Here is a 56,896-nt window from a genome sequence, read left to right as displayed (position 1 = left end):
AGCAGCAGCGCATTGGTACGCTTCACGAAGCTCGCGGGGTCGTCGAGCGCGCCGCCTTCGGCCAGCAGCGCCTGGTCGAACAGCAGATGGCACCAGTCGTCGAAATGCGCGTCGTCCGTGTGCAGGCCCTTCACCAGCGCGTGCTCCGGATTCACTTCGAGAATCGGCTGCGACGCCGGCGCGTTCTGGCCCGCGGCCTTCAGCATCCGTTGCAGGTAACCGCTCATGTCGCCTTCGTCGGCCACGAGGCACGACGGCGAATCGGTCAGGCGGAACGTCAGGCGCACGTCCTTCGCCTTGTCCCTCAGCGCTTCCTTCATGCGCTCGACGAGCGGCTTCAGCTCTTCGCCCACCTTTTCCTGCGCCTGCTTTTCTTCGTCGTTCAGCGCGCCGAGATCGAGGTCGCCACGCGCAACGCTCGCGAGCGGCTTGCCATCGAACTCGTTCAGGAACGACAGCATCCATTCGTCGACGCGATCCGACAGCAGCACCACTTCCACACCCTTCTTGCGGAACACTTCGAGGTGCGGGCTGCTCTTCGCGGCCTGCCACGTATCGGCGGTCACGTAGTAGATCTTCGTCTGCTCGGGCTTCATGCGCGCGACATAGTCCGCGAGCGACACGTTCTGCTCCGCCGTGTCGCCATGCGTCGTCGCGAAGCGCACGAGTTTCGCGATGCGGTCCTTGTTCGCGAAGTCTTCGCCGATGCCTTCCTTCAGCACCTGGCCGAATTCCGTCCAGAACGTCGTGTACTTGTCTTTCGACGCCTGCTCGTCCGAGTTCGCGAGTTCTTCGAGCATCGACAGCGCGCGCTTGGTCACGCCTTCGCGGATCGCCTTCACGTCGCGGCTTTCCTGCAGGATTTCACGCGACACGTTGAGCGGCAGATCGCTCGAATCGACCACGCCCTTCACGAAGCGCAGGTAGGACGGCAGCAGCTGCTCGGCGTCGTCCATGATGAACACGCGCTTCACGTACAGCTTCAGCCCGCCGCGGTGTTCGCGGTTCCACAGGTCGAACGGTGCGTGCGCCGGCACGTACAGCAGCTGCGTATACTCGCTGCGACCCTCCACGCGGTTGTGCGTCCACGTCAGCGGGTCCTGATGGTCGTGCGCGAGATGCTGATAGAACTGCGTGTACTGCTCGTCGGTGATGTCGTTCTTCGGACGGGTCCACAGCGCGCTTGCCTGGTTGACGGTCTCGTCTTCGTCCTTCGCGACCATCTCGTTCTTCTCGCCGTCCCACTCTTCCTTCTGCATCAGAATGGGCAGCGCGACGTGGTCCGAGTACTTCTGGATGATCGACTTCAGCTTCCATGCGGACAGCAGCTCGTCTTCGTCCGCGCGCAGATGCAGCGTGATCGACGTGCCGCGCTGGGCGCGCTCGATCGTGTCGACCGCGAAGTCGCCCTCGCCTGCGCTTTCCCAGCGCACGCCTTCCGCGGCGGGCAAGCCCGCGCGGCGCGTTTCGACGGTGATCCTGTCCGCAACGATGAAGCCTGAGTAGAAGCCCACGCCGAACTGACCGATCAGCGCCGCGTCCTTCTGCTGGTCGCCGGAGAGCTTGCCGAAGAACTCCTTCGTGCCCGAGCGCGCGATCGTGCCGAGGTTCGAGATCGCTTCGTCGCGGCTCATGCCAATGCCGTTGTCTTCGATCGTGATGGTGCGCGCGGCCTTGTCGAACGACACGCGAATGCGCAGGTTCGGATCGCTCTCATACAGCGCGCTATTGGCGATCGCCTCGAAGCGCAGCTTGTCCGCCGCGTCCGACGCGTTCGAAATCAGCTCGCGCAGGAAGATTTCCTTGTTGCTGTACAGCGAATGAATCATCAGGTGCAGAAGCTGTTTGACTTCCGCCTGAAAGCTCATGGTTTCTTGTGCCATGTTCCAGTGTCCTCTTTGCAGTGCAGGTTGGTTCGTCGCGGGCAAATGGGGATGCCCGGCGCGATTTCAAGGGGTGCCGAAGGTGCCGGATGTACCGGACGCGCGGTATGCGCCGCTCACGACGCCCGCCGCGCCACGCCGTCGAGATACCGGCAGAGGAACGTCGGCAGCGCCGGATCGCCGCAGTTCGCGACATTGAAGCGCATGTAGCTGGACGGCGACTGATGCGGCGAGAACAGGCTCCCCGGCGTCAGCAGGAAGCCGGCCTCGTGCCCGGCCGCCGCGAGCGAATCGGAATCGACGCCGGTGTCGGCCCACAGGAACACACCCGCGCCCGGGGTGACGAAGAGCCGCAGACCGGTCTTCTCGAGCATCCGCGCCGACTTGTCGCGCACGGTGTCGAGCCGGCTCCTGAGCCGTTCCACATGGCGCCGGTAGTGGCCTTCGGTCAGCACTTTGTACAGCACCCGCTCGTTCAGTTCCGGCGACGTCATGCCGACCAGCATTTTCTGGTCCGTCAGCGCCTTCGCGATTTCCGGCGCGCACGCGATGAAGCCGACCCGCAGATTCGCCGCGAGCGTCTTCGAGAAACTGCCGAGAAAGATCACCCGGCGCAGCTGGTCGAGGCTCGCGAGACGCGTCGCCGGATAGCCCGGCGGGCACAGGTCGCCGTAGATGTCGTCTTCGACGACGATGAAGTCGTATTCCTCGGCGAGTCGCAAAATGCGAAACGCCTGCGCGGCGGTGAGCGACGTGCCGGTCGGGTTTTGCAGCACCGAATTGACGACGAGCATCTTCGGCCGCCAGGTCTTCACCAGCGTTTCGAGCGCATCGAGATCGGGCCCGTCCGGCGTGTACGGCATGCCCACCAGCCGCGCGCCCTGCGATGCGAAGCGGCCGAACATCTGGAACCACGCCGGATCGCCGACGATCACCGTGTCGCCGGTCTGCACGTAGAGGCGCGCAATCAGATCGATCGCCTGAGTGACGCCGGAGACCATCACGATCTGCTCGGGCGATGCGCCGATCTCGAGCTCCTCGAGACGCGTCTGCAACTGCTGCCGCAGCGGCAGGAAGCCCTGCGGCGTGCCGAAGCCGAGCATCTGCGCGCCGCTCTGGCGGCCGAGCGTGCGCAGCGCGCCCGCGATCAGGTCGCCGTCCAGCCAGCGCGACGGCAGGTAGCCGAGCCCCGGCCCCTTCTCCGGGCGGGTGGACGGATGCAGCATGTTACGCAGCAGCCAGACCACGTCGAGCGCATTCGGTCCGGGCTTCGGCGCGGCTTCGCCGGTCAGCCCGACAGCGCGCGGCTCGCCGGGGCCTGCGACCACCAGCCGTTCGCGCACGTAGAAGCCGGAGCCGCGGCGCGAATCCAGATAGCCCTGCGCGACCAGCCGCTCGTACGCCTCGACGACCGTAAAGCGCGACACGCCCTTGTCGAGCGCGAGCTTGCGGATCGACGGCATGCGCATGCCGGGGCGGAACACGCGCTCTTCGATGCGCCGCCGCGCCCATTGGACGAGCTGATCGACGAGCGTCAGCGTGGAAGCATCGTGCGGGGCGGGAATCAGGTCGAGCGGGACGGACATGGCGGGCCTCAGACTGTACCGAACACTATTTGGCCGATTGTACCGTTACTGTGCAGGTCGGAAGGACTACATTGACACGCATGAGTCATAATTCGAGATGTAAAAGGAATTTGAAATCAGGCACATGACCGCTCACCCGCTCAGCATCGACCACCTTGTCGTCACCGCCCGCACGCTCGACGAAGGCACGCAGTATGTCGCCGACACGCTCGGTGTCGCACCCGCGGGCGGCGGCGCGCATCCGCTGATGCGCACCCATAACCGGCTCCTGAACCTGTGGGGCGGCGTCTACCTGGAAGTGCTCGCGATCGACCCGGCCGCGGCCCAGACCTCGGCGGTCGAACGCCCGCGCCTCTTTGCGCTCGACGACCGGGCCACGCACGCGCGCCTCGAAAGCGGCCCGTTCCTGTCGCACTGGGTGGCGCGCGTCGAGCGGCCGCGTGATCTTGTGCGCTGGCAACAGCAGTATCCCGACCGCATTCCCACTGTCCTGCCGATGACGCGCAGCGACTTCCGCTGGAACCTGACGGTGCGCGACGATGGCGCGTTTCCCGCGTGGCAACACGCGGGCGACGGGCTGCTGCCGTCGCTGATCCAGTGGAACACGCAGCACCATCCGTCGGCGGTCCTGCCGGAAAGCGGCATCGCGCTGAAGTCGCTGCAGGGCTTTCATCCCGACGCGGCCACGCTGCGCGCGCAGCTCGACTGGCTCGGCGCCGGCCATCTGATCGCGATCGCCGGCAGCGAGGATGGGCACGCCGCATCGCTCGTCGCGCAGTTCGAGACGCCCGACGGCATCCGCACATTGCAGTAACCGCGCGTCGATGGCCGAGCAAACCAGCCCGCCCGGCCATCGACGCAAAGCTAGAATAGACCCCCTTCGACCGACCCCATTCAGCCCCACCCCAACGAGGAGACTATGGATCACAGCGACCTTCACGCCCCGACGTGGCAATTGTCCGAACGCGCACGCAAGCTCACGAGCTCGGCGATCCGCGAGATCCTGAAGGTCACCGAACGGCCCGAAGTCATCTCGTTCGCGGGCGGTCTGCCGGCGCCGGTCACGTTCCCGGCCGAGGAAATGCGCGCCGCGTCTGACCGCATCCTGCGCGACACGCCCGCCGCCGCGCTCCAGTACAGCGCGACCGAAGGCTACCTGCCGCTGCGCGAGTGGATCGCTAAACGCTATTCGGTGAACGGCGCGCAGATCCGCCCGACCCAGGTGCTCGTCACGACCGGCTCGCAGCAGGCGCTCGACCTGCTCGGCAAGGTGCTGATCGACCCGGCGAGCCGCGTGCTGGTCGAAACGCCGACCTACCTCGGCGCGCTGCAATCGTTCTCGCTGTTCGAGCCGCACTACGTGCAGGTACCGACCGACGAGCACGGCCTGATTCCCGAAGGCCTCACGCCCGAGCTGACCGCGGATGCGCGCCTGTTGTACGCGCAACCGAACTTCCAGAACCCGACCGGCCGCCGTCTGCCCATCGAACGCCGCCGCGCGCTGGCCGCGCTCGCGCAGACGGGCGCGTTCCCGATCATCGAAGACGATCCGTACGGCGCGCTCGACTACGCGGGCGAACCGCTGCCCACGATGCTCTCGATGGCGCCGGACCACATCGTGCATCTCGGCTCGTTCTCGAAGGTGCTGGCGCCGGGCCTGCGGATCGGCTACATCATCGCGCCCGAGGAACTGCACTTCAAACTCGTGCAGGCGAAGCAGGCCACCGACCTGCACACGCCGAGCTTCACGCAGCGCATCGTGCACGAGGTCGTGAAGGACGGCTTTCTCGACACGCACGTGCCCACCATCCGCGCGCTCTACCGCGACCAGTGTGCGGCGATGCTCGATGCGCTCGCGCGCTACATGCCGAAGGGCGTGAGCTGGAATCGCCCCGAAGGCGGCATGTTCGTGTGGGTCGACCTGCCGTCGCAGATCGACAGCATGAAGCTGCTCGAGGAAGCCGTCGCGCAGAACGTCGCGTTCGTGCCGGGCGCGCCGTTCTTCGCGAACGACGCGCAGCGCAACACGTTGCGCCTGTCGTTCGTGACGGTGCCGCCCGCGAAGATCGACGAAGGCATGGCGAAGCTCGGCGCGCTGATCGCGTCGAAGCTCTGAACCCGCGATGGCGCGCGCGGACCGATAAACGGCGAGCTGCCGCTCGTCCGGACACGGTTCGGTGCCACAATCGGGCAGTGTGTGGCCGCGCGCCGGCCGCGCTTTCCCGACGAATTCATTTACCGCAAGGACTGATGCAATGACTCAAGCGAACGTGTATGACCGGCTGAAGGAGCTCGGCATCGAACTGCCGAGCGCAGGCGCACCGGCCGCCGCCTATGTGATGAGCGCGCAGAGCGGCAATACCGTCTACCTGTCCGGCCACATCGCGAAGAAGGACGGCAAGGTGTGGGCCGGCAAGCTGGGCGACTCGATCACCACCGAAGAAGGCAAGGCGGCCGCCCGCTCCATCGCGATCGACCTGCTCGCGACGCTGCACGCGCACACCGGCGACCTGAACCGCGTGACGCGCATCGTGAAGCTGATGAGCCTCGTCAATTCGACGCTCGATTTTACCGAGCAGCACATCGTCACCAATGGCGCGTCGGAACTCGTCGCAGATGTGTTCGGCGAATGCGGCAAGCACGCGCGATCCGCATTTGGCGTTGCGCAGATTCCGCTCGGCGCATGCGTCGAGATCGAAATGATTGCGGAAATCGCATAGAGTGACCGAATAGTCGGACTATCATCCGTCGCGCTTCCGACCAAGGGTTTTCCATAGTCTGAACAGCGCGGAAACGCAGCATCCATGCGCGTCGCGAGGGTATTCCCCTCGCGGCGCATTTTCTTTTTGTAGGCTGATTCGCACCTCAGCTAGAGGTATTTCCTGACGGATTTTCAGGCGAATTTCCGTCGGTTCCTTACCTTTCCGTTTGAAGGTATTCGAACGCGACGGCAATGGCGCTCACTTGAAGCCGGTCAAAGCCGCGATGCGGGCCAACAAAAAGAATCCGCAAGCACCCGCGAAGGTGGTCAAATCAACGGGCGCCCCGTAAAATCGGCCCGCCAGTTGTCCGCACATCGTCACCTCAACGCTAACGGCGCAGTCCACCTTCATGGCCAGTCAGAGTGTTCGTTTCAAACAGGTCGACGTGTTCACGTCGGTCCCGTTCAAGGGCAATGCGCTTGCTGTCATCTTCGACGCCGGCGAACTCTCCACGGAGCAGATGCAGGCCATCGCACGCTGGACCAATCTGTCCGAGACGACCTTTCTCATAGCCGCCACCCATCCGGACGCCGATTACTACGTGCGTATCTTCACGCCGGGCGGCGAGCTGCCGTTCGCCGGACACCCCACCATCGGCACGGCGCATGCGCTGCTCGAGAGCGGTTACCAGCCAAAGCAGGCCGGCCGGCTCGTGCAGCAATGCGGCAAGGGGCTCGTCGAACTCGAACAGCAGGCCGACGGCAGCTGGTCGTTCGCCGCCCCGCCCGCGCGGGTGACGGCGCTGCCGGCCGAACGCCATGCCGAACTCGCGGCCGCGCTCCGCAGCGACGCGATCGACTTCTCCGCGCCGCCGCATGCGATCGACAACGGCGCGCCGTGGCTCGTGGTGCAGATGCAGTCGGCCGCAGCGTGCCTTGCGCTCAAGCCCGACGCGGCGCGGCTCGCGAAGATCGTCCACGATGTCGATGCGCATGGCGTGGCGGCTTACGGTCCGCACGATGCTGATGGCCCGGCCACCTTCGAGGTCCGCTGCCTGATGACGGGCGAAGCGTTCGGGGTCGGCGAAGATCCCGTCACGGGCAGCGCGAATGCGGCAATTGCCGGGTTGTTGACGGCGCAGCAAAGGCGCCCCGGCGAGCGCTATACGGCGCGTCAGGGCACCGTGCTCGGCCGTGCCGGCGACGTGCGGGTCCGTTACGACGATGCGGCCGGCAAGACCTGGGTGGGCGGCCCGGCGGTGACGGTCGTCGACGGAACGTTCAGGCTGCCCTGACCGGTCGTCCGGACATGCGCCGGCAGCGCCGGTCAACCCTCTGCGATTCGACATGCGCGATGCACGCCAACCATAGCCACACAATGCCTCTGCGAATGCCACGACGCGCGAGCCACAGACTGGCCCGCAGTCTGGCCATCCACCGTCGCAGCGAAACAATCGCCGCGACTGTCGGCATCCGGCTACCTGGTATGCATCGCCGCCCTAGCCTGGTTGCCGGCTCCTGGGGCATTGAGCGCCGCACGTGCCCAGCCGCGGCAGCGTATACCCGAAGGCTGGAAGCTTTCTTAATCTTTTGGCATTCAGTAATATCAAAATTACCGGGTCGACGCCCTGGCGCGCTCTTCCAACGGCTCGACACAACCGCCCGCTTCTATTCACTGCGCAGCCGCAACGGCGCCTTGCACGACATGCAGCCCAACACGAAACCAGCGCAGCCGAAGTACACGGAACCGACGCAAGGCCTTGGGATATTGTCGGCCCGATGAATCCGTTCCGTATCTCCTTCGTACGCGACATCCGGCACCGCCACGACGCGGCAGCGCCCCGTCAGCGCGCATTGCTCGCGATCCCGGCGCTCGGCGTGCTCGTCCTCGTGCTGCTGTGGGCGGTGATCGCCGCGCGACTCTCGGTCGAAAAGGATTCGACCTATCGCGAGGCGATGGCATCGTCGGCAATCCTCTCCGCCGCGCTCGAACAGCACACGGTGAAGGCGATTCACCAGGTCGACCAGATCACCCGCTTCGTCAAGTACGAGTTCGAGAAGTCGCCGGATCACTTCGACCTGAAGAGCACGGTCGACAAAGGCGTCGTGCAAAGCGACACGCTCGTGCAGGTATCGCTGATCGACGAGCGCGGCAGGCTCATCGCGAACACCGCCGAGCTCAACCCACAGCACATCGACCTGTCCGACCGCGAGCACTTCAAGGTCCACGAGCACGAGAACGACGACCAGCTTTATATCAGCAAGCCGGTACTCGGCCGCGTGTCGCACCAGTGGACGCTGCAGATGACGCGGCGCCTCAATCATCCGGACGGCTCGTTCGCGGGCGTCGTCGTCGTGTCGGAAGACCCGAGCTACTTCACGAGCGACTTCTACAACAACGCGGCGATCGGCCGCGACGGCGTGATCGCGGTGATCTCCGACAACGGCGCCGTGCTCGCGCGCCGCACCGGCAGCAACGTGCGCGCATCGGGCTCGTTCTCCGCGACCGGCACCTATCCGACCTCCGAGCACGTGTCGGGCACCTATGTCGACCCGATCGATCACGTGACGCGCATCGTGTCGTACCGGCATATCGACGGCTATCCGCTCGGCGTGCTGGTCGGTCTATCGCAGGCCGAAGAATTCGCGGACTACAACCACACGCGCAACGTCTATCTGCTGATGGCGAGTTTCATCTCGCTCGCGATGCTGAGCTTCTTCGCCGTCGCGACCGGTCTGATCGGCAAGCTGCTCGGACGCGAACGCGAGATGACGCATCTCGTCGAATACGACCTGCTGACCGGCCTGCGCAACCGCTATGCGACACTGCAGAGCCTGCACTTCGATGTATCGCAACCTGCGAACGTCGGGCGCCTCGCGATCCTCTTCATCGATCTGGACAACTTCAAGACCGTCAACGACACGCTCGGCCACAACGCCGGCGACATCGTGCTGCAGATGACCGCATCGCGCCTCGCCGATGCGGTGGCGGATTCGGGCACGCTGTCGCGCATCGGCGGCGACGAGTTCGTCGTGATCGTGAAGGGCGACAGCGTCGAACAGCGCGCGGTCACGCTGGCCGAAGCCACGTCCGAAGTATTCGCGAAGCCGTTCGAAGTGCGCGGCAGCTCCTTCGTGCTGCACGCGAGCATCGGCATCGCGCTCTACTCGGTCGCGAACGAAAGCGAGATCGACCTGCTGAAGAAGGCCGACCTCGCGATGTATAGCGCGAAGGATGCGGGCAAGAACTGCTACCAGTTCTATTCGCCACACCTGTCGCACCGCGCCGATCACCTGATGAAGTGGGAGCAGCAGCTGCGCGTCGCGTTGACGGAAGGCCAGCTCTTCCTCGCGTACCAGCCGAAGATCGATCTCGCGAACCGCTGCATCACGGGCTTCGAGGCGCTGGTGCGCTGGAATCATCCGCAGCACGGCCTGATTCCCGCAAACGAGTTCATCCCGGTCGCGGAATCGACCGGCCTGATCGTGCCGATCGGCGACTTCGTGATCCAGACCGCGTGCCGGCAGCTCGCGCAATGGCAGCAGCAAGGCTACGACACGCTGTCGCTCGCGGTGAACATCTCGCCAGTGCAGTTCTGGCGCGGCGACCTGCTGGACACGGTGTCGCGCGCGATCGAAGAGAGCGGCATCGCCGCACGCCGGCTCGAGCTCGAGATCACCGAGACCGCGATGATGGAGTATCCGGAGCTGGTGTCGGAGAAGATCGTCGCGCTGAAACGCCTGGGCACGCGGATCGCGCTCGATGACTTCGGCACCGGCTACTCGTCGCTGTCGTATCTGAGCCGCTTCTCGGTCGATACGCTGAAGGTGGACCGCTCGTTCGTGCAGGCCATTCCCGGCGACCGCAGCGTGTGCGTGATGGTGACCGCGATCGTGAACCTCGCGCGCTCGCTCGGGCTCACTGTTGTCGTGGAAGGAACGGAAACCGAAGAGCAGATTGCGTGGCTCGCCGCGCTGGGCCATATTGAAGCGCAAGGCTTCCTGTTCTCGCGGCCGGTGCCCGCCGAGAGCATCGGCGCGCTGCTCGACCGTTTCGGCGTGTGCGGCCTCGATGGCCGGCGTCTTGCGCACGAATCCGATGCGCTGAGCGCGGGCGCGGCGTCTGGCGGGCACGGCCTGTCGAACTGACTGGCGTACGACCGGCGCGCGCGTAGTCGCCCCAATGCGACGCCGGCAGGCTGATCATATCTAACGATGCGTGACGCGCTTTTGGCGCGCGCTCTACAATAGCGATCGCCGGTTCATGGATGCCGGCGCGCGTGTGATTCAACCCGCATCAATCAGGCATGCAAACTGCTCAACCTCACGCCTGGCCAACGAGGTGACGCATGGAAACGCTGCAACAAAGCGCCGCCATCCCGATGAGGGCGGCCGATAAGGTCGAAGTCGCGGTCGTGATACCAGGGGTTCAGCCCGAACCGCTGTGGAAGCTCTTTCGTGTCGTCCTGCTGCTGTCCGCCGTGTCGTGGGGCGGTCTCGCGCTGATGGCGCAACTCGAGGAATACTACGTCGACCGTGAGCAGCGCCTCACGCGGCTCGCCTATTCCGACATGATCGCGCTCGCGTGGATGGTGCCGGGCCCGGTGGGATGCAACGTCGCGGTGCAGCTCGGCCACGCGCTGCGCGGGCGCGCGGGCGCATGGATCGCCGGCGCGGCGAGCGTGTTGCCGTTCTTCCTGCTGATGACGCTGTTCGCGACGTTCTACCGGATGCCGTGGATGCATGCCGCGATGCCGAAGCTGCTGCTCAACCACTTCAGCGTCGTGCTCGCGATGCTGATCGCCAACACCTGGTTCAAGCAGACCCGTTCGCTGGTGCGCGGCGGTCTCGAATGGAGCGCGGCGATCCTCGGCTGCGTGGCGCTACTGCTCTCCCACAGCGCGGCCACCTATGTGTTCACGCTGTGCGCGGCGTTCGCCGCCGGCTGGGCCGTGAGCAGCGAGCGCAACGCGCGCTTCCATGTGAAGATCACCACGGCCGACTGGCAGCTGATCGCCGCGCTCGTCGTGCTGATCGGCCTGTTCGCGATTCCATTGCCGCATCGCTTCGAAGTCGCGCTGCTGTGGCCGCGTCTCGCGGGCGCGGGGATGACGCTGTTCGGCGGCGGCTTCTCGGCGCTCCCGGTGTTGAAGACGTTGTTCGTGGCGCCAGGTATCGGCGTGACCGACGGTGACTTCACGCTCGCGTTCTCGCTGTCGCCGCTCTCGCCCGGGCCGCTGTTGAACGTCGTGCCGTTCTTCGGCTATCTGGTGGACGGTTGGGCCGGCGCGCTGATCGCGACGCTTGCGCTGTTCGTGCCGTCAGGGTGTCTGGTGGTGTTCGCGCAGCGGCATCTGCATCAGTTGAAGACGCATCCGCGCTTCGAGCACGGCATGCGCGTGCTGCGGGCGGTGACCACCGCGTTCCTCGCGGTCGCCGTGCTGAAGATCGCGCTGCACGTGCCGCTGCAACCGGCCTATCTGCTCACCGCGGCGTTCGCGGGCATGAGCTTCGTGAGGCTGAAGCTGCCCGTGTATGCCGTGTACGGAACCGTCGCGGCCGCGTGCGGGATCTGGATTTTCTGCGGGCACGCGCTCTAGCGCGAGCGCGGGTTCAGAACCCGCGCGACAACACCGCGACGCCGATCGTCACCACGCCCAGCACCAGGTTGATCACCACGAGCCGGCGCACCGTGCCCACCGCGCGTGCGCCGTTCGGCCAGTTCTGCGCCTGAACCGCGCGGCGGATGCGCGGAAAGACCGCGAAGCGGAGGTGACCGAAGATCAGCATCATCAGGATGCCGAGGCCCATCATCGTATGCAGTTGCCAGTTCGCGTGGCTGCCGCCGAAGTAGACCATCAGCAGCGCGCCCGACAGCAGGATGGCCAGCACCGACACGCCCACCCAGTTGAAGAAGCGGCCGAACACCGACTCCCAGAGCGGCAGCCGCAGTTGCGGCGACAGGTCTTCCAGCGCCGGACGCAGGCAGAAGTGCGCGAACACCATGCCGCCAATCCAGATGGCCACTCCAAGCAGATGCAGGAACAGCGCGATTTCGGCCGCTTTGTTCATGTGTTGTCCTATCCCTTTCCCGTAAGTCGAGCCGGCTGCTCATGGGCCGGTCGCAGCGTTCGACCATGCTCAGCGCATCCGGTTCAACCGATGTGGAATGACGGCCGGCCATCGCAATCGATGCGCCTCGTGAGCCGGCCGTCTGTTGTTATATATGTGCTGCTTCGTTGCGTTGGCTTTGCGTCGCCGTTTGAGCAAGCTTAAGCGCCCTTAAACGCTCTTAGGCCAGCACCGGCCGCAGCATCGTGATCTTGATCTTGATGTCGGGCGCGCGACCCTTGCGGGCGCGTTTGCCGACGTGCGGTTCGAGCGCGCCGCGCGCCAGCGTCTCTTCGAGCGCCTTGCCACGCGGCGACGTGCCGACCAGCACCACGCCCGCCGACGTGATCGCCAGCGCCTGCGCGAGCTTTTCCTTGCCGTCGAGCGCCATCAGCGTCACGCCGCGGCCGCCGCCCGCGAGCGTCTTCATCTCGTCAAAGCCGAACACCAGCAGACGTCCGCTATCCGACACGCACGCGACCTGGCTCGCATCCGGCGGCACCGGCATTGGCACCAGCGGCACCGCGTCTTCGTCGATCGTCATGAACGCCTTGCCGGCCTTCACGCGGCTCACCATGTCGCCGACCTTGGCGATGAAACCGAAGCCGTTGCTCGATGCGAGCAGCAGCGCCTGATCCGCCGGCGCCGCGTAGTAGTGCATCAGGTGCGTGCCCGATTCGAGCTCGATCAGCGACGTGACCGGCACGCCATCGCCGCGGCCGCCCGGCAGCGCCGACACCGCGACCGAATACACGCGGCCCTTGCTGCCCCACGCGATCAGCGTATCCGGCGTGCGGCACTGGAACGCGGCGTAGAGGCCGTCGCCGGCCTTGAAGGTGAAGCTGGCCGCATCGAGCCCATGGCCCTTCAGCGCGCGCACCCAGCCCCGCTGCGACACGACGACCGTCACCGGCTCGTCGATCACGCGCGCTTCGAACGTGGCGCGCTTCTCCTGCTGGATCAGCGTGCGGCGCTCGTCGCCGTACTGCTTCGAGTCGGTCTCGATCTCCTTGATGATCTGCCGCTTCATCGCGGACTCGTTGCCGAGCAGCTCTTCGAGCTTCGCCTTCTCGTCGCGCAGCTCGCCGAGCTCCTTCTCGATCTTGATCTTCTCCAGCCGCGCCAACTGACGCAGCCGGATTTCGAGGATGTCCTCCGCCTGGCGGTCGGACAGCCCGAACGCCTGGATCAGCGCCGCTTTCGGCTCGTCCGATTCGCGGATGATGCGGATGACCTCGTCGATATTGAGGAACACGATCATCCGGCCTTCGAGGATGTGGATGCGATCCTCGACCTTCGTCAGCCGGTATTGCGTGCGGCGCGTGACCGTCGCGAAGCGGAAGCCGATCCATTCCTGCAGGATCTCGATGAGCCCCTTCTGACGCGGCCGGCCGTCCGAGCCGACCATCACGAGGTTCATCGACGTATTCGATTCGAGGCTCGTATGCGCGAGCAACGTGTTGACGAACTCGGTCTGCTCGATGCGGCTCGACTTCGGTTCGAACACGAGGCGCACCGGCGCATCCTTGCCCGACTCGTCGCGCACGGTGTCGAGCAGCGCGAGCAGCGTCTGCTTCGTCTGCAGCTGCTCGGGCGTGAGCGCCTTCTTGCCGAGTTTGATCTTCGGGTTGGTCTGCTCTTCGATTTCCTCGAGCACCTTCTGCGCGGCCGTGTTCGGCGGCAGTTCGGTGATCACGAGCTGCCACTGGCCGCGCGCAAGTTCCTCGATCTTCCAGCGCGCGCGCACCTTGAGGCTGCCGCGACCGGTTTCGTACGCGGCCGCGATCTCCGCCTCGCTCGAGATGATCTGGCCGCCGCCCGGGAAGTCCGGACCCGGCAGATGCTGCATCAGCTCGGCGGATGTCATCTTCGGATGACGGATCATCGCGACCGCCGCGGCCGCGACTTCGCGCAGGTTGTGCGACGGGATTTCGGTGGCGAGACCCACCGCGATGCCGGACGCGCCGTTGAGCAGCAGGAACGGCAGACGCGACGGCAACAGCTTCGGTTCTTCGAATGCGCCGTCGTAGTTCGGCATGAAATCGACGGTGCCCATGTCGATCTCGTCGAGCAGCAGCTTCGCGATCGGCGTCAGGCGCGCTTCGGTGTAGCGCATCGCCGCCGCGCCGTCGCCGTCGCGCGAGCCGAAGTTGCCCTGGCCGTCGATCAGCGGATAGCGCATCGAGAAGTCCTGCGCGAGGCGCACGAGCGCGTCGTACGCGGACTGATCGCCGTGCGGGTGATACTTGCCCAGCACGTCGCCGACGACGCGCGCGGATTTCACCGGCTTAGCGTTGTCCGCGAGGCCCATCTCGTTCATCGTGAACAGGATGCGGCGCTGCACCGGCTTCTGGCCGTCGCAGACATCGGGCAGCGCGCGGCCCTTGACGACGCTCACCGCGTAGTCGAGATACGCGCGCTCGGCGTAGTTGCCGAGCGTCAGGAATTCGCCCTCGGGCGGCGCCGGATCGGTGAAAAGATCAGGAGTGTGATCGTCCATCTAGTGCATTCCGTTTCGGTGTGTGGGTTCGTGACGGTATCGAGCGTTCGCTCACGCGCAGGGTTCGCGCGCGGCGCTCAGATGTCCGCCTCGACTTCGTTGCCCTTCTCTTCGAGCCAGCTGCGCCGCGACGCCGCTTCGCCCTTGCCCATCAGCATCGTCATGCGCGCGACCGTCGCGTCGAAGTCGAGCGAGCCGAGCGCGACCGGCGTCAGGCGGCGCGTGTCGGGGTTCATCGTCGTGTCCCACAGCTGTTCCGCGTTCATTTCGCCGAGGCCCTTGAAGCGGCTGATGGTCCACTGCGATTCGCGCACGCCGTCCTTGCGCAGCTTGTCGAGGATCGCTTCGAGCTCGCCTTCGTCGAGCGCGTAGAGCTTCTGCGCGGGCTTCTTGCCGCGCGCGGGCGCATCGACGCGAAAGAGCGGCGGCCGCGCGACGCACACATGGCGGCGTTCGATCAGCTGCGGGAAGTGCTTGAAGAACAGCGTGAGCAGCAGCACCTGGATGTGCGCGCCGTCCACGTCCGCGTCCGACAGGATGCAGATCTTGCCGTAGCGCAGGTTGGTGAGGTCGACCGTGTCGTCCGGGCTGTGCGGGTCCACGCCGATCGCCACCGAGATGTCGTGCACCTCGTTGTTCGCGAACAGACGATCGCGCTCGGTTTCCCACGTGTTCAGCACCTTGCCGCGCAGCGGCAGGATCGCCTGGAACTCCTTGTCGCGACCCATCTTCGCGGAGCCGCCCGCCGAATCGCCCTCGACGAGGAACAGTTCGTTGCGCGAGATATCCGACGATTCGCAGTCGGTCAGCTTGCCCGGCAGCACCGCGACGCCCGAACTCTTGCGCTTCTCGACCTTCTGGCCCGCGCGGGTGCGCGCCTGGGCCTGCTTGATGACCAGATCCGCCAGCTTCTTGCCGTGCTCGACGTGCTGGTTGAGCCACAGTTCGAGCGCCGGACGCGTGAACGACGCCACCAGCTTCACCGCGTCGCGGCTATTCAGGCGCTCCTTGATTTGCCCCTGGAACTGCGGGTCGAGCACCTTCGCCGACAGTACGAACGACACGCGCGCGAACACGTCTTCGGCAAGCAGCTTCACACCCTTCGGCTGCAGGTTGTGCAGTTCGACGAAGCTTTTCACCGCCTGGAAAAGCCCTTCGCGCAAGCCCGATTCGTGCGTGCCGCCGGCAGGCGTCGGGATCAGGTTCACGTACGACTCGCGCGTGAGCGGCCCTTCCTCGCTCCACGCGACGACCCACCCCGCGCCCTCGCCCTCGGCGAAGGTCTCTTCGTTCGAGCGCGAGCTTTCCGCGTAGCGCTCGCCTTCGAAGAGCGGAATCAGCAGCTCGCTGCCGGCCATGCCTTCCAGCAGATAGCCGCGCAGACCGTCTTCGTACTTCCAGGTCTGCCGCTCGCCGGTTTTCTCGGTGACGAGCGTAACTTCGACGCCCGGCAACAGCACCGCCTTCGAGCGCAACAGACGCTGCAGTTCGCCCAGCGGCAGATTCGGCGAATCGAAGTACTTCGGGTTCGGCGAGACACGCACGAGCGTGCCGCTCTTCTTGTCGGCCTTCGTGGCGGCGCGCGTTTTCAGTGCGGAGACGACGTCGCCGTTCGCGAAGCCCAGCTCGGCCACCTTGTTGTCGCGCCAGACGGTGACGTCGAGCCGTGTGGACAGCGCGTTCGTGACCGACACGCCGACGCCGTGCAGGCCGCCCGAGAACGTGTAGGCGCCGCCCGCGGCCTTGTCGAACTTGCCGCCAGCGTGAAGACGCGTGTACACGATCTCGACCACCGGCACGCCTTCCTCGGGATGCAGGCCGAATGGAATGCCGCGCCCGTCGTCTTCGACCGAGATCGACTGATCGATGTGCAGCGTGACCGTGATCTGACGGCCGAAGCCGCCGAGCGCCTCGTCGGCGCAGTTGTCGATCACTTCCTGGATGATGTGCAGCGGATTTTCGGTGCGGGTGTACATGCCCGGCCGTTGCTTGACCGGCTCGAGCCCCTTCAACACCTTGATCGACGCTTCGCTATACGTGCTGCCTGGTTTCTTCGTGGACATGACTGGACTGGTTTCGTCGGTTCATCGTTATCCACAGCGCCTGTGGGCAGCTCCGTGGACAAAATGTTGGGTTTTCCAAAAAAGCGAAACGAAACAATGAGATGAACGGTGGTGCCCGCAAAACGGGCAGATGTTCCGGGTAGCAGCTTCCAACTGCGGGCCTGACGACAGCGTTACGCACGGCACTCGCCACGCACACGCCCGACGCAGGCCGGTTCGCGGGGTATTGTACTGATTTCAGATGGCGCGGCAATTTGGCTGTTCGGCTGAGGGCTCCGCCCGGCACACGCCGAACCGCGTCATTTGCGCTTGCTTTCGAGCTCTTCCCAGCGCTCGAGCGCGGCCATCAGTTCGTCGTCGATTGCCGCGTAGCGTTCCGACAGGCGCGCGCCTTCCTGCGCGTCCTTCGCAAAGATCGAACCGTCTTCCAGTTGCGCGCCGATCGACTTCTGCTCGGCCTCGAGCGACGCGATCTGGCCGGGCAGCGCCTCCAGCTCGCGCTGCTCCTTGAACGACAGCTTCACCGTGCGCTGCGCGTTGCGGCCCGCCGCGCTTTCCTTCGGCGAGGCGTCTTTCGGCGCGTCGCGCACTTCGGTCTGCGCCGCCGCGATCTGCAGCGAGCGTTCGCGCTGCACCTGCCAGTCGGTAAAGCCGCCGACGTATTCGCGCCAACGCCCCTCGCCCTCCGCCGCGATCACCGACGTGACGACGTTGTCGAGAAACGCGCGGTCGTGGCTCACGAGCAGCACGGTGCCGTCGTAGTCGGCCAAGAGCTCTTCGAGCAGTTCGAGCGTGGGAATGTCGAGGTCGTTGGTGGGTTCGTCGAGCACCAGCACGTTGGCCGGCCGCGCGAACAGACGCGCGAGCAGCAGCCGGTTGCGCTCGCCGCCCGACAGCGACTTGACGGGCGAACGCGCGCGCTCCGGCGCGAACAGGAAGTCGCCGAGATAGCTCATCACGTGCTTCTTCGCACCGTTGATCTCGACCCAGTCGCTGCCGGGGCTGATCGTGTCGGCGAGGCTCTTGTCCTGGTCGAGCTGCGCGCGCATCTGGTCGAAGTACGCGACCTGCAGGTTCGTGCCGACGCGGATCTTTCCTTCGTCCGGCGCGAGTGCGCCGAGAATCAGCTTCAGCAGCGTGGTCTTGCCCGCGCCGTTCGGGCCGACGAAGCCGATCTTGTCGCCGCGCATCACCGTGGTCGAAAAGCGGTCGACCACCGTGCGCGCGCCGTAGCGCTTCGTGACGTCAGTCAGCTCCGCGACGATCTTGCCGGACTTCTCGCCCTGCGCGACGTCGAGCTTCACGTTGCCCTGCACGTTGCGGCGCTCCTCGCGCTGCTGGCGCATCTCGACCAACCGCGCGATGCGGCCGACGCTGCGCGTGCGGCGCGCCTCGACGCCCTTGCGGATCCACACTTCTTCCTGCGCGAGCAGCTTGTCGAACTTGTCGTTCTCGACGCGTTCCACTTCGAGCTGCTGCGCCTTGCGCGTCTGGTACGCGGAGAAGTTGCCGGGATACGACAGCAGGCGGCCGCGATCAAGTTCGACGATGCGCGTGGCAACGCGATCGAGGAACGCGCGGTCGTGGGTGATGAAGAAGAGGCCCGCGCGCTGCGTGACGAGCAGGTCTTCGAGCCAGCGGATGCCGTCGAAATCGAGGTGGTTGGTCGGTTCGTCGAGCAGCAGCACGTCGGGCTGCACGACGAGCGCCCGCGCGAGCGCGACGCGCTTCTGCATGCCGCCGGACAGCGCGCCGACACGCGCATCGCCCGCGAGATTCAGCTGCGCGAGCGTCGTGGCGACGCGGTTGCGCCAGTTCCAGGCATCGATCGCGTCGAGCGCCGATTGCAGCGCGTTCATGCGCGCGAGCAGCGCATCGTGCTGCGCGCCTTCCGGCGTGTCGGCCAGCTGGTGCGCGACCACGTCGTATTCGCCGAGCAGCGTGCGCGCCGCGGTGAGCCCGGCCGCGACCGTATCGAACACCGACGCGTCGGCGTCGAACTCGGGTTCCTGCGGCACGTAGACCGTGGACAGATTCTGCTGGCGCGTGACGAGGCCATCGTCCGGCTTCATCAGATCCGCGACGATTTTCAGCAGCGACGACTTGCCCGCGCCGTTGCGGCCGATCAGGCCGACGCGCTCGCCCGCTTCGAGCGAGAAATCGGCGTGATCGAGCAAGGCGACGTGACCGAATGCGAGTTGCGCATCGGTGATGGTGTAGAGCGACATGAGGCGTGAAGGAGGCGAAAGCGGCGGCGTGGAGCCGAAACCGTTCATTGTACCGGTTGCCCCTCCTTCGTCATCTGACGCCGCAACGATTCCGGTAAGATGGCGGGCGCCGCGCGCTGGCCAGACGGGACTGGACGGGCGCGCGATCTCCGTCTGTATTGTCCCGAATGAAGAGTCGAGTCGTGAGCGAAGTCGTCGAGTACAAGAGCTGGGTCTGCCTGATCTGCGGTTGGGTCTATAACGAAGAAGAAGGTCTGCCCGACGAAGGCATCCCGGCCGGCACGCGCTTTGCCGATATTCCGGAAGACTGGCGGTGTCCGCTGTGCGATGTGGGGAAGGCGGAGTTTGCGGCGGTGGAGTTTTGATCTGGCCGTGTTGACGGTGCTGCGGCGAGTCGCAGCGCGTTCAGGGCATTCTCCGGCGCCGGTGCGTTTGTTATACTCTGGCCCCTGCACCGTTGGCCTCGCGGCACGGTACAAATGGCACGGATTCCGGCTGCGATGGGTTACTTAGGAACGCAGCGATCTAGCGGAACCCGGGCATCGGTCAGGTGATCGAAGTGGTCGTTTCGATCGCGGTGATCGCAGCGGCAAGATCTCCCCGTAGTTCAATGGATAGAACAAGTGCCTCCTAAGCGCTAGATACAGGTTCGATTCCTGTCGGGGGGACCAGCTTCAGCGCACGACGCGCCAAATCCCCTCTTCCCACCGCAATCACTGGCACCGCCCCCGCAAAAACAAACGCGGCCGGGAAACCAGAGCATCATCGCCCCAGCTTCCCGACCGCGCCAAGCAAACAGCTTTCCAACTCTGCCCGGCATCTCTACCGGACACCGGCCGCAATCGCAGCAACCGGTAGCACTACTTCAATACCAATCCCAGCTTACCGACCCGTCACATGCACCGGCACCGAGTACGTCGTTGCCGCGAAATCTCCACGATTACCCGATTGCGACGCGCCTTGCGAGCCCGAACCGTATGCCGCATTGCCTTGTTGCGCCGAGACACGCGCTTCAGCAGCCTGGATGTTCTCCGGGTAGTGGATCCAGTCGTGCGGATCGTAGCCAGCTTGCTCGACACGGACCAGATCGGCGCGCACTTCGGCGCGGGTCACCGGCTGGCTCGACTGCGCGAACGACGCAACCGGAGCAGCGATAGCGAGAGCAACTACGACAGCCTTGATGAGCGAATTCATGATGACGACCTCCGAGAATTGTTTTCCGTTTCGCTACAAACATCGTGTTTGCAGCGGTTGATGTGAAGTCTAGAAGCCCATCGACTTAGGGTAAATACTTAAAACCCGAATTCACTGTTCTCTATTCCATGACAATCGCCGCGACACAGCCGCATCGGCGAAACGCCGCGGTATCGCTTTGCAATCGTTGACTGTCGTTGTCACGATCGTCGCCTACGATGGGTGCCCTCCCGCCTCCGTTCCCCTCGTCTCTCATGAGCCCTGTAACGTTGTTCGTCGTCGGTGGCTGCCTGCTTGCGCTCAGCTTCACCGCGCTCTTCTGCCTGCTCCTGGCCTGAACCCCGCGTCCGTCGCCCACCCGCAAGGCGCGAGTAACCTGTGGTGACAATTCCGACCGAACTCGCACGAAAGTTGCGCTTCTCATCTATGTACGGAGGAGCGAATCATGTTCAGGCTCATCGCAATTGCCGGAACCGCCGTCGCGCTGTCGGGATGCGTCGCGGCTCCGGGTTATGGCTATTACGGTCCCGGCTACTACGACGGCTACGGCGGCGCGTATCCGCCGGCCTACGAGTACGGCACGATCGGCATCTGGGGCGGTGGAGGCTACGACCACTACCACCACGGCTGGGGCCATGGCGGCTGGGGCCACGGTGGATGGGGCCACGGTGGATGGGGCCACGGTGGATGGGGGCACGGCGGCTGGGGCCACGGCGGCGGCGACTGGCACGGCGGCGGAGGCGGCCATGGCGGTCCGGGGCACTGAACAGTCAGATTCAACGCGCGGCGAAAAATCGGCTTACCGTGTAAGAGGCGGTTAAATTGGCGCCGCGAATAGCCCCTTTTCCCCCGATTGATTTTTTTAGTATTTCGATACGATCATTCCACGCTGCATACTACGACGCGCCCGCACCCGTATTCGAACCATTGCGGCGCGGCCAGGAAAGAAGCACAGCCCATCGATCGACTGCACGACCCGCTACAGGATTGTTTCCCGCAGTTTGGCATTCCATCTTTTTTGGCCTACAGTAATCCTCAGACGATAACAATGAATATCGCTCGCAGTACAGACCACTCCATCCACGGGGGCACCATGCTTGCACTGGTCGATCAGGAGATCGCTCACATATCGCGAGCGATGAAGCTGTCGATGATCAGCGACCTCGGCGGTCCGATCCTGCCAGCCGACTACTGGCGCAAACGTCTCCATGCGCTGCTCGATAGCTACCACCTGACCAAAGGTCAGCTGTGCGTCGTCGACAGTCTTCTGCTGCAACTCGATGTCCAGAGCGGAGTGCGTCGCAACAAGCCCGCCGCGGCAGTGGCGCTGGCGGATGCCGATCACGCGCAGCCGCTTGGCGAAGCTGGAGCGCAGCTCGATGCGCTGACGGCCGCGATCGCCAAGGCCGGTCACGACGCCGAGTCCGCAGCCGGTGACGAGACGGCCGCCGCCGCCGCGCTCTAACCCGCCGCGACTCTCAGGGCTGCCCCGCTGCAGCCCATCCTGCGGCGTTCGTCCGGACGCCGATCTGCACCGCGCCGACCTTCGCGTCGCGCGCGAGGCCCAGGCTCCCTCCCAACATTGACCCGAGCGATCGTCTTCACGACGGTCCGTGTGCCGTCCTTCCGGTCACTTTCCCCACCCTCGCCCCGTCCGAACGCGACGTATCTGCCCGCGCATGCCCTTCCGAAGTGGCAAAGTCACCACGCTCTTCACGTCGATCGATCTGCTTATTCATCGCATCGCATCAAGACCCTGGGAATCCTTATAAATCCCAATGGCATCAACGCGTTAGCCAAGCCCAGCCTACGTCTGCGGCCTACCCGAACCCGCCGAAAACGGCGAACAGTTCGCACACCCAAACCATGCCGTCGCAACTTTTCGTCGTGTGAACCCGCACATCTGGGAGTCCGATAGGTCATAATGTCCGCCAAAATTCCCAGCCAGAAGGAACAACTGTGACCCAGGCCACCACGCGCAACCAGCAACGCGATGCGCGGCATCACGCGCTCGATCTGTTGAAAGCGGCGCGTGCCCGATTCACGCAACGCGAGATCGCCGCACACGTCGGCAAAGATACGAAAACGATCCGGCGCTGGGAAACAGGCGAAACGTCCTGTCCGGCCATGCTCGAGCCCGCGTTGCGCGCGCTGCTCGATTCGCCGCCGCCGGCTGCTACGGCGTCGCTCGCGATGAACGCTACGGTCGCGCCGCCGTTCCGCTTCGTCGATCTGTTCGCGGGCATCGGCGGCATCCGCATGGGCTTCGACGCGCAAGGCGGCGAGTGCGTGTTCACGAGCGAATGGAACCCGTTCTCGAAGAAAACCTACGTGGAGAACTTCGGCGCGGGACACGAATTCATCGGCGACATCGTCGCGCATCCGGCCGAGGCCGTGCCCGATCACGACGTGCTGCTCGCCGGCTTCCCGTGCCAGCCGTTCTCGATTGCAGGCGTCAGCAAGAAGAACGCGCTCGGCCGCCCGCATGGCTTCGAGTGCACGACGCAGGGCACGCTCTTCTTCGACGTCGCGCGCATCATCGCCGCGAAGCGTCCGGCCGCGTTCCTGCTCGAGAACGTGAAGAACCTGCTGTCGCACGACAAGGGCCGCACGTTCGACGTGATCCTGCAGACGCTGCGCGACGAGCTCGGCTACGACGTCCACTACAGGGTGATCGACGGCGCGCATTTCACGCCGCAGCATCGCGAGCGGATCATCGTCGTCGGCTTTCGCAGCAAGACCGAATTCAGCTGGGACGATCTGCAACTGCCCAAGGAAGGCCCGAGGCTCGCGTCGATCCTGCATCGCACCGATGGCAGCGAACCGGTGCTGCCATGGGACGGCGATCGCTTCTTCGACCACGCGAAGCGCGCGGTACAACCGCGCTACACGCTCACGCCGGCGCTGTGGACCTATCTGCAGAACTACGCGGAGAAGCATCGCGCGGCAGGCAATGGTTTCGGCTTCGGCATGGTCTATCCTGACAGCGTCACGCGCACGCTGTCGGCGCGCTATCACAAGGACGGCTCGGAGATTCTCGTGCATCAGCCGCGACAACGTCCGCGCCGGCTGACGCCGCGCGAATGCGCGCGGCTGATGGGCTTGCCGGACACGTTCCGCATTCCCGTCAGCGACACGCAGGCGTACCGCCAGTTCGGCAACAGCGTCGTGATGCCGGTGATGCGCGAAGTCGCGCGCATCGTGACGCCGCATGTGCAGCAGTTGCTGGCCGAAGAAGGCGGCGATCGCGCACACGGGATGAGCTCACATCTATCGGCAGACGCGCGCGTCGCGAGACCTCGCAGTCAACCCCGCAGTGAATCCCTCAGTCAACCCACCACTCGCCGCAAACGCGCTGCGGCGACTGGAGTCGAGGCCCGCTGATGGTCGACGTCGTCGACGCGGCGACCCGCAGCCGCATGATGTCCGGCATTCGCGGCCGCAACACAAAGCCCGAACTGCTGATCCGCAGCCTGCTGCATCGGCGCGGTTTTCGCTTCCGGCTCGACGCGCGCGACCTGCCCGGCCGTCCCGACATCGTGCTGCCACGCTATCGTGCAGTCGTGTTCGTGCATGGCTGCTTCTGGCACGGCCACGACTGTCCGCTCTTCAAATGGCCGCGGACGCGCCCGGAGTTCTGGCACGCGAAGATCGAGCGCAATCGCGCCAACGACCTGAAAGCCGTCACCGCACTGCGCGAACAGGGCTGGCGCGTCGGCATCGTCTGGGAGTGCGCGCTGCGCGGCGCGAACCGCGATATCGAAGGCCTCGCACAACGGCTCGTCGACTGGCTGAAAGGCGACGACGCCCGCTTTGAAGCCAGGCAGTAAAGCCGCCTTCCAGACCCTCTCCATTACCGCTCGCCAATCTGCCCGCGAGCGCCGCTCCTTTCCAGTGCCGGTGATACACTCGATTGACTGATCCGGGCCCGCAATATGCGCATGCACTGCGCCCCCTGCATCCAGCACCCGCTCCATCCGCAGAACCATCCTTCAAGGAGGCATCCGATGGCTGATTTCCGCATCTGGTCCGACGACTTCCCCGCGAACGGCTTCATGCCGAAAGCGCAGGAGTTCGACAACAAGGCGTTCGGCGTCGACGGCGACAACCTGTCGCCCGCGCTGCAATGGGACGCTCCGCCCGCCGACACGCAAAGCCTCGCGCTGACCGTCTACGATCCCGACGCGCCGACGGGCAGCGGCTTCTGGCACTGGGTCGTGGTCAACATTCCGGCCGACGTGCGCTCGCTGCCGCGCAACGCGGGCAAGGCGGACGGCTCGCTGCTGCCGCCGGGCGCGCTGCAGGTCCGCAACGACTACGGCACGGTCGGCTTCGGCGGCGCGGCGCCGCCGCGCGGCGACAAGCCGCATCGCTACATCTTCCGTGTACACGCGCTGAAGGTGGCGAACGTGCCGATCGACGGCGAGACGACCAACGCCATCGCGCGCTTCATGACGCATCTGAACGAGATCGACTCGGCTACCTACACCGGGCTTTACGAACTCAAGTAAGCGCGTCCGCTTGCATCAAGCCGCTTGAAGGCCGCCTGAAGACAGCAAGTCAAACCGACGATCGATCATGCCGGGCCGCGCGCCCGGCATCCTTTTTTGTATGCCCGCCACTTCTTCGCGCCAACCGGATTCACCTGGCAATGTCTCGCGCGAGCCCGGACCGGATCGACCGGACGGACCCGGTGCCGAGCACGACGATGGGCTGCCGCTGCCGCAGCGCTATCACGCGATCCTCGTCGTCGCGCTCGGCATCACGCTCGCGGTGCTCGACACCGCGATCGCCAACGTCGCGCTGCCGACCATCGCGGAGCATCTGCATGCGAGCGCCGCCAGCTCGATCTGGATCGTCAACGCGTATCAGCTCGCGGTGACGATCTCGCTGCTCCCGCTCGCGTCGCTCGGCGACCGGATCGGCTACCGGCGCGTGTACCTCGCTGGCATGGTGCTGTTCACCGTATCGTCGGCGGGCTGCGCGTTCGCCACATCGCTGCCGGAGCTCGCGTTCGCGCGCGTAATTCAGGGCTTCGGCGCGGCCGGCATCATGAGCGTCAACACCGCGCTCGTGCGCAACATCTATCCGTCGTCGCAGCTCGGCCGCGGCGTGTCGATCAACGCGATGGTGGTGGCCGTGTCGTCGGCGGTGGGGCCGACCGTCGCGGCCGGCGTGCTGTCCGTCGCATCGTGGCCGTGGCTGTTCGCGATCAACGTGCCGATCGGCATCGTCGCGATCGCGATCGGGATGCGCGCGCTGCCGCGCAATGTCGCGCATCCGGCGCCGTACGACTATCTGAGCGCGGTGATGAACGCAATCGTGTTCGGCCTCCTGATCTTCGCTGTCGACGGTCTCGGGCACGGCGAGCAGCGCGGCTGGATCGTGCTCGAACTGGCCGCCGCCGTCGCGATCGGCTACGTGTTCGTGCGCCGGCAGCTGACGCTCACGGCGCCGCTCTTGCCCGTCGATCTGCTGAAGATTCCGATCTTCGCGCTGTCGATCGGCACGTCGGTGTGCTCGTTCTGCGCGCAGATGCTCGCGTACGTGTCGCTGCCGTTCCTGCTGCAGGTGTCGCTAGGGTTGAGCCAGGTGCAGACCGGCTTGCTGATGACGCCCTGGCCGCTCGTGATCGTGTTCGCCGCACCGTTGTCGGGCGTGCTGTCGGACCGGATGTCGGCGGGCTTGCTCGGCGGCATCGGGCTCGCGGCGCTCACGGTCGGCCTGTTGCTGCTCGCGACGCTCGGCGCGCATCCCGACCCGCTGCAGATTGCGTGGCGCATGGCGCTGTGCGGTGTGGGCTTCGGCATTTTCCAGTCGCCAAACAACCGCACCATGCTGTCGTCCGCGCCGCGCCATCGCAGCGGCGGCGCGAGCGGCATGCTCGGCACCGCGCGGCTGACCGGCCAGACGCTCGGCGCCGCGATCGTCGCGCTGATCTTTGGCGTCGCGCCGCAGCACGGCCCGATCATCGCGCTCTACGTCGCCGCGTGCTTCTCCGCGGTGGCGTCCGGCGTCAGCATGATGCGAACTTTGCAGCGGGTGGCGCCGCCGACGTAGCGCTGCTTCGGTCGCGGTGAAGCGCCGCACGCGCGCGCGTTCTGCGCTGACTTCGCCACACACGGCATCCGTGATCGCAGCCTCAGCGCCCCGCCGTCGCGTCGGCCAGCTTCACCGCCTTCGCGGTCACCGATGACGCGTTCGCGACCCGCCGCAGGTCGCCGAGGAACGTATCGCGCCACACCGAGAGGTTGTTCTCGCGCAGCGGCCCCATCATGTCGGCGTGCCGCGCCTGCCGCTCGGCGAGCGGCATCGACAGCGCACGCTCCAGCGCCTCCGCCATCTGCGACAGATCGAACGGATTCACGACGAGCGCGCCCGGCAACTGCTCGGCCGCGCCCGCGAACTGCGACAGCACCAGCACGCCGGGGTCTTCAGGATCCTGCGATGCGACGTACTCCTTCGCAACGAGATTCATGCCGTCGCGCAGCGGCGTCACATAGCCGACCTGCGAAAGCCTGAAGAGCGCCATCAGCACGTTGCGTTCGTACTTGCGGTTCAGATACTGGATCGGCGTCCAGTCGAGCTGCGCGAAGCGGCCGTTGATGCGGCCGGCCTCGCCCTCCAGGTTCTGGCGGATGCGCTGATAGGTCTGCACGTCCGAGCGGGTCGGCGGCGCGATCTGCACGAGCGACACGCGGCCATGCCAGCCCGGCGCATTCTGCAGCAGCCGCTCGAATGCCTGGAAGCGCTCGACGAGCCCCTTCGAATAGTCGAGCCGGTCGACGCTCATGATCAGCTTGCGGTCGCGCATGCTGTCGCGCAGGCTCTTCACCACCTTGCGGTCGGCGAACTGCGCGGCCGCCTTCGCGATCGAGTCCGGGTAGATGCCGATCGGGTACGCGGCCACTTTCAGGAAGCGGTCGTACGCGTGCACGATGCCGTCGTCGCTCGTCGAGCCGTGACCGCCGCGCTCGATGTAGTCGACGAACGACTGCCGGTCGGCCTCGGTCTGGAAACCCACGACGTCATAGCTGCACATGCATTTGACGAGCTCCTCGTGCGGCGGCACCGTGCGCAGCATCTCGGGCACCGGAAACGGAATGTGCAGGAAAAAGCCGATCGGATTCGTCACGCCGATGTCGCGCAGGCAGCGCGCGAACGGCAACAGATGGTAGTCGTGCACCCAGACGATGTCGTCGGGTTCGAGCAGCGCCTTCAGCTGCTTCGCGAGCGTCACGTTGACGCGCAGATAGCCGGCGTATTCCTGGCGGTCGAAGCGCGCGAGGTCGTTGCGGTAGTGGAACGCGGGCCACAGCGTCGCGTTCGAGAAGCCGCGGTAGTACTGGTCGTAGTCGCGCTTCGTGAGACCGACGGTCGCGTACGTGACGCTGTCCTGCTGGTCGATCACGGGCGGCGCCGCTTCGCTGACGATCTCGCCGCTCCAGCCGAACCACACACCGCCGGTTTCCTTCAACGCGTCGAGCACGCCGATCGCAAGGCCGCCCGCGGCGGGCCGGCCTTCCTGCGTGGGCGCTACCCGATTCGATACCACGATCAATCTGCTCATTCAGTTCCACCTCGTTCAGTTACGTCCCGTCGAGTCGAGAACGTTAGGAATGTGACTGAGTGTTGCAGGCAAATTGCGTGCCGCTGGAGAAAAAATCTATCTGGTGCACGGCAGACGAAGTGAAACATGCCGTTCGCGCACGGGCGCGACAGCATTTTCCTCTTTCAGCCGACATGAATAAACCGATGCGCGCGATGTCCGGGACGGTCGCGGTCGCCCGCTCCGTCAGGAATCCTGCTCCGAGCCGAGATCGCGCTGATAGTCGATGCCTTCGGTACGCACACCGCCCTGGTTGTGCTCGCCATCCGCCGGTACGCCCGGTACCACACGATTCTCGTGGGCCGGATCCGGAGACTGGCTCGGCGGAGGACCGCCGGAACCGCTGCCTGGACGGGAATCGCGTTTCGCGTGACGTGCTGAGCGGCGCAGTGCGGGGTGTCTCATGGTTATGCCTCCGGGGAAGGCCGCGCCCGTGCGGGCGGCATCATCCTAGTCTAGGCGGCGCGAGGTAGTTTGCCGGTAATAAATGCGCCGGCTTTGTAATAACTTCAGCAACGGCCGCGCCGAGAAGACTCGACCTGCGACTTGTTACCACGCGGCAGCCTGTTCAAACCGCGTGCGGCTGCTGATTCGGCGTCGGCGGTGGATCGCCGATGGGCGGGGAATCCGGCATCGGCGGCTCGCGGGTGGGATCGGGCACCGTGTCGGGTTCGTCCGGCGTCGGCGGGTCGTTCGGCTCGGGGCGATGCGCGTGGATCGGCGAGATATGCGCCGCGAGGTTCGGCCCGAAGCTGGCGCGTGCGGATTGTGTGAGAGGCTCAAGCGGCATGGACGGTCTCCTGTTCATGTTGCGTTGCAGATCTTCATGCAACGCACGTGCCCCGCTTCGCCGCGTGTCATCGAACGTGACCGCGCTGTCTTCGCATCGTGCGGCTTCGCAGCCAGGTGCGACGACAGCGCAAGCGCGAACCCCTTACGCGTTCGCGCCGCCCATCGCGCGCGATTCGTCCGCGTCGCCATCGTCTTTCGCGGCGGCGTCGTTGCCGTACTCGACGAGGCGGTTATACAGCGTCTTCAGGCTGATGCCGAGAATCTCGGCGGCACGCGTCTTCACGCCGCCGCATTGCTCGAGCGTCGCGAGGATCAGTTGCCGGTCCGCTTCCGCGAGCGACGTGCCGAACGGGATCGTCACCGCGGTGCCGGTGGCCGTCGGCTTCGACAGCGAGATCTGCAGCGGCACCGTCGCCGTCACGTCGGAATCCGTGCCCGACATGATGTGCGCGCGCTGCACGTAGTTCTTCAGTTCGCGCACGTTGCCGGGCCACTGGTACGACAGCAGCATCTCGCGCACGGCGGGCGGGAACTGCTTGCGCGTGCTGTGGCGTTCGTTGAGGTCCTCGAGGAACGCCTGCGCGAGCAGTTCGACGTCCTTGCCGCGCTCGCGCAGCGGCGGCAGGTTGATCGGGAACACGTTCAGACGGTGGTACAGGTCGAGGCGCAGCTTGCCTTCCAGCACCGCCTGCTCGGGGTCGCGGTTGGTCGCCGCGATCACGCGCACGTCGGTCTCGATCTCCTTCGTCGTGCCGACCCGCATGAACATGCCGGTCTCCAGCACGCGCAGCAGCTTCACCTGCAGTTCGATCGGCATCTCGGTGATTTCGTCGAGGAACAGCGTGCCGCCATTCGCGCGCTCGAAGTAACCCTTGTGCTGACGGTCAGCGCCGGTGAACGAGCCGCGCTCGTGGCCGAACATCTCGGATTCGATCAGATTCGGCGAGATCGCGCCGCAGTTCACCGCGAGGAACGCATGCTTGCGACGCAGGCTCAGCTCATGGATGGTCTGCGCGGCCACTTCCTTGCCGGTGCCCGACTCGCCGACGAGCATCACCGACGCGGCCGTCGGCGCGACGCGGCCGATCTGGTCGTAGACCTCCTGCATCACCGGCGAATTGCCGAGCATCAGGCCGAAGCGCCCCATTCTGCGAAGCTCGCCGCGCAACGTACCGATTTCGGCCTTCAGGTCGCCGGCGCGCGGCAGGCGCGCGAGGATCGCCTTCACGCGCTGCAGGTTCACGGGCTTCACGAGGTAGTCGGCGGCGCCCATTTTCAGCGCGCTCACCGCGGATTCGACCGTCGCATGGCCGGTGATCACGACGAATTCCACGCCCGAGCGCGGATCGAGATCCTCATACAGATCCACGCCGCTGCCGTCGGGCAGCTGCAGGTCCGTGAACACCACGTCCGGCATCTGCCGGATCAACTGGATGCGGGCCTCGCGCAGGTCGGACGCGATGGCGGTAGTCAGCCCCTCTTCCGCGATGACGGCTGCGAGCGCCTCGCGGGTGCCGGGATCATCATCGACAATCAGTACGTGCGGCATCGTGTATCGAAAGCCTCAAACAGAGAGGTGAACGGCATGCATCAAACGCATGGGGAAAGCGGCCCGAACGGTGCGCTTTCCCGCGAAAGCTGCCCGCCCGGTTGTGCCGGCAAAATGTAGACGGAGTGTAAGCCCGATCGCGCGACGGCATCGCTTCGATCGGCAAAAAATACAATAAAACGGTGCATTCCACCCAGCGCCGCAACAATCAGCCGGTCAAAACGACTCGATCAGCATATTTCAAGCCGATTGTTGTCGATTTAACGATTATACGGCTTTATTGAGATGCCGCCGAGACCCGGCGCGGTGCCCGCGCGGGGTACCGCACACGCCGGAACCGCGGCGCTTAATGGCGCGTGGCGTTCGCGTCGATGTCGTCGCCGTGCGGGAACGGCCAGGCGCCGGCTGCGGTGCCGGCGGCACCTGCGACGTGCTCCGTCGCGGACATTGCGGGGCCGTGGGACGGCGCCGTCTGCGGGCTCGCGACGACTGCGCCGCCCTCGTCTTCCCAACGGTTAATCTCGCGATTCAGGTTCGTCTGCGACACGCGGTGCTTCTGCGACCAGCGCCAGGCCAGCACCCCGCCGACCGCGACGAGCGCGCCAAAAATGCCAATTCTGGGTCGAGCCATGTTGCGATCCTCCTTTTTGATTTGATGTGGTCGGTCTCTGCCGCTTCATGCATCAGCGGCATCAGCGCGCAACGAGCACGCCGACCAGGAATCCGACGCCTGCCGCGATGCCGAGCGACTGCCACGGGTTATGACGCACGTGGCGCTCCACGTTCACGGTGGCAACGCGATAGCCGCGGTGCGCGGCCGTCTGCGCGTCCGACAGCGTGTCCTGCAACGAGTCGGCGTGATGCCGCAGACGTTCGCGCAGCTTGTCCACGCCTTCACCCGGCACGCTCTTCGCGAGCCGGAGCATTTCCTCCGAGTCGGTGAGCAGCACCCGGAGGTCTTCGACGATTTTCTGTTTGCCCAGCGAGAGCTGGTCAGTCGTATGGCTCATTGCGACACTCCGTGAGATTCAGACAGCGGCCGCTTTATCCGGCGACCAATCGAAGCGCTGCAAACACCGCGCCCGCTTTCCCTCTCGATCGAATCTCGCCGCGCGAGTTCCGTCGCTTTCAAGGTAAGCACATGAAGGTCGTAAGCGCCAGGCCGGACATTTGTGCCGCACACGCAAAGCGTCACGGTCAATCTTGCCACCGGTATCGCAAAGCGCGATGGCGCCTGGCATGCGGATTGCCCTTGCACCGCGCCAGGTGGTTAAATTGCATCTATGAGATAGTGAACCGATCGCGTGCGAAGCAGATGGCGATGAACGCCACGCTTCGCGCGCCTCGTCTTTTTTGTACTGGACAATCCTGTTTATGGCATCAACCGATCTTGACTCGCCTGATGTGAGCGCCGATGGCCCGCAAGATTCGCAGGTGAAGCCACGAATCGAAACGGGTGGCACGGGCCTCACATCGTATGGGCTGCTGTACGGATCGTCGCCGGTGATGCTCGAGCTGTACGAACAGATCGAGCGCGTGGCCGCGACCGACGCGACCGCGTTGATCATCGGCGAATCGGGTACCGGCAAAGAGCTGATTGCCCGCACGATCCACGATCACAGCGCGCGGCACGACGCGCCCTTCATCGCCGTGAACTGCGGCGCGATTCCCGACGAACTGATCGAAGCGGAACTCTTCGGCCACGAGAAGGGCAGCTTCACCGGCGCCGTGCAGGGACGCGTCGGCTACTTCGAGCATGCGAACGGCGGCACGCTGTTCCTCGACGAAGTGACCGAGATGTCGCCCGTGCGGCAGGTGAAACTGCTGCGCGCGCTCGAGAGCGGCACGTTCTATCGCGTGGGCGGCACGGACCTGATCCGCTCCGACGTTCGCGTGATCGCGGCGACCAATCGCGACCCCGCCGTCGCGGTGAAAGAGAACGGCCTGCGCGAAGACCTGATGTATCGCCTCGCCGTATTTCCGTTGCGCGCGCCGCCATTGCGCGAACGCGACGGCGACCGCGTGCTGCTCGCGCAGCACTTCCTGCAGTCGCTCAACGAGCAGGAAGGCACGAGCAAGGTGTTCAGCAAGCGCGCGATCGAAACGCTGCGCGCGTGGTCGTGGCCCGGCAATGTGCGCGAGCTCAAGAACGCGATCTACCGCGCGTTCATTCTCGCGGAGAAGTCGGTCGAGCTGCCGCATCCGCATCTCGCGTCGCGCGTGAAGAAGCCGCTCACGCAAGGCGATTCGATGAGCGTGTGGATCGGCACGCCGCTCGCCGACGCGCAGAAGCAGATCATCCTCGGCACGCTCAAGTATTGCGGCGGCGACAAGCGCCGCGCCGCCAAGGCGCTCGGCGTGAGTCTCAAGACGCTCTACAACCGTCTGAGCAGCTACGGCCCCGACGAGGACGGAACGACCGACGACGATTCCGAATGAGCCCCACGATGCGGCTCATTCGACACGTCGCGATGCCTGAGTAAGCAGCCGGAAAGTCAGCCGGCAAGCGTTCCCGCTCCGCACGCGATGCAGCGGTAAGAATGGCCTCGCGGCACCCCTCTCCTGTGTGACGGACGCTCCGTGGATTCGAAGCTCAAAACAGAATCCACGCGCATCCGCACGTCCTTTTGCAATTGCTTGCATTTTCACCATCCCATTCACAAATTCCATGCTGCACAATGCGGCAGCGATACGCGCGGCACGGCGCGGCGCGCGCGTGACACGGGTCTCGCGCCAGCCATCCGCGCGTCGCACTGAAACATCCGCACCAGGCAAGAGACAGGGAAAATGCACAACACGACGCACCGGTTCGCCAGTCATCGGCCCTTCACCGCATGGCGTTCCGGCGCCATCGCCATCGCGACGCTCGCCGCGGCAGCCGTGGCCACGCTGAGCGGCTGCAGCTCGCTGTACACCGAGGGCGCGACGGCAAGCGCCGGTATCGCCGGCGCGGCCATCGCCGCGAAGGTCACGAACAACGCCGCGGTCGCCACCGGCATCGGTCTTGGCGCGGTCGCGGCGGCACGAGCCGGCGTGCAGTACAGCGAACGCGTAGTACACCGGAATACCCAGGACATGATCGCCACCGCCGCGGGCCCGCTCGACGTCGGCGCGGTCGCGCCATGGAGCGTCACGCACACGGTGCCGATCGAAGCCGACGAGCACGGCCGCGTCACGGTGAGCCGCACGATCAGCACCGGCCCGCTCGACTGCAAGGAGATCGTGTTCTCCGTCGATCGCCCCGCCACGAAAGATGCGGCCGCATCGAGCGCGTTCTACGTCGCGTCGATCTGTCGCGACGGCAACGTGTGGAAGTGGGCGTCGGCGGAACCGGCCACCGAACGCTGGGGCTCGCTGCAATGAAGACGCGCGTGATGCTGTCAGCGCTCGCCGCCCTGGCGTGCGCCGGCGCGGGCCTCGGGCTCTCCGGCTGCTCGTCGATCGGCGCCGCGAGCGGCGCGGTCGCAGGTGTCGCCACTGGCGCCGTGACCGCGAATCCGGCGGTCGGCTTCGGTGTCGGCATTGCCGTGCAGGCCGCCACGGACGAAGCCGTGAACTACTACTCGCGCACGATGCACGAAGATCAGCAGAATGCGATCGCAGCGCTCGTCGGCGGCATGCCGGTGGGCGATTCGAAGCCGTGGCGGGTCAAGCACAGGTTGCCGGTCGAGAACGGTCACGGCGAGGTGCGCGTCACGCGCGCGTTCAACACCTCGCTCGCGATCTGCAAGGAGTTCGCGTTCTCGGTCGTGGATGGCGAGAAGCCGGATTCGAAGGTGTACTGGTTCACCGCCAGCGCCTGCCAGCAGGCCACGGGCTGGAAGTGGGCGTCGGCGGAGCCTGCGGTCGACCGCTGGGGCACGCTGCAGTAACGTCGCGCGCGTATCCCGCTTCAGATGCGGAAACGGCGGCTCGCGGCCGCCGTTTGGTCTTGCGTCGCGCTCGCCTTTGCGCGGCGAGCGGTGCCTCGATCAGGACTCGACGTCCTCGAGGCTGAAGATTTCCGTCTGGTCGTTGTACGAGAAGATCTCGCCATAACGGCCCCAGTTGATCACCGCGTCGAGCGTCTCTTCCGCCGCGTTGTCGGACAGGAAGTCTTCCAGTTCCTGCTCGAAGCGCACGCGCGGCGCGCGATGCCCCGGCCGCTCGTTCAGCACCTTCTTGATCCGCGCCGCGAGCGGCACGTGCTTGAGCAGGTGATCGGCGAACATCAGCTTGCGTTCCTGCGTGCCGAATTCCGCGAACACGCGCGCGGGCGGCGTCAGGAAAATGTCGCCCTCGCGCACGTCGGCAAAGCCGAGATGCTGCAGCACTTCGGCGATCGGGAACAGATCGTCCACCTCGAGATGCAGCGAACGCGCGATTTCCGGCATGTCCGCGCGGCCATGGTACGGTGCGGCCGCCAGCGTCTCGATCAGACCGGCCATCAGGTTGGTCGACACATGCGGCAGCCACGAACCGGGCTCCAGTCCCTTCTTCGTCGTCTCGCCGGTCTGGCGCGCCGTCATCTTTGCGTAGATGTCGTCCACCAGCTTGCGGAACGCCGGATCCAGACGGTTGCGCGGATGCTTGAACGGCACCTTGATCTCGGCAATCACGCGCCCCGGGTTCGACGACAGCACCAGGATGCGGTCGCACATGAACACCGCTTCCTCGATGTTGTGCGTGACGATCAGTACCGACTTGATCGGCATGCGCCCTTGCGTCCACAGGTCCAGCAGGTCGGTACGCAGCGTCTCGGCCGTCAGCACGTCGAGCGCGGAGAACGGCTCGTCCATCAGCAGCAGCGTCGGATCGACCACCAGCGCCCGCGCAAAACCCACACGCTGGCGCATGCCGCCCGACAACTCGCGCGGGTATGCATTCTCGAAACCGTCGAGACCGATCAGGTCGATCGCGGCCAGCGCGCGCTCGCGGCGTTCGCGCGCGCCGACGCCGAGCGCTTCCAGCCCCGCTTCCACGTTCTGCAGCACGGTCAGCCACGGGAACAGCGCGAAGGTCTGGAACACCATCGCGACGCCTTCGGCCGGACCATCGAGCGGCTTGCCCTTGTAGGTCACGGTGCCGTCGGTCGGCTCGATCAGGCCGGCGATGATGCGCAGCAGCGTCGACTTGCCCGAGCCCGAACGGCCGAGCAGCCCGACGATCTCGCCTTCGCGCAGCTGCAGGTTCGCGCCATCGAGCACCAGCAGCTCGCCCTGGCTCTTGTTAAAACCGCGGCACACGTCCTTGACGTTGAGGATTTCCTCGCCGAGGCGCGGTGGCATCGGCGGCGTCTGCACGGGTGCGGCGGCGGGAGAGACTTTAGGATTTTGCATCGCGGTTTGCCTCAAGGACTTCAGTCGAGACGGAGCTTCGACTCGGCATAGGCGTACATCGGACGCCACAGCAGACGGTTGAACAACGTCACCAGCAGCGACATCACGGCGATGCCGAGGATGATCTTCGGGTAGTCGCCGTCGGCGGTGGTCTGCGCGATGTATGCGCCCAGCCCGTGCGCGACGACCTTGGTGTTGCCCCACTGCACCGCCTCGGCGACGATGCTCGCATTCCACGCGCCACCCGACGCGGTGATCGCGCCGGTCACGTAGTACGGGAAGATGCCCGGCAGCATTGCCTGCTTCCACCACTGCCAGCCACGGATGCGGAAGTTCGCCGACGCTTCCTTGTAGTCGTTCGGATACGCGGACGCGCCTGCAATCACGTTGAACAGGATATACCACTGCGTACCGAGCACGATCAGCGGCGACAGCCACACATCGGCGTTCAGGTTGAACTTCACGATCACAATCACGAACACCGGGAACAGCAGGTTCGCCGGGAACGCCGCGAGGAACTGCGCGAGCGGCTGGACCTTTTCGGCAAGCGCCGGTCGTAGCCCGATCAGCACGCCGACCGGCACCCACACCACCGAGGCGATCGCGATCAGCACAATGACCCGCAACAGCGTGATCAGGCCGAGCACGAACACGTGGCCCACCTCGCCCATCGTCACGCCGGTGCGCACATACGACACCACCCGGAACACGACGTAGAGCGTGACGACGATCACGATCGCCGACCAGACGATGTCGCCGATCTTCGACGGCTTCCTGTTGGGCTCGCCGGCAAAGCCGACCTGCTGCAGCGTCGGCAGTTGCAGCGGAATGCGCGCCGCGCGGGCGAACAGCCAGCCGACGGGCACGAGCAGACGGTGAATCAGCCGCGTGCGGCGGATCAGGTCGAGCAGCCACGACTCGGGGGCGTCCCCCGAACTCGTGTTCTCCATGCGGAACTTGTCGGCCCATGCGACGAGCGGACGGAACAGGAACTGGTCGTATGCGAGGATCACGACCGTCATCGTGAGAATCACCCAGCCGATCGCAGCGAGATTCTTGTCCGAGATGGCCTGCGCCAGGTACGCGCCGATACCCGGCAGCGTGATCGTGTTGTTGCCGACGGTGATGGCCTCCGACGCGACGACGAAGAACCAGCCGCCCGACATCGACATCATCATGTTCCAGATCAGGCCCGGCATCGAGAACGGCACTTCGAGCTTCCAGAAGCGCTGCCACGCGGTGAGGTGAAAGCCGCGCGACACTTCATCGAGATCGCGCGGCACCGTGCGCAGCGACTGATAGAAGCTGAACGTCATGTTCCAGGCCTGGCTCGTGAAGATCGCGAAGATCGCGGCGAGCTCGGCGCCCAGCACGCGCGACGGAAACAGCGCGATGAAGAACGTGACCGTAAACGAAATGTAGCCGAGCACCGGCACCGACTGCAGGATGTCGAGGATCGGCACCAGCACCTGGCCCGCGCGGCGGCTCTTCGCCGCAAGCGTGCCGTAGACCAGCGTAAACACGAGCGACGCGACCATCGCCGCGAGCATGCGCAGCGTGGTGCGCATCGCGTACTCGGGCAGGTTCGAAGGATCAAGCGAGATGGCCTGGGTCTTCAGTGTCGAGATCGGCGCGAGCGTCTGGTGAAACCCGACGGTGGCCATCGCGAGCGCGCAGATGATCAGCGGGAACGCGACGAAGTCCCAGCGGTTCGGCAGTACACGCCATGCGGACGCATTGGCCGTGCGATTCAGGTTGAAGCTGAAATCCATCAGGCGCCCTCCCCGCAGGCGTAGGCCGGCAGGCGCGCGCACACGACCGGCACGAGCCGGGCGGCGGGCGTTGCAAGGCAGTCGAAAGATCGGTCCGGAAAGCGGAAATCAGGCATGACAGAACGCATGAGCGCAGAAATTCGTTAGCGTTGATGGCGCGCTGGCCGGCTCGGATCGAGCGCGGATTCGGACCGCCCCCCCGGCGGCCGCGGACGCTGCCCAGGAGGGCGGCGCAGCTTTCCTTGTTTTGGACGGCACGACAGTACTACAACCTGTGTTTCAGGCACAACCTTTCGGGCTCAAATCGTCCGCGCGGACGGCGTTTCCGCGCGGATCCGCCAGCCCGGCGTCGCGCCCGGGCCACATCGGCGCGTTCAGGGCGAAAGACGGGCGCCCGGAAAGCGCTTCCATTTCCGCGCGGCATCTGGAAGCCAGCGCGGGATAGTCGACAATACGCTCGCGCGACGCCCCGCACGGTTAAAATCGCAAAAGAGAGACACGGCCCCTTGCCGCGAGGTCGAACGCCGCCTGGCCAGGCGGATGCGCCGCCCGATCCATCGACCGGCGCCACGTCCGGCTGCCCGCGCGCCCCCGCTGTATCAGACAGGACGGATCAGAGAGCCGATGAACAGGACTTCCTTGCGTCAGGCAACCGGGCCGATCAGCTTCCTCGCGATGCTGATCGCGTGCTGGTTCGTGGCCGGCCTGATCGCCGACCGCATGGTCCGGCAGGAGCTGGACGCCACGCTGCGTACGGAACACCAGATGTCCAGTTCGATCGTCGATAACATGGCCGAGGTCATCGCCAGCGACCTCGCGATGTCGCGCTCGATCCCGGGCACGATGGCCGAGATGGGCCTGATCCAGCACGCGCTGACGCAATCGCAGGACTACGCCGTGAGCGGCGCGACCACGGAAACCGCGCTGCGCACCGCGCTCGTCGGGCGCACCGATCTCACTGCCGTGAACAGCTTCCTGCGCGACGCGCAGGGCTTCTCCGGGCTCGACACCATCTGGCTTGTCAACGCGAACGGCATCTGCATCGCATCGAGCAACTCGGACTCCGAACACACGTTCGTCGGCCGCGACATGCGCACGCGCCACTACATCTCGCAGGTGCTGCTCGGCGCGTTCGCTGAAAACTACGGCGTGGGCCGCGAAACCGGCGAGCCCGGCATCTTCATCGCCGCGCCCGTCTACGACGACGGCATGCTCGTCGGCGCGGTGGTCGCGAAAGTCGGCATCGCGCGGCTGCGGCACTGGGTCGCGCACGCGGGCACCTTCGTCGCCGACGATAAGGGCGTCGTCATCATGGCGCACAACAGCGCGCTCGAAGGCCGCGCGCTGCCGGACGCCGCCGTGCTCAAGATGAGCCCGACGGACCGGATGAGCACCTACAAGCGCAGCGACTTCCCCACCCTGCAGATCCACAGCGCGAACGAAGACGAACACCGGCAGGCGCCCTGGATACCGGCGTCGCTCTGGTCGCAGCTCGTCACCACGCCGCATCTGAATACGCCCGCCATGTACCAGGAGCGGATCGGCCTGAATTCGGGCCTCTCCGCGCATCTCGTCGACCCCGTGGCCGCGTGGCCCGATCTGCTCGCGAACCATCGGCGCGATCGCCTGCTCGTGTTCCTGACGATGGCGGGCGTGGTCGGCCTTGCGTGGGTGATCTCGGTGTCGTGGGCGCGCGAGCGCCGTCACCATCGAGCGACGCGCGACCTCGCCGACCAGCTGACGTCCGCCAACGCGCTGCTCTCCGCCGAAGCGCGCCACGACGCGCTGACGGGCGCGCTGTCGCGCCGCTACTTCCTCGATCTGCTCAAGCGCGAGATCGACCAGGCTCGCGCGAACGGCGAACCGCTGTGCATGGCGATCGCCGACCTCGACCACTTCAAGCAGATCAACGACCGCTTCGGTCACGCAATCGGCGACCGAGCGCTCGAACACTTCGTCGAGAGCTGCCGCGCGGAGCTGCGCGCGAGCGATGCGATCGGGCGGCTGGGCGGCGAGGAGTTCGGCATCCTGCTGCCGTCCACCAAGCTCTCGGCCGGGCACGAGGCTGTCGAGCGTCTGCGGATGCGGGTGAAGACGTTGCAGTCGACGAAGCTGCCGGCGTCGACTGGCTTGAGCGTCAGCATCGGCATCACGGAGCTCAACGCGGACGATCTGCCCGAGCGGCTGATGAGCCGCGCGGACCAGGCGCTCTACGCAGCGAAGTCCGGCGGCCGCGACCGCACCGAAGCCGTGCCGCCCGACGACAGCGCACCGACCGCGCGCACGGCCGCCGCACTCACCTGACGCGTCGCCGCTGAAATCTCACGAACGGGAAGGACCGCACGAAGAACACCCGATGCATCCCGCGATCAACAGGTATGATGGGCTTTCGTCAGAACGTTGGTGAATACCGCTTGAACGGGAGAGTCGCATGAAGGGCAATCTGATCATCGTCTGCCGCGATCAGGACGCAGATGCGTTCGATCATCTGCTCGCCGAGTATGGCGCGTTCCAGACGCGTCTATCGTCGACGGCCTGGTACCTGAAGCTCGATGTCGCGCCGGAAGTGATCCAGGAAGAGATCCTGACCCGTCTTGGCAAGTACACAACGCATTACATCTTCGAAGCGGAATCGGCCACGTGGAATACCGTGGACAGCGAGGCGGCCACCGCGCTCAATACACTGTTCGCGGAGTAACGGAGCAGCGCGCAACCGCCGGAGCATGAGCGCGCGCCGCGCCGTTGCAGCGAGGCGCGGCCCACCCTCACCCTGTCACCACGCCACTTCGGACGCCGGCGCCGTGCGCGGCATCGCCTGCATCGGGAAGGTCATCAGCACGCGCAGCCCGCGGCCGTCGTAATTGCCGATCTGCCATTCTCCACCCGCGCGGCGCACGAGCCGCTCGACGATCGCGAGCCCCAAACCGCTGTGCCCATTGCCGCCACGCGCCGGGTCGAGCCGCACGAACGGCCGGCTCGCGTTGAGCAGATCCTGCGCGGCAATGCCCTTGCCGTTGTCGCTGATCGATAGCGTATAGCCGCCGGCCGTGCGCGCGGTTTCGACGACCACCGGCGGCGCGCCGTACGCGTGCGCATTGTCGATCAGGTTCGACAGGATGCGCTCCAACGTGGCGGCCGGCAGCCGGAAGCCGGGACCCGCGGCGAGCTCCGTACGCACGGTCGGCGCGCCGGCGGCCACCGCGCGGTAGCTGCGCACGACGCGCTCGCACTGCGCGTCGACTTCGACCGGCTCGCTGCGGTCCGCGCCATCGTGTGCGAACACCAGGAATTGATCGACGATGTGCGCCATCGAATCGACGTCGCGCACCACGCCCTCGCGCACCTTCGCTTCGTCCATCATCTCGGCGCGCAGCCGCAGCCGCGCGAGCGGCGTCTTCAGATCGTGCGCGACGCCGGCGAGCATCACCGCGCGGTCGTTCTCGGTGCGCGACACCTCCTGCACCATCTGGTTGAAGCCGTGCGTGAGCTGCTTGAGTTCGCGCGGTCCGCGCTCGGGCACGGGCGGCACCGGCAGGCCGCGGCCGAAGCGCGTGACCGCCTGCGCGAGCGAACGCAGCGGCTGCTGCAGCTGCCATGCGAGGAACAGCGCCGCCATCACCGCGACCGTGAAGATGATCACGAGCCACAGCACCATGCGGTCCACCGAGCGCGGCGGACGCAAAGGCTGCACCGGCACGACGATCCACTTCTGATCGCTCGTGGCGCGCACCCACAGCATGGGCGGCTTGCCCGGCGGGCCGACCCGCACGAGCGTGCCCGGCGGCATGCGGTCGCGCACGTCTTCGAGGAAGCGGCTGAGCGGCGTGCCGGCTTCGGGCATCTCGGTCGGCACGACGCTGTCCGCCGGATCGACGAGCTTCACGCGCGACGGCAGCGGCTGGTCCGGCTCGCGCGCGACGTGCTGGCGCACCGCGTCGACGAGGAACACGGCTTCTTCGACGGCATAGCGGGTTTGCAGCTGGCTGCGTTCGAGCCGCATCAGCGCGAACCAGGCGAAATGCGACATCAGCAGGACGGCGACGACGAGGAGTGCCAGCCGTCCGAACAACGAATCAATTGGACGCCGCATGTTGCTCGCCGTCAGGCACGAAGACATAACCGCGGCCCCGCACCGTCTGGATGAAACGCGGCGTGGAGGGATCGGTTTCGAGAATGCGGCGCAGGCGCCAGACCTGCACGTCGATGCCGCGATCGGTGCCGTCGTACTCCGGACCGTGCAGCAGTTCGAGCAGGCGCTCGCGGGTGAGCGTGCGCATCGGGTGATTCACGAAGATCTTCAGGAGCGCGAACTCGCTGCCCGACAGCGTGAGCGGCTTGCCTTCCTGATGCAGCGTGCGCGACTGGAAATCCAGCGTGAAGCGGCCGAACGTAAACGGCTCGCGCTGCTCGGGGGCCGCTGCCGACGGCAGGGTGCGGCGCCGGCGCAGCACCGCCTGCACGCGCGCCAGCAGTTCGCGCGGATTGAACGGCTTGCCAAGATAGTCGTCCGCGCCGAGTTCCAGACCGACGATGCGGTCCACGTCGTCCGCGCGGGCGGTCAGCATGATCACGGGGATGTCGTCGCCCGACGCGCGCAGCTTGCGCAGCGCGGTCAAGCCGTCCACGCCCGGCATCATCAGGTCCAGCACGATCAGGTCGGGCCGTTCGCGTTCGAGCCGGCGTTCGAGCGAGCCGGCGTCATGCAGCACCGATACTTCGATGCCTTGCCGGGCCAGATAGTCGCGCAGCAGATCGCGCAGTTCGACGTCGTCATCGACGACCAGGATTTGGGTACTCATGGGACGAAGTTTAGCGCGATGGGTTGAGGGAACTCGATGACAAGCCTGTCCAAGAGGTTACGGGGTGTTACGACGAAAGCGGGGAGTAATGTTGCGTAATACCGACAATTGTCCACGTAACACGCCGCACGATCACCCCCTCTACGCTTCGACTTACCGGATCCGGACCGTCCCTTGTGAGCGGATGTGCACCACCGGCCCGTCCATTCCAAGCAACGAGGAGCATCACCATGTTCAAGACAACATCGCGTTATCTCGCCATCGCCGTGGCCTCGGTCGCGCTCAGCATCGGTGCCGCCGGCTATGCCGCGGCCCAGCAGTCCCAGATGCCGATGCAGGGCGCCGGCCACGACGGCGGCCACTTCATGCATCACCACCATGGTCATCACATGATGGAAGAGCTCAACCGCGTGCACGGCTGGCTCAATCTGAACGCGAGCCAGGAAAAGCTCTGGCAGAACGCGGTCGACACAATGAAGCAGGCGCACGAAACGGAGCACGCCACGCACGAGCAGATGCACCAGCAGATGCAGGCCATGCAGCAGCAGCCGATTCTCGACATGAACGCGCTGCACGCGGCGCATGAAAAGGCCGAGCGTCAGCACGAGCAACTGCGCGAACAGACCGCGAAGGCATGGCTCACGCTGTACAACTCGCTGAACGACCAGCAGAAGACCATCGTCAGCACGGTGATCAAGCAGCACTTCGCGGAAATGGAAGCGCGCCACGATCGCATGCAGAAGATGCACGAGATGTGGCAGCAGCATCACAAGGATGGCCAGGCGCCGCAAGCTCCGGCGTCGGCGACCAACCAGTAAGCTGCGGTTGAAGCCGGCGTTCGGGGTGCGGGTGAGTTCGACGTAGATCTGACCCGCCCGCGCTTCCGCGCGATCCATAAGGAAAAAAGCCACAGGCGCGCTGCCTGTGGCTTTTTGTTTCCAGCGCAACGAGCTGGTTTAAGCAAGATCGAACAGCAGCACTTCGGCGGCGTGGCCGTCGGTGAGCGTCACCTTCGACTCGTCGCTGATCATCACGGCGTCGCCATGTTCGAGCGTCTGACCATTCACCGTCAGCGCGCCGCGCGCGACGTGCAGGTACACGCGCCGCCCGGCCGGCACGGCGAATTCCGCACGCTCGTCGCCATCGAAAAGACCGGCGTGGATCGATGCGTCCGAATGGATCGTCACCGACCCGTCGCGCCCGTCCGGCGACGCAACGAGGCGCAGCTGCCCGCGCTTGTCCTCGTTCGTGAAGCGCTTCTCCTCGTAGCCCGGGGGATCGTTGCGCCGCTTCGGCAGGATCCAGATCTGCAGCAGATGCAGCGGGTCCTCTTTCGACGCGTTGAACTCGCTGTGCATCACGCCTGTGCCCGCGCTCATCCGCTGCACGTCGCCCGGGCGAATCGTCGAGCCGTTGCCCATGCTGTCGCGATGCGACAGCGCGCCGTCCAGCACGTACGTGACGATCTCCATGTCGCGATGGCCGTGCGTGCCGAAACCGCGGCCGGCGGCAATCACGTCTTCGTTGATCACCCGCAGCGGGCCGAACTGCATGTGGTTCTCGTCGAAGTAGTCGGCAAACGAGAAGCTGTGGAACGAATCGAGCCAGCCGTGGTTGGCATGGCCGCGCTCGGCGGAACGTCGGATCTCGAACATGGAAGGCTCCGTGAAATTGGCGATGACCTGAATGTATGGGCACGGCGGGTCCGGAACAATCCGCGCAGGCGCACCGAACTGTTCCGCCGGTGCATGCAATGCGCGCGTGCCGCCCGATGCTCGCTGGATGGCCGGGGTTACGGTCCGGGTTACGGTCCGACAGGCACATCGGGCCCCGTCTGCGCCAGACTGCAGCAGCACGCGCAGCATGAGTTTCGCTGGCGTTCGAATGCGGTTCGGGTAAAATACCGCGCTTTTCGGTCGGACACGGCGCGCGCCGCCCTATTCCGAAAGGGCCGGACGGGGCTATCGAAACATCGCCGGATGCGATGCGTTCATCGCCTTGCACGGCAGCGACGGGGCGCGATCCGCCAATTTTGACCACCTAGAATAGCGACGGCCGGCCAGCCGGTTCCGAAGCCACTCCTCGAAGCGAAGCGCCGATCCGCCTCCTTCGGGTCGCAAACCACAGCGCCGTCAAGGACCGCATATGCTCCAAGGCTACGGCCCGCTGATCCTCGCGGGCACCTGGCAGACCGTCAAACTCGCGGTCCTGTCGCTCGCGTTCGCTTTCGTGCTGGGCCTGATCGGCGCGGCGGCGAAACTGTCGAAGAACCGGCTCACCCACGGCGCCGGCACGGTGTACACGACGCTGATCCGCGGCGTCCCCGATCTCGTGCTGATGCTGCTGCTGTTCTACGGCATCCAGATCTGGCTCAACAACCTGACCGACCTGCTCGGCTGGGACCAGATCGACATCGATCCTTTCGTGGCCGGCGTGATCGTGCTCGGCTTCATCTACGGCGCGTACTTCACCGAAACCTTCCGCGGCGCGTTTCTCGCGGTGCCGCGCGGCCAGCTCGAAGCCGGTCACGCGTACGGCATGTCGAACTGGCAGGTGTTCAGCCGCATCATGTTCCCGCAGATGATGCGTCACGCGCTGCCCGGCATCGGCAACAACTGGCAGGTGATGGTGAAGGCGACGGCGCTCGTGTCGATCATCGGTCTCGCGGACGTCGTGAAGGCATCGCAGGACGCCGGCAAGGGCACGCTGCGGTTCTTCTTCTTCACGCTGCTGGCGGGTGCGATCTACCTCGTGATCACGACGGTGTCGAACTTCGTGCTGATGTACCTCGAGCGGCGCTACTCGACGGGCGTGCGCAGGGCGGACCTGTAGGTCCGGCCGCCGCAACCGTCGCCCGCGTTCCATCGCCCCGCTCAACCGGACAGACCAGCCGGACCAAGGCCCAAGACCATGCTCGAACTGATCCAGCAATACTGGCGCAACTATCTCTTCACCGACGGCTACCGCCTGACGGGCGTCGTCATCACGCTGTGGCTGCTGGTCGTCTCCATCGGCCTCGGCTTCTGCCTGTCGGTGCCGTTATCAGTTGCGCGGGTGTCGAAGAAGAAGTGGCTCGCCAGCCTCGTGTGGCTGTATACGTACGTGTTCCGCGGCACGCCGCTCTACGTGCAGCTGCTGCTCTGCTACACGGGCCTCTACAGCCTCGACATCATCCGCAACCACGAACTCACCAACGCGTTCTTCCGCGACGGCATGCACTGCACGCTGCTCGCGTTCACGCTGAACACCTGCGCGTATACAACAGAGATCTTCGCCGGCGCGATCAAGGCGACGCCCTATGGCGAGATCGAGGCGGCGCGCGCGTACGGCATGTCGTCTTTCACGCTGTACCGCCGCGTGATCCTGCCGTCGGCGTTGCGCCGCGCACTGCCCTACTACAGCAACGAAGTGATCCTGATGCTGCACGCAACCACGGTCGCGTTCACGGCAACCGTGCCCGACATCCTGAAGGTTGCGCGCGACGTCAACTCCGCCACGTATCAGTCGTTCGGCGCGTTCGGCATCGCGGCGCTGCTGTACCTGCTGATCTCGTTCACGCTCGTGTGGCTGTTCCGCCGCGCCGAGCACCGCTGGCTCGCCTATCTGCGGCCGCAGGGCAAGTGAAGCGACGCGTCATGCCTTCGGTCGCGCCGCACCGCACACTTTCGTCCGCTCATGTCCGCTCATGTCCGCTCCTGATAGCAAGTAGTCAAGGACCCAGATGAATTCCCAGATGCAAAAGCTTTTCGTCGACGATCTTCATAAACAGTACGGCGACAACGAAGTCCTGAAAGGCGTATCGCTGAAAGCGAACGCCGGCGACGTGATCAGCGTGATCGGCTCGTCGGGTTCGGGCAAGAGCACGATGCTTCGCTGCATCAACTTCCTCGAGCAGCCGAACGCCGGTCGCATCTTCGTGGATCGCGAAGAAGTCCGCACGATGAAGGACAAGCAAGGCGCGTTGCGCGTCGCGGACCAGAAGCAGTTGCAACGGATGCGCACGAAGCTTGCGATGGTGTTCCAGCACTTCAATCTGTGGGCGCACATGAACGTGCTCGAAAACGTGATCGAAGCGCCGTTGCATGTGCTGGGGCTGTCGCGCAAGGAAGCGGAAGACCGCGCGCGCGAATATCTCGAGAAAGTCGGTCTCGCGCCGCGCGTCGAGAAGCAGTATCCGTCGCATCTGTCGGGTGGCCAGCAGCAGCGCGTCGCGATTGCACGCGCGCTCGCAATGCATCCCGACGTGATGCTTTTCGACGAGCCGACTTCGGCACTCGATCCCGAACTCGTCGGGGAAGTGCTGAAGGTGATGCAGAAGCTCGCCGAGGAAGGCCGCACGATGATCGTCGTCACGCACGAAATGAGTTTCGCGCGCAACGTTTCGAACCACGTGATGTTTCTGCACCAGGGACGCGTCGAGGAAGAAGGTCACCCGAGCGAAGTGTTCGGCAACACGAAGAGCGAACGCCTCAAACAGTTCCTGTCGGGCAGCCTTAAATAGACAATGAAGTCGTGACCGTGAGCACATTCGCTCTGGACCGGAAAATGTAGTCAAAGTAGTATTACAAGGCGCTTTCATAGCGCCTTTTTTATGACCGGCCCGGACCGCCGCGCCCCAGGTAATTACCCGTATCCGATGCTTCGTCGTCCCAAATCTGGAGACGTCCGCGCGGTGTCGCGGTCTACTCTGGACGAATTGCATCGTCAATAGTGGCAATCCTTAGGGGTCCTCCCCCTAAAGCCCCATGCCCTTGACACACAAGGGTTTTAGCGTGATTCCACGTACTCCCCACAACCCTGTCCCAGGAACGGTATTGCAATTTGGCGACACCTCCTTGCGCCGACGAGAAAATTCTTCGCCCACCGAAGGTATTTTTGATAAATTAGTAACCAAAGTAGCAAAACAAAGTTCATTAAAAGTAGTTTCACTTCAAAAGCACAGGAGACCGGTCAGCGAGGGATCGGAAGACGTACAGATGGCCGACGAGGCCGCGCGTCCGCAAACGCAGTCCGACACCCGTGTGACCCTTCCCGTCTTGACGGTTCCTGCTCGGCGCCTCTGGCGGCCGGGCACCACTCGCAGTACTGGGTTATTCCTTGACAGGGTATGGAGGAGAAGATGAAGAAAGCTTTGCTAGCCGCTGCACTGATGTCGGCCGGGGTGATCGCGCATGCGCAAAGCAGCGTGACGCTGTATGGTCGCCTCGACGCAGGTATCGAGTACATGAGCGGCCTGTCGAACGCAGCTGGCACTGGTACGGCTTCGCGCTGGCGCCTGGAAAGCGGCGACTGGGGTACGAGCCTGTGGGGCTTGAAGGGCGCTGAAGACATCGGTGGTGGCAACAAGGTGCTGTTCCAGTTGGAAGGCAGCTTCAGCACCGCGACCGGCTCGCTCGGCTCGGCTGGCTCGATCTGGAATCGCTGGGCAACCGTCGGTATGTCGAACGACCAGTTCGGTACGCTGCTGCTCGGCCGTGAACTGTTCATCTCGAACGGCGTGTGGGACTTCGATCCGTTCGGTCAGTCGAACTGGTCGTCGGCATCGCTGGTTCGTGGCCGCAACTGGCCGCAATCGAGCAACAACGTGTCGTACCAGTCGCCGAAGATCGCCGGCTTCGACGTGTACGGCCAGTACGCGCTGTCGAACGCCACGAGCTGGAACGGCAACGGCACGACGTCGCAAGGTCGTGAAGACGGCCTGCAACTCACCTACACGAACTCGCTGTTCCAGGTTCGTGGCCTGTACGACGAAATCCGCAACGCAAACGGCCAGCTGAACAACCCGTTCACGGCTTCGCGTGAGTACTTCGCCGGCGTGAACGTGTTCCTCGGCCAGTTCAAGATTCAGGGCGTGTACCAGGCTTCGCGTACGTCGGGTATGACCGGCACGGCATATGGCACGCCGACGACGACGAATCAGGAATGGGGTGGTGTGACGTGGCAGGCTACGCCGGCTGCAGCCCTCATCGGCGCGGTCTACCACGTGAACGCGAACAACGGTGGCGGCAACGCGAACATCTTCACGATCGGTGGCTCGTACAACCTGTCGAAGCGCACGCTGCTGGACATCCAGATCGCTCACATGACCAACAGCAAGACGGCCAACTTCGGTCTGGACGCGAATGCTGAAGGCGCTGGCGGCGGCACGGGTTCGTCGTACAACGAAAATCCGCCGCTTGGCCACAGCCAGTCGGGCGTGTACGCCGGTATCCAGCACTCGTTCTAATCGACGGGTCTTGCTGACAGAACAGATGTAGAGAAGTTTTCACGCTGCTGCGAGAGGCGCGTATCGGTGCGGTACCCGAAAGGGTATCGCACCGTTTTTTATTGCAGCAGAAAAAGCGCGCAAGCGCTCGTGTGCGACGCGCCCTGCCCTCAAACGACGCGTGGCGTGACGCGATGCAGACGATGCACCGCGTCACGCCACGCGTTGCCGGTCGAGAAAAGAAGCGTTCGCTCAGACGGCCGCTTCGTTCTCCTCGCCCGTGCGGATGCGGATCACCCGCTCCACTTCCGCGACGAAGATCTTGCCGTCGCCGATCTTGCCGGTGCGCGCCGCGCCGATGATCGCGTCGATCACCTGATCGGTCTGGTTGTCCGCGACCACGACCTCGATCTTCATCTTCGGCAGGAAATCGACGACGTACTCGGCGCCGCGATACAGCTCGGTGTGCCCCTTCTGGCGGCCGAAGCCCTTGACCTCGGTGACCGTCAGGCCGGTGAGCCCGACTTCGGCCAGCGCTTCGCGCACTTCGTCCAGCTTGAACGGTTTGATGATGGCGGTGATGCGTTTCATGGCGTGCCTCGTCTCGTTTGTCTCAGTGGTCAGTCGTGGAAATCGACAGGTTGGAGCGCGTGCGCGGCCGGCTTACTCGACCGGTTCCGTGTAGCGCGACGTGATCGGATAGCGCCAGTCGCGGCCGAAGGCGCGATGCGTGACGCGAATGCCGATCGGCGCCTGGCGGCGCTTGTATTCGTTGATCTTGATGAGGCGCGTGACGCGCTTCACGTCGTCCGGCGCATAACCGGCCGCGACGATCTCCGCGAGCGAGCGGTCCTCTTCCATGTACATCCGCATGATCGTGTCGAGCACCTCGTAAGGCGGCAGGCTGTCCTGGTCGGTCTGGTTCTCGCGCAGTTCCGCGGACGGCGCGCGCGTCAGGATCCGCTCGGGGATCACGTCGCGCGTGGCGAACGTCGTGGCCGCGTTGCGGTAGTGGCAGAGCCGGTACACGAGCGTCTTCGCGATGTCCTTGATCACCGCGAAACCGCCCGCCATGTCGCCGTACAGCGTGCAGTAGCCGACCGCCATCTCGCTCTTGTTGCCGGTGGTCAGCACGAGCGAGCCGAACTTGTTGGACAGCGCCATCAACAGCGTGCCGCGCACGCGCGCCTGGATGTTCTCTTCGGTCGCGTCTTCCTTGCGGCCTTCGAACTCCGCGGCCAGCGACTGGCGGAATGCGTCAAACATCGGCGCGATTGCGATCTCGTCGTAGCGCACGCCGACGCGGCGCGCCATGTCCGCGGCGTCCGTGGTCGAAATATCCGCCGTGTAGCGCGACGGCATCATCACCGCGCGCACACGGTCGGCGCCGAGCGCATCGCAGGCAACGGCCAGCACCAGCGCCGAATCGACGCCGCCCGACAAGCCGATGATCGCGCCCGGGAAGCCGTTCTTGCCGATGTAGTCGCGCACGCCGAGCACGAGCGCCGCGTACACCTGCGCCTCGATCGGCTGCTCCGGCGCGACTTCGCCGCGCACGGGCTGCGCGCCATCGAACTCGACGATGCGCGTTTCCTCGACGAACTGCGGCATCTTCGCGACGACCTCGCCTGCTGCATCGAGCACGAACGAGCCGCCGTCGAACACCAGTTCGTCCTGGCCGCCCACCATGTTCACGTAGATCATCGGCAGGCTCGTTTCGCGGATTCGCGCGCGCAGAATGTCGACCCGCACCGCTTCCTTGTTCAGGTGGTACGGCGAGCCGTTCGGGATCAGGAGCACCTGTGCGCCCGCCGACTTCGCGAGCTGCGCCGCCGACGCATGCCACGCGTCCTCGCAGATCACGAGGCCGTAGCGCGTGCCGTCGAGGTCGAACACGAACGGTTTCGGGTCCGCCGCGAAGTAGCGCTTTTCATCGAACACCTCGGTGTTCGGCAGCTCCTGCTTCAGGTACGTCCCCACGATCTTGCCGTCGACGATCAGCGACGCCGCGTTGAACGTATCGAGCGGCGGGAGCCCGCGCTCGATCGGCGCGTTTGCATTACCATGGCCGTTCGCTGCGTCCCGGTGCGGGTGACCGACCACGACGTGCAGGCCGGCAAACGGCGCGAGCTGGCGCGCGAGGTCGTCGAGCGCGACTGCGCTCGCGGCATAGAACGCCGGGCGCAGCAGCAGGTCTTCGGGCGGATAGCCGGACAGCGCGAGCTCCGGCGCGAGCAGCAGCTTCGCACCATCGTTGTGCGCGGCACGTGCCGCGGCGACGATCTTCGCGACGTTGCCGGCAAAGTCGCCGACCGTGACGTTGAGTTGGGCTAGAGCGATTCGGGTCTTCATGGCAGGGTCAGGTGCAGGCGCGCGGCCTGCCGGATACGACGTCCGGTGCCGCGAGAGCCGCTTCGAGACGGATCAATGGGCATCGTGCCGCGCGAAGCGGCGCGACGTCGAACAGAGTGAAACGGCTACACAGATTGAACCAGCAACGCTTTGATTATCGCACGGGCATTCTGGCGTCGCCGCTGGAAGTCGATGCGGCCGAATGGAACGCGCTGCTCGCGAGCCAGGCGCAGCCCACGCCGTTCCTGCGCCACGAGTTCCTGAGCGCGCTGGAGGCGACCCGCTGCGCGGTCGCCGATGCCGGCTGGCAGGCGCAGTTCGTCACGCTCACCGACGGGCGCACGGGCCGGCTCGCGGCCGCCGCGCCGGTCTACCTGAAGGGCCACTCGTACGGCGAGTACGTGTTCGACTGGGCGTGGGCCGACGCGTACCGGCGCAACGGCGTCGAGTACTACCCGAAGCTGCTGTGCGCGGTGCCGTTCACGCCGGTGCAGGGCACCCGCCTGATGGCCGCGAACGACCACGCGCTACGTCATCTCGCGGCCACGCTGCTCGCGTTCGCCGAGCAGGCGGACGTGTCGTCGCTGCACGTGCTGTTTCCAACGGAACGCGAAGCCGGTGCGCTGACGGAACTCGGCATGATGAAGCGCGAAGGCGTGCAGTTTCACTGGCTCAACGACGGCTATCGCGACTTCGACGAATTCCTCTCCACGCTCGAACAGAAGAAGCGCAAGAACATCCGCGCGGAGCGCCGCAAGGTGCGCGAAGCGGGCGTCACGTTCCGCCGCGTGCGCGGCGAAGATGCGACGGACGCCGACTGGCGTTTCTTTTCGAAGTGCTACCGGCAGACCTATCGCGAACACTTCTCGAGTCCGTACCTGAACCTCGATTTCTTTCGCATGATCGGCGAGACGATGCCGCAGAATCTGCTGCTCGTGATCGCCGAGCGCGAAGGCAAACCGATCGCGAGCTCGCTCGTCGTCTACCAGCGCGACGACGCATCCGGCGGCACGCTGTACGGCCGTTACTGGGGCGCGCTCGAACACGTACCGTGTCTGCACTTCGAAACCGCGTACTACCAGCCGCTCGAGTTCTGCATCGAGGCGAAGCTCGGTGTATTCGAAGGCGGCGCGCAAGGCGAGCACAAGATGGCGCGCGGCTTCATGCCCACGGTCACGCGCTCCGCGCACTGGCTCGCGCATCCGGCGTTCGCGGACGCAGTCGCGAAGTTTCTCGACGGCGAGAGCAATCACATCCACGCGTATGTCGACGAACTGCGCGAACACAACCCGTTCAAGAGCTGACGCGCCGCGATGGCCTGGTTCCTGTACCTGATCGAATGCGCAGACGGTAGCGTCTACACCGGCATCACGACCGACGTCGACGCGCGCTTTGCCGCCCATGCCAGCGGCACGGGCGCACGCTATACGCGCTCGCGCAAGCCGCTGCGCGTGCTCGCGTCGTTCGAGCTCGCGGGTCGCGCGAGCGCATCGCGCGCGGAGTATTGGGTGAAGCGCCTCACGCCCGCGCAGAAGCGCGCGCTCGCGGCGGGCGAACGGACGCTGGATTCGGTGGTGCCGGCAGTTGTGGACCCAGATGCCGACGTGGATAACGTTGACGTCGGACCTGGCGAGGCGGCGCCAACCGCGGGTTGACCGCATCCGCACTGCTGCGACCCGCTGCGATCCGCTGCAATCGTTACCCCGCCCTCACCGCGGGCCGGCAGCCGAAATGCGCGAACGTATCGGTCACCACATGTTGCGGCAGACCCTGCACGATAAAAACGATGCGCGTACGCCGATCGTCGTCGGGCCATCGGTTGAGGCGCAACGGTTCGTGCAGCAGCTGCTGGACACCATGCACGACCACCGGCGCTGCTTCGCCGATGAAGCAGCAGATGCCCTTCACCCGCAGGATCTGCTCGCCGTGATAGGCAAGCAGCACGGTTAGCGCGGTCTCGACGGCCTCGGCGGGCAGCGCTTCGTCGAAGGTCAGCGAGAACGTGCTGATGTCGGGATGCATCCGGCGCTGCGCCGCGATGCCGTTCAGCGCGGCAGATTCCGATGGTTCGCTTGCGGCCTGCGCGTCGTCGTCGCGCTCGTCGTCCCGCGCTTCCAGCACCGCGCGCGGCAGCAGCGGCTGACGTGCCGCGCCCAGCCACGCGGACACCGTTCGCGGCGCGAGCATGCCGATGAAACCAGCGGCATCGAGTTCGCCGTCCGACACCTGCAGACGAGGCGCGGCAACATTGAGCGCATCGAGCGCCGCACCAAGCGCGTCGAGCAAAGCCGCATCCGCGAGGTCGGCCTTCGTGATCAGCAGCCGGTCCGCACACGCGGCCTGCTGACGCGCCTCCTCGTGCCGTTCGAGCTGGCTCGCGCCATGCACGCCATCGACGACCGCAATGACGCCATCGAGCGTCACGCGCGCTTCGAGCCGCTCGTCGCCGAGCAGCTCGGACAGTACCGGTCCCGGCCGCGCGAGCCCCGTCGTCTCCACCCAGACACGCTCGAAAGGCGGAATCTCGCCGCGATCGCGGCGTTCGATCAGCGCGTCGAGCGTATCGGACAGTTCGCCGCGCACGCCGCAGCAGAGGCAACCGTTCTCGAGCAGCGCGATGGTCGCGTCGCGGGTCGTACCGAGCAGCAGATGATCGAGCCCGATTGCGCCCATTTCATTGACGACGACCGCGCAGCGCGCCATCGACGGCTGCGCGAGCAGACGGTTCAGCACGGTAGTCTTGCCCGCGCCGAGGAAGCCCGTCAGCAGCGTGACGGGAATGCGCTGGTCCGGCATGGCGGCAGGCTCGCTCACACTTCCATCAGATCCCGGCCGATGACGATCTGGCCGCTGAAGTCCTTGCGCACGTCCGCGGCCCACATGTCGTCGGTGACCGACGGATCGGCGCCGGGCACGAAATGACTCAGCACCAGCGTCTTCACGCCGGCCGCGGCTGCGATCTTGCCGACCTGTTCGGTCGTGGTGTGGCTGCGCAGCAGATGGTCGCGCAGCGTCGGCGCGTTGTCGGCGGTCCTGATCAGCTTTTCGAGCGCGGGCAGATACATCACCTCGTGAACGAGTACGTCGGCGCCCTTCGCGAAAGTGGCGAGCGGCTCGTAGTAGCGCGTATCGCCGGAAAACACGATGGTGCGGTCGCGCGTCTCGAAGCGATACGCAAACGCGGGCTTGATCGTGTAGTGATCGACCAGTGCCGACGTGACGCGCACCTGATCGTTCTCGAGCACGACGCGCGGACCGTCGAACTCGTGCACGTTGATCAGCGGCTTGAATGCCGGCCTGCCCTCTTCGCGCATCCGCACGTCGAGATCGATCTCGTTCATGTCGATGAAGTCGTCGACCATCTTCGCGATGCGCGGCGGACCGTACAGGTTGACCGGGGTCTTCAGACCGCTCGCCCAGGCGAGAAACACGAGGTTCAGCAGATCGGCGTTGTGATCCGAGTGGTGGTGCGTGAGGAAGATGTCGCGCACCATCGGCAGCTTGACGCCCGCTTTCGTCAGTTGCAGCGCGACGCCGTTACCGCAGTCGATCACGTACGGCTGGCCATCGACGAGCAGCACGTTCGCCGGCGCCGCGCGCAATGCCGACGGCGTGGGGCCGCCTTTGGTGCCGAGCAGGATCAGCTTCGTGCCGCGCGTGGATGTGCCTGCGGTCGTCGCGGGTGCGTTGCCGGGCGTCGCGTCTTGCGCCGTCTGCGCCTGCGCGTCGGTCGATGCGAGCCACGGCAGCGAAGCGCTGCTGGCCGCGGTCACCGCGACACGCATGAAATCACGTCGGGAACGTCCAAAGCGCTGATCGTCGGCCATGCGGGCTTCTCCTTGCGATGCGGGCGGGAACCGGAAGAGCCCACATTATGGGGGAATGTGGAGCTGGGTTGATACATGCTCCGGTCAGCGCATTCGAGCCCGGTTTGCTTCCACGGCCTTCACCATGTCGTTCAAGGTTGCGCCGGAGATCGGGTAGTCCGCTGCTTTGGCCCGCAGTTGCCCTGCCGCGTCGGTCAATCTGTCGATCACGGCCGCCGCCGAAGGCGCGCGAATGCCCGTCATCTCCGCGAGGCGCAGCAGATGCGCCCGCGCAGGTGCGCGCGCTTCGCCGCAGATGTCCAGTTGATGCTCTCCCGCCGGACCACGGTTGAATGTCGTGTCGTATGCCGGCGCGATGCGCCATTGACCGCCTTGCTCGAGGCGGAAGGAAAAGTTCTTCGAGTGATCGTCGCGGTTGTTGAACACGACGTTGAACACGCACCGCTCGAAGAGCACTTCGACCTCGCGCATGTCGCCAGTGACGAGGCGAGCGATCCGCAGCAGGTTCACGTAGTCGAGCGTGGGCCGGCGAAAGTCGGCGTGCGCGACACCCGCCGCCGTGTGCACCGGCACCCTCATGCCGGCATGGCGATCGAAACGCTCGATACCGAAGGCCGAACCTCGGGAGCCGAGATCGAAGTAGCGGGTCGAGGGCATGTCGATCCCGCATTCGCGCGCGATATCCGAGTACAGCTTTTCGACTGCGCAGACTTCCGGCGACTCGGCTTGAGCGGGAAACTTCACGAGCCACGGAACGCCGGGAGCATCGTTCGTATTCCACATGTGATTGCCGGCCGGGTCGACATTGACCAGGACTTTCGGCCTGGCGCCGTGTGGCGAGCCGCCCATCAGGATCAGTTCGCGCAGGAGCTGCTCGCCGTCGCCGCTGACCACCTCCTTGACCTCGTCGGCGATCGTGTGAAGATCGACGTCCGCCAGCACCAGAGGCGCCTCGCTCTCGGGCGCGTAAGTCAGTGCGCCCATTCCGCGGTGGCCGACCACCGCGAGCCTGTCGAGCGGCGACACGGCGTACTGGTCGATGCCGCGCTTGCGAAACAACCGGTCCATCAGCAGCATGCCCCAGCCATCCGGCAGGCTGTCGCTCACCAGCCCCGGCAGACCATGCTGGTGCGCCGGGAAGTCGCCGAGCGCGTCGGCCTGCAAAGCCAGCTTGAATGGCGATAACTCCAGCCCACGATCGAGCGCTGCATGCGTGTATTCGAACAGGATCTGCTGCCCGTCATCCGCCAGCACGCCGAGGTCGAATCGCTCACCCCAGCCTTCGTAGATCACTCGCAGCCGTTTCATCGAGTGTCTTCGCGCGGCGTTGCTCTGGCCGCGCCTGACCTGCGCTTAGGCGCGCGTTGCCGCTCCTTGCTGGCCGCTTCCATTGCGCGGATCGAATGGATCTTAAGCTCGAAAATGTTTTCCAGATCGGCCGCGCGTCCTAGCGCCTGAGCGACACGCAGCAAGGTATCGAGCGTGGCCTGGCCACCCAGTTCGAAGTTGCGCAGCGCACGCTGCGACACACCGGCGCGCGCCGCCAGTTCGGCCTGAGAAAGCGACTGCTGCAAGCGCAGCGCCCGGAGCCGCTGTGCAAGCGCCTTGCCGATTTCCTCCGCCGATGCGAGATCGAAAAGCATGCTTGCCCTCGTTCTTAACAGGCAATATTATGCCTCTTAAATCCGAAAATCGCAATCAACAGGCAGATTTCTGCCTGTTATAAAACCGCCTCGCTTAGAGTACGGAAGGTCCCGCTACGCCCGCTCGAACCTTGGGCACCCTCGTCATCCTCAAAACAAAAACGCTCCCGAAGGAGCGTCTTTTTGACATCCTCCCGCGGCCTAAAGGCCGGAGATTCCTACGGCGCTCACCCCGGCGTCGAGCCGGAATGAGCCGCTTCGGCGGGTTCCTGCTGCTGGCGACTCTGCTGCATCGCTCACTTCACGGGCGAACCGGGCGTGTCCCGCCCTTAGAACATTGATCGCGCCGACTACATCGGCGTTTTCCTCAAAGCCACACTCCACGCACGCGAACCGCGCCTGCGTCTGCCGGTTGTCCGCCGACACATGATCGCAGCACGGACAGGTGCGGCTCGTGTTCCGTGGCGGTACGGCGACGAGCCAGCCGCCGTGCCACGCCAGCTTGTAGTCCAGTTGGCGGCGGAACTCGAACCAGCCCTGATCGAGGATGGATCTGTTCAGCCCGGACTTGCCCCTGACCTGCTTTCCCGGTTGTTCGGCATTGCCCGTGGCGGACCTGGACATGTTCCGCACCTGCAAGTCCTCGATACACACCATCGCGTGGTTTTGGCTGATCGTGGTTGAGCACTTGTGCAGGTAGTCGCGGCGAGCGTTGCCAATGCGGGAATGAATACGCTGGACGCGGGCTTTCGCCTTCTTCCAGT

The 56,896-nt window shown here is 65.2% G+C and carries 50 protein-coding genes and 1 tRNA gene (1 of these 51 cut by a window edge); 26 read left to right on the top strand and 25 right to left on the bottom strand.

The genetic code is table 11. The annotated features are described in order from the left end of the window. Both htpG and DVS29_RS28250 read right to left on the bottom strand, forming a co-directional pair. Positions 1–1,883, bottom strand: the 5' portion of a protein-coding gene (gene htpG, locus DVS29_RS28255; protein WP_118183834.1) for a molecular chaperone HtpG. It extends 16 nt beyond the left edge of the window; 1,883 of the gene's 1,899 nt are visible here — the first part of the coding sequence; it begins with the start codon at positions 1,881–1,883; the stop codon falls past the left edge of the window. 116 nt (positions 1,884–1,999) lie between these two features. After that, positions 2,000–3,469: an aminotransferase-like domain-containing protein gene (locus tag DVS29_RS28250; protein WP_118183833.1), complete on the bottom strand. Its 1,470-nt coding sequence runs from the start codon at positions 3,467–3,469 to the stop codon at positions 2,000–2,002. A gap of 124 nt (positions 3,470–3,593) precedes the next feature. Between DVS29_RS28250 and DVS29_RS28245 the strand changes: the two genes are divergently transcribed. From DVS29_RS28245 to DVS29_RS28220, 6 genes are all read left to right on the top strand, one after another. Beyond that, the gene (locus DVS29_RS28245) at positions 3,594–4,283 is read left to right on the top strand and encodes a VOC family protein (protein WP_118183832.1); all 690 of its coding nucleotides are present in this window, start codon (positions 3,594–3,596) and stop codon (positions 4,281–4,283) included. A 105-nt stretch (positions 4,284–4,388) separates the two neighbouring features. Beyond that, complete coding sequence (locus DVS29_RS28240; protein WP_118183831.1) at positions 4,389–5,585, top strand: aminotransferase-like domain-containing protein; 1,197 nt, start codon at positions 4,389–4,391, stop codon at positions 5,583–5,585. A 139-nt stretch (positions 5,586–5,724) separates the two neighbouring features. Continuing rightward, the gene (locus tag DVS29_RS28235; protein ID WP_118183830.1) at positions 5,725–6,189 is read left to right on the top strand and encodes a RidA family protein; all 465 of its coding nucleotides are present in this window, start codon (positions 5,725–5,727) and stop codon (positions 6,187–6,189) included. Between the two features lie 391 nt (positions 6,190–6,580). After that, positions 6,581–7,465, top strand: coding sequence for a PhzF family phenazine biosynthesis protein (locus tag DVS29_RS28230; RefSeq protein WP_118183829.1), 885 nt, complete (start codon positions 6,581–6,583; stop codon positions 7,463–7,465). Between the two features lie 484 nt (positions 7,466–7,949). Continuing rightward, complete coding sequence (locus tag DVS29_RS28225; protein ID WP_118183828.1) at positions 7,950–10,319, top strand: bifunctional diguanylate cyclase/phosphodiesterase; 2,370 nt, start codon at positions 7,950–7,952, stop codon at positions 10,317–10,319. Between the two features lie 233 nt (positions 10,320–10,552). Beyond that, positions 10,553–11,770, top strand: a complete 1,218-nt coding sequence (locus DVS29_RS28220) for a chromate transporter (protein WP_118183853.1) — start codon at positions 10,553–10,555, stop codon at positions 11,768–11,770. Between the two features lie 13 nt (positions 11,771–11,783). Here the strand turns inward: DVS29_RS28220 and DVS29_RS28215 are convergent, their stop codons facing one another. The 4 genes from DVS29_RS28215 to DVS29_RS28200 form a co-directional block, all read right to left on the bottom strand. Then, the gene (locus tag DVS29_RS28215) at positions 11,784–12,242 is read right to left on the bottom strand and encodes a CopD family protein (protein WP_118183827.1); all 459 of its coding nucleotides are present in this window, start codon (positions 12,240–12,242) and stop codon (positions 11,784–11,786) included. Positions 12,243–12,462: 220 nt separating this feature from the next. Next, positions 12,463–14,781: a DNA topoisomerase IV subunit A gene (parC, locus tag DVS29_RS28210; protein WP_118183826.1), complete on the bottom strand. Its 2,319-nt coding sequence runs from the start codon at positions 14,779–14,781 to the stop codon at positions 12,463–12,465. Positions 14,782–14,858: 77 nt separating this feature from the next. Further along, the gene (locus DVS29_RS28205) at positions 14,859–16,844 is read right to left on the bottom strand and encodes a DNA topoisomerase IV subunit B (protein WP_118183825.1); all 1,986 of its coding nucleotides are present in this window, start codon (positions 16,842–16,844) and stop codon (positions 14,859–14,861) included. Between the two features lie 299 nt (positions 16,845–17,143). Beyond that, entirely contained in the window at positions 17,144–19,072 is a 1,929-nt protein-coding gene (locus DVS29_RS28200) for an ATP-binding cassette domain-containing protein (RefSeq protein WP_118183852.1), read from the bottom strand. A 182-nt stretch (positions 19,073–19,254) separates the two neighbouring features. On the opposite strand from DVS29_RS28200, the gene DVS29_RS28195 reads away from it, so the two are divergent. Then, positions 19,255–19,437 (top strand): rubredoxin, encoded by a 183-nt coding sequence (locus DVS29_RS28195; RefSeq protein WP_420816172.1) that lies wholly within the window; start codon positions 19,255–19,257, stop codon positions 19,435–19,437. Between the two features lie 231 nt (positions 19,438–19,668). Beyond that, positions 19,669–19,743 (top strand) — tRNA-Arg (locus DVS29_RS28190). Between the two features lie 211 nt (positions 19,744–19,954). Here the strand turns inward: DVS29_RS28190 and DVS29_RS28185 are convergent. Further along, complete coding sequence (locus DVS29_RS28185; RefSeq protein ID WP_118183823.1) at positions 19,955–20,266, bottom strand: DUF4148 domain-containing protein; 312 nt, start codon at positions 20,264–20,266, stop codon at positions 19,955–19,957. Positions 20,267–20,711: 445 nt separating this feature from the next. Between DVS29_RS28185 and DVS29_RS28180 the strand changes: the two genes are divergently transcribed. From DVS29_RS28180 to DVS29_RS28155, 6 genes are all read left to right on the top strand, one after another. Then, on the top strand, positions 20,712–21,032 hold the full coding sequence (locus DVS29_RS28180; RefSeq protein WP_118183822.1) for a hypothetical protein: 321 nt from the start codon (positions 20,712–20,714) through the stop codon (positions 21,030–21,032). A gap of 282 nt (positions 21,033–21,314) precedes the next feature. Then, on the top strand, positions 21,315–21,731 hold the full coding sequence (locus DVS29_RS38360) for a hypothetical protein (protein ID WP_205962526.1): 417 nt from the start codon (positions 21,315–21,317) through the stop codon (positions 21,729–21,731). 494 nt (positions 21,732–22,225) lie between these two features. Next, entirely contained in the window at positions 22,226–23,650 is a 1,425-nt protein-coding gene (dcm, locus tag DVS29_RS28170) for a DNA (cytosine-5-)-methyltransferase (protein WP_118183821.1), read from the top strand. Continuing rightward, positions 23,650–24,096: a very short patch repair endonuclease gene (locus DVS29_RS28165; protein WP_118183820.1), complete on the top strand. Its 447-nt coding sequence runs from the start codon at positions 23,650–23,652 to the stop codon at positions 24,094–24,096. Before dcm ends, DVS29_RS28165 begins: the two co-directional genes overlap by 1 nt. Positions 24,097–24,273: 177 nt before the next feature. Beyond that, positions 24,274–24,777 (top strand): YbhB/YbcL family Raf kinase inhibitor-like protein, encoded by a 504-nt coding sequence (locus DVS29_RS28160; protein WP_118183819.1) that lies wholly within the window; start codon positions 24,274–24,276, stop codon positions 24,775–24,777. Positions 24,778–24,877: 100 nt separating this feature from the next. Beyond that, positions 24,878–26,326 carry an MFS transporter gene (locus DVS29_RS28155; RefSeq protein ID WP_118183818.1) on the top strand — a complete coding sequence of 483 codons (1,449 nt, stop codon included), beginning with the start codon at positions 24,878–24,880 and terminating at the stop codon, positions 26,324–26,326. 82 nt (positions 26,327–26,408) lie between these two features. Here the strand turns inward: DVS29_RS28155 and otsA are convergent, their stop codons facing one another. From otsA to DVS29_RS28125, 6 genes are all read right to left on the bottom strand, one after another. Further along, positions 26,409–27,836 (bottom strand): alpha,alpha-trehalose-phosphate synthase (UDP-forming), encoded by a 1,428-nt coding sequence (gene otsA / locus DVS29_RS28150; protein ID WP_118183817.1) that lies wholly within the window; start codon positions 27,834–27,836, stop codon positions 26,409–26,411. A gap of 225 nt (positions 27,837–28,061) precedes the next feature. After that, a complete protein-coding gene (locus tag DVS29_RS28145; protein ID WP_118183816.1) occupies positions 28,062–28,280 on the bottom strand; it encodes a hypothetical protein in 219 nt (72 codons plus the stop codon). A gap of 163 nt (positions 28,281–28,443) precedes the next feature. Then, a complete protein-coding gene (locus DVS29_RS28140; protein WP_118183815.1) occupies positions 28,444–28,665 on the bottom strand; it encodes a hypothetical protein in 222 nt (73 codons plus the stop codon). 144 nt (positions 28,666–28,809) lie between these two features. Further along, on the bottom strand, positions 28,810–30,216 hold the full coding sequence (locus DVS29_RS28135) for a sigma-54-dependent transcriptional regulator (RefSeq protein WP_118183814.1): 1,407 nt from the start codon (positions 30,214–30,216) through the stop codon (positions 28,810–28,812). A gap of 346 nt (positions 30,217–30,562) precedes the next feature. After that, on the bottom strand, positions 30,563–30,847 hold the full coding sequence (locus DVS29_RS28130) for a hypothetical protein (RefSeq protein WP_118183813.1): 285 nt from the start codon (positions 30,845–30,847) through the stop codon (positions 30,563–30,565). Between the two features lie 61 nt (positions 30,848–30,908). Next, positions 30,909–31,226 (bottom strand): ElaB/YgaM/YqjD family protein, encoded by a 318-nt coding sequence (locus tag DVS29_RS28125; protein ID WP_118183812.1) that lies wholly within the window; start codon positions 31,224–31,226, stop codon positions 30,909–30,911. A 364-nt stretch (positions 31,227–31,590) separates the two neighbouring features. Here DVS29_RS28125 and DVS29_RS28120 point away from each other — a divergent pair, with 364 nt between their 5' ends. From DVS29_RS28120 to DVS29_RS28110, 3 genes are all read left to right on the top strand, one after another. After that, entirely contained in the window at positions 31,591–32,655 is a 1,065-nt protein-coding gene (locus DVS29_RS28120) for a sigma-54 interaction domain-containing protein (protein WP_118183811.1), read from the top strand. Positions 32,656–33,003: 348 nt separating this feature from the next. Then, a complete protein-coding gene (locus tag DVS29_RS28115) occupies positions 33,004–33,579 on the top strand; it encodes a hypothetical protein (RefSeq protein ID WP_240655820.1) in 576 nt (191 codons plus the stop codon). Then, complete coding sequence (locus DVS29_RS28110) at positions 33,576–34,088, top strand: hypothetical protein (RefSeq protein WP_118183810.1); 513 nt, start codon at positions 33,576–33,578, stop codon at positions 34,086–34,088. Before DVS29_RS28115 ends, DVS29_RS28110 begins: the two co-directional genes overlap by 4 nt. Before the next feature lie 99 nt (positions 34,089–34,187). Here DVS29_RS28110 and DVS29_RS28105 read toward each other — a convergent pair whose 3' ends face one another. Then, positions 34,188–35,534: an ABC transporter ATP-binding protein gene (locus DVS29_RS28105; protein WP_118183809.1), complete on the bottom strand. Its 1,347-nt coding sequence runs from the start codon at positions 35,532–35,534 to the stop codon at positions 34,188–34,190. A 20-nt stretch (positions 35,535–35,554) separates the two neighbouring features. Next, on the bottom strand, positions 35,555–37,306 hold the full coding sequence (locus tag DVS29_RS28100; RefSeq protein ID WP_118183808.1) for an ABC transporter permease: 1,752 nt from the start codon (positions 37,304–37,306) through the stop codon (positions 35,555–35,557). A gap of 624 nt (positions 37,307–37,930) precedes the next feature. Here DVS29_RS28100 and DVS29_RS28095 point away from each other — a divergent pair. Then, on the top strand, positions 37,931–39,610 hold the full coding sequence (locus DVS29_RS28095; protein WP_118183807.1) for a sensor domain-containing diguanylate cyclase: 1,680 nt from the start codon (positions 37,931–37,933) through the stop codon (positions 39,608–39,610). Between the two features lie 127 nt (positions 39,611–39,737). Then, positions 39,738–40,004, top strand: a complete 267-nt coding sequence (locus DVS29_RS28090) for a double-stranded DNA-specific endonuclease (protein ID WP_118183806.1) — start codon at positions 39,738–39,740, stop codon at positions 40,002–40,004. A 75-nt stretch (positions 40,005–40,079) separates the two neighbouring features. Here DVS29_RS28090 and DVS29_RS28085 read toward each other — a convergent pair whose 3' ends face one another. Next, on the bottom strand, positions 40,080–41,396 hold the full coding sequence (locus DVS29_RS28085) for an ATP-binding protein (protein WP_118183805.1): 1,317 nt from the start codon (positions 41,394–41,396) through the stop codon (positions 40,080–40,082). Continuing rightward, positions 41,380–42,105: a response regulator gene (locus DVS29_RS28080; RefSeq protein WP_118183804.1), complete on the bottom strand. Its 726-nt coding sequence runs from the start codon at positions 42,103–42,105 to the stop codon at positions 41,380–41,382. The genes DVS29_RS28085 and DVS29_RS28080 overlap by 17 nt, the downstream gene beginning before the upstream one ends. A gap of 230 nt (positions 42,106–42,335) precedes the next feature. On the opposite strand from DVS29_RS28080, the gene DVS29_RS28075 reads away from it, so the two are divergent. Further along, entirely contained in the window at positions 42,336–42,923 is a 588-nt protein-coding gene (locus tag DVS29_RS28075; RefSeq protein WP_118183803.1) for a periplasmic heavy metal sensor, read from the top strand. A 138-nt stretch (positions 42,924–43,061) separates the two neighbouring features. On the opposite strand, the gene DVS29_RS28070 is transcribed toward DVS29_RS28075, so the two are convergent. Continuing rightward, entirely contained in the window at positions 43,062–43,760 is a 699-nt protein-coding gene (locus DVS29_RS28070) for a pirin family protein (protein ID WP_118183802.1), read from the bottom strand. Between the two features lie 490 nt (positions 43,761–44,250). Here DVS29_RS28070 and DVS29_RS28065 point away from each other — a divergent pair, with 490 nt between their 5' ends. The 4 genes from DVS29_RS28065 to DVS29_RS28050 all read left to right on the top strand — a co-directional run bounded on the left by DVS29_RS28065 (position 44,251) and on the right by DVS29_RS28050 (position 48,331). After that, positions 44,251–44,937 carry an ABC transporter permease gene (locus DVS29_RS28065; protein WP_118183801.1) on the top strand — a complete coding sequence of 229 codons (687 nt, stop codon included), beginning with the start codon at positions 44,251–44,253 and terminating at the stop codon, positions 44,935–44,937. A gap of 78 nt (positions 44,938–45,015) precedes the next feature. Further along, entirely contained in the window at positions 45,016–45,729 is a 714-nt protein-coding gene (locus DVS29_RS28060; RefSeq protein WP_118183800.1) for an ABC transporter permease, read from the top strand. A gap of 97 nt (positions 45,730–45,826) precedes the next feature. Next, the gene (locus DVS29_RS28055) at positions 45,827–46,606 is read left to right on the top strand and encodes an ABC transporter ATP-binding protein (protein ID WP_118183799.1); all 780 of its coding nucleotides are present in this window, start codon (positions 45,827–45,829) and stop codon (positions 46,604–46,606) included. Between the two features lie 618 nt (positions 46,607–47,224). Beyond that, complete coding sequence (locus DVS29_RS28050) at positions 47,225–48,331, top strand: porin (protein ID WP_164708004.1); 1,107 nt, start codon at positions 47,225–47,227, stop codon at positions 48,329–48,331. A 231-nt stretch (positions 48,332–48,562) separates the two neighbouring features. On the opposite strand, the gene glnK is transcribed toward DVS29_RS28050, so the two are convergent. Next, on the bottom strand, positions 48,563–48,901 hold the full coding sequence (glnK, locus tag DVS29_RS28045; protein WP_118183797.1) for a P-II family nitrogen regulator: 339 nt from the start codon (positions 48,899–48,901) through the stop codon (positions 48,563–48,565). Between the two features lie 72 nt (positions 48,902–48,973). Next, a complete protein-coding gene (locus tag DVS29_RS28040) occupies positions 48,974–50,662 on the bottom strand; it encodes an NAD+ synthase (RefSeq protein WP_118183796.1) in 1,689 nt (562 codons plus the stop codon). A 134-nt stretch (positions 50,663–50,796) separates the two neighbouring features. Between DVS29_RS28040 and DVS29_RS28035 the strand changes: the two genes are divergently transcribed. Together DVS29_RS28035 and DVS29_RS28030 are read left to right on the top strand one after the other, a co-directional pair. Then, on the top strand, positions 50,797–51,966 hold the full coding sequence (locus DVS29_RS28035; protein ID WP_118183795.1) for a GNAT family N-acetyltransferase: 1,170 nt from the start codon (positions 50,797–50,799) through the stop codon (positions 51,964–51,966). 9 nt (positions 51,967–51,975) lie between these two features. Beyond that, entirely contained in the window at positions 51,976–52,317 is a 342-nt protein-coding gene (locus tag DVS29_RS28030; RefSeq protein WP_118183794.1) for a GIY-YIG nuclease family protein, read from the top strand. 43 nt (positions 52,318–52,360) lie between these two features. Here DVS29_RS28030 and DVS29_RS28025 read toward each other — a convergent pair whose 3' ends face one another. The 5 genes from DVS29_RS28025 to DVS29_RS28005 form a co-directional block, all read right to left on the bottom strand. After that, a complete protein-coding gene (locus tag DVS29_RS28025; RefSeq protein ID WP_118183793.1) occupies positions 52,361–53,458 on the bottom strand; it encodes a CobW family GTP-binding protein in 1,098 nt (365 codons plus the stop codon). A 14-nt stretch (positions 53,459–53,472) separates the two neighbouring features. Further along, positions 53,473–54,447, bottom strand: coding sequence for an MBL fold metallo-hydrolase (locus tag DVS29_RS28020; RefSeq protein WP_118183851.1), 975 nt, complete (start codon positions 54,445–54,447; stop codon positions 53,473–53,475). 126 nt (positions 54,448–54,573) lie between these two features. Then, complete coding sequence (locus DVS29_RS28015) at positions 54,574–55,797, bottom strand: type II toxin-antitoxin system HipA family toxin (protein WP_118183792.1); 1,224 nt, start codon at positions 55,795–55,797, stop codon at positions 54,574–54,576. Beyond that, a complete protein-coding gene (locus DVS29_RS28010) occupies positions 55,794–56,132 on the bottom strand; it encodes a helix-turn-helix transcriptional regulator (RefSeq protein ID WP_118183791.1) in 339 nt (112 codons plus the stop codon). The genes DVS29_RS28015 and DVS29_RS28010 overlap by 4 nt, the downstream gene beginning before the upstream one ends. 201 nt (positions 56,133–56,333) lie before the next feature. Beyond that, positions 56,334–56,896 (bottom strand): RNA-guided endonuclease InsQ/TnpB family protein (locus tag DVS29_RS28005; protein ID WP_164708003.1); only part of this gene is annotated, 563 nt, incomplete at its 5' end.

The organism is Paraburkholderia phosphatilytica (assembly GCF_003443895.1).
Classification (GTDB): Bacteria; Pseudomonadota; Gammaproteobacteria; order Burkholderiales; family Burkholderiaceae; genus Paraburkholderia; species Paraburkholderia phosphatilytica.
Note: the sequence above shows the minus strand (reverse complement) of the source record. Positions and strands in the feature narration are given on the sequence as shown.

Coding starts and splice junctions, on each gene's coding strand:
- DVS29_RS28015 (WP_118183792.1), bottom strand. CDS start 55,797: ATGAAACGGCTGCGAGTGATCTACGAAGGCTGGGGTGAGCGATTCGAC.
- DVS29_RS28120 (WP_118183811.1), top strand. CDS start 31,591: ATGGCATCAACCGATCTTGACTCGCCTGATGTGAGCGCCGATGGCCCG.
- DVS29_RS28140 (WP_118183815.1), bottom strand. CDS start 28,665: ATGCCGCTTGAGCCTCTCACACAATCCGCACGCGCCAGCTTCGGGCCG.
- DVS29_RS28055 (WP_118183799.1), top strand. CDS start 45,827: ATGAATTCCCAGATGCAAAAGCTTTTCGTCGACGATCTTCATAAACAG.
- DVS29_RS28220 (WP_118183853.1), top strand. CDS start 10,553: ATGAGGGCGGCCGATAAGGTCGAAGTCGCGGTCGTGATACCAGGGGTT.
- DVS29_RS28155 (WP_118183818.1), top strand. CDS start 24,878: ATGCCCGCCACTTCTTCGCGCCAACCGGATTCACCTGGCAATGTCTCG.
- DVS29_RS28100 (WP_118183808.1), bottom strand. CDS start 37,306: ATGGATTTCAGCTTCAACCTGAATCGCACGGCCAATGCGTCCGCATGG.
- DVS29_RS28240 (WP_118183831.1), top strand. CDS start 4,389: ATGGATCACAGCGACCTTCACGCCCCGACGTGGCAATTGTCCGAACGC.
- DVS29_RS38360 (WP_205962526.1), top strand. CDS start 21,315: ATGAATATCGCTCGCAGTACAGACCACTCCATCCACGGGGGCACCATG.
- DVS29_RS28020 (WP_118183851.1), bottom strand. CDS start 54,447: ATGCGTGTCGCGGTGACCGCGGCCAGCAGCGCTTCGCTGCCGTGGCTC.
- DVS29_RS28145 (WP_118183816.1), bottom strand. CDS start 28,280: ATGAGACACCCCGCACTGCGCCGCTCAGCACGTCACGCGAAACGCGAT.
- glnK (WP_118183797.1), bottom strand. CDS start 48,901: ATGAAACGCATCACCGCCATCATCAAACCGTTCAAGCTGGACGAAGTG.
- DVS29_RS28165 (WP_118183820.1), top strand. CDS start 23,650: ATGGTCGACGTCGTCGACGCGGCGACCCGCAGCCGCATGATGTCCGGC.
- DVS29_RS28075 (WP_118183803.1), top strand. CDS start 42,336: ATGTTCAAGACAACATCGCGTTATCTCGCCATCGCCGTGGCCTCGGTC.
- DVS29_RS28085 (WP_118183805.1), bottom strand. CDS start 41,396: ATGCGGCGTCCAATTGATTCGTTGTTCGGACGGCTGGCACTCCTCGTC.
- DVS29_RS28130 (WP_118183813.1), bottom strand. CDS start 30,847: ATGGCTCGACCCAGAATTGGCATTTTTGGCGCGCTCGTCGCGGTCGGC.
- DVS29_RS28080 (WP_118183804.1), bottom strand. CDS start 42,105: ATGAGTACCCAAATCCTGGTCGTCGATGACGACGTCGAACTGCGCGAT.
- DVS29_RS28225 (WP_118183828.1), top strand. CDS start 7,950: ATGAATCCGTTCCGTATCTCCTTCGTACGCGACATCCGGCACCGCCAC.
- DVS29_RS28125 (WP_118183812.1), bottom strand. CDS start 31,226: ATGAGCCATACGACTGACCAGCTCTCGCTGGGCAAACAGAAAATCGTC.
- DVS29_RS28040 (WP_118183796.1), bottom strand. CDS start 50,662: ATGAAGACCCGAATCGCTCTAGCCCAACTCAACGTCACGGTCGGCGAC.
- DVS29_RS28095 (WP_118183807.1), top strand. CDS start 37,931: ATGAACAGGACTTCCTTGCGTCAGGCAACCGGGCCGATCAGCTTCCTC.
- DVS29_RS28110 (WP_118183810.1), top strand. CDS start 33,576: ATGAAGACGCGCGTGATGCTGTCAGCGCTCGCCGCCCTGGCGTGCGCC.
- DVS29_RS28235 (WP_118183830.1), top strand. CDS start 5,725: ATGACTCAAGCGAACGTGTATGACCGGCTGAAGGAGCTCGGCATCGAA.
- DVS29_RS28010 (WP_118183791.1), bottom strand. CDS start 56,132: ATGCTTTTCGATCTCGCATCGGCGGAGGAAATCGGCAAGGCGCTTGCA.
- DVS29_RS28090 (WP_118183806.1), top strand. CDS start 39,738: ATGAAGGGCAATCTGATCATCGTCTGCCGCGATCAGGACGCAGATGCG.
- parC (WP_118183826.1), bottom strand. CDS start 14,781: ATGGACGATCACACTCCTGATCTTTTCACCGATCCGGCGCCGCCCGAG.
- DVS29_RS28025 (WP_118183793.1), bottom strand. CDS start 53,458: ATGCCGGACCAGCGCATTCCCGTCACGCTGCTGACGGGCTTCCTCGGC.
- DVS29_RS28065 (WP_118183801.1), top strand. CDS start 44,251: ATGCTCCAAGGCTACGGCCCGCTGATCCTCGCGGGCACCTGGCAGACC.
- otsA (WP_118183817.1), bottom strand. CDS start 27,836: ATGAGCAGATTGATCGTGGTATCGAATCGGGTAGCGCCCACGCAGGAA.
- DVS29_RS28250 (WP_118183833.1), bottom strand. CDS start 3,469: ATGTCCGTCCCGCTCGACCTGATTCCCGCCCCGCACGATGCTTCCACG.
- DVS29_RS28060 (WP_118183800.1), top strand. CDS start 45,016: ATGCTCGAACTGATCCAGCAATACTGGCGCAACTATCTCTTCACCGAC.
- DVS29_RS28070 (WP_118183802.1), bottom strand. CDS start 43,760: ATGTTCGAGATCCGACGTTCCGCCGAGCGCGGCCATGCCAACCACGGC.
- DVS29_RS28160 (WP_118183819.1), top strand. CDS start 24,274: ATGGCTGATTTCCGCATCTGGTCCGACGACTTCCCCGCGAACGGCTTC.
- DVS29_RS28230 (WP_118183829.1), top strand. CDS start 6,581: ATGGCCAGTCAGAGTGTTCGTTTCAAACAGGTCGACGTGTTCACGTCG.
- DVS29_RS28135 (WP_118183814.1), bottom strand. CDS start 30,216: ATGCCGCACGTACTGATTGTCGATGATGATCCCGGCACCCGCGAGGCG.
- DVS29_RS28180 (WP_118183822.1), top strand. CDS start 20,712: ATGTTCAGGCTCATCGCAATTGCCGGAACCGCCGTCGCGCTGTCGGGA.
- DVS29_RS28215 (WP_118183827.1), bottom strand. CDS start 12,242: ATGAACAAAGCGGCCGAAATCGCGCTGTTCCTGCATCTGCTTGGAGTG.
- DVS29_RS28105 (WP_118183809.1), bottom strand. CDS start 35,534: ATGCAAAATCCTAAAGTCTCTCCCGCCGCCGCACCCGTGCAGACGCCG.
- DVS29_RS28205 (WP_118183825.1), bottom strand. CDS start 16,844: ATGTCCACGAAGAAACCAGGCAGCACGTATAGCGAAGCGTCGATCAAG.
- DVS29_RS28200 (WP_118183852.1), bottom strand. CDS start 19,072: ATGTCGCTCTACACCATCACCGATGCGCAACTCGCATTCGGTCACGTC.
- DVS29_RS28030 (WP_118183794.1), top strand. CDS start 51,976: ATGGCCTGGTTCCTGTACCTGATCGAATGCGCAGACGGTAGCGTCTAC.
- DVS29_RS28245 (WP_118183832.1), top strand. CDS start 3,594: ATGACCGCTCACCCGCTCAGCATCGACCACCTTGTCGTCACCGCCCGC.
- DVS29_RS28115 (WP_240655820.1), top strand. CDS start 33,004: ATGCACAACACGACGCACCGGTTCGCCAGTCATCGGCCCTTCACCGCA.
- DVS29_RS28050 (WP_164708004.1), top strand. CDS start 47,225: ATGAAGAAAGCTTTGCTAGCCGCTGCACTGATGTCGGCCGGGGTGATC.
- DVS29_RS28185 (WP_118183823.1), bottom strand. CDS start 20,266: ATGAATTCGCTCATCAAGGCTGTCGTAGTTGCTCTCGCTATCGCTGCT.